Below are 55329 nucleotides of genomic sequence, written 5' to 3' on the forward strand. Positions count from 1 at the left end.
TCAGGGGAGGGAGCTGCCCACCTTAACAAGCCTTAGCTCTCCGCTAATCTTCCCCACTATTTAGAGGTGACTTTATGAAAAACTTGATGATCGAGTATAAGCAAATTCGGTTCGGGTTGTTTGATTCAACTGCATTGTTTATTGATGGCGACAATGTGCTTATCCCAGCGGTATTGGCGGCTTTTACAAAGGTAGAACCGCTAGAGTAACGTATTTCTAGTCGCGTCATGCGTCCATGGCATCGGCATCACGGAATTTACTAACTCCGATTTACCTATTTAAGCGCATTGATTTGGTCAATGCCGTCATGGTGGTCAACGCAAGACTGTGTGGTTTTGTTTTTTACCATTATAACGTTAAATAGGACTGCCATGCGGATTCTCCAAAGCCTCAGGGACTCATTTAAGCCGTGCTTGTCGAAGCTGAATTTGATCAAGTTAAATTATGTACGTTGCGTGGAGTATTTGTGAAAATCGAGCAAGGCCACATTGAATACCTATTAAAATTTTTCTGATTGTGCGCTATTTTTAAACAAAATCAATTAAATACAGTTTTTTTAACATTGAGCATACCCTATAATCCGGTACAATTAGAGTTTTTTAAATTAGGTCGTTATGAAAGTTATTGTCAATGTGCTTTGTTTTTTTATTGTTGGTTGTTCCTACAAGGCTCCTGATTCGATAAATACTGCTCTTGCAGCGGCTCGGTTTGAACCACTACACTCGAATTTGAGCATTGGAAAGTTAGCAGAAGAAAAAACAGCTAGTGCGGCAAAAAAGCTAGCGAGCGTTTATTTTCAAAAAGCTGATGAAGAAATAAAGCCCTCTAATCCTGGGCATACAAATCATTTGCAAGAAGAGGCTTATGTAGGGAAGGTTAAAGCGGTAATTCATAATTTCTGTTCGCCTATGCTTGATGATTGCGAATCATTTGTGGTATTAAAGTATCTTGATCAAATTTTGCAAGTTTATATTACGTTTCCAAGTTTTCAGCAGTTTTCAAAAAATGAGATTGCCAAAATCGGGGATTTTATAGCCATTGATTCAAATACCGGGGGTAGTTGTTTTGACTGTGATGGTATTGATGTCTTTAAGTTGGAGAACGAGAAAATCTTGTCATTGGGATACTTTTCAGCAATAGAAGACGAGTATCTTATTGGCACATATACAGATTTAGCAGGGAACAAGCTTACAAGTAGTGCTGAAACACCTGCTTGGGGGCTTTATTATACCGAATACAAAGGCCAAATAACTCTTGACGCTGATAAAACATGCAATAGGAGTAAGGGCAGCGTTAATTATTCTGAGAAGAAAAACGTGCTACTTAGTGTGATCAATTCAAAGAAAGACAAAAAAAGTAAAAAAATCAAGGAAGATGACTCTGGTGAAGTCGAAAGCTTGATTTTATCGGTATTATCTTTTGCCAAATGGTGTGGGTGGGATAAGGAGTTGGTGGATGTGGCAGCGAAGATTAAGGAGGCAGCGGTAATTACGGACTACAATAAAATACAGTTACTTAATAAAGAACTAAACAATGTAAAAAAATGGGATGACTCGCATGCCTTAAGGATAATAAAAGCTGGTGGTTTATATGATTGATACCCTCAAACACCTTATAAAGAGGAGACGTGCAATCCACTATTTCGTAGTCTAAGTCTTTATTAGGCGTGGCGGTTTGTTTTGGGTTATGTAGCTTTTGTCTAATCTATCGCTCTAGGGGAGGGAGAGATCCGTTCACCTTGACAAGCCTTAATGTTTCGCTAGTCTTTCCCACTATTTAGAGGTAGCTTTATGAAAAACTTGATCGTCAAGTGATAGGTTTTGCGATGCTGCTCTCGTCTCTGTGCATCCCGAAAATCAGCTATCACAACCTATGCTATAACCAAGGAATAGGCCATTATTTTTGAGCCGAGATAGTTTGGGAGTATGGGTATCCAGTCATTTTTTCCGCGCCATCTGTCAAATATTCGCTGGATCCAGTTTGCGGATGGCAGTGGCTATCTGGTTTTAACTGACAATCGCAGTGCACTGCTACGGAGATTGGCTTTTTTAGCATACTGGAGATAAAAAGGGTCAAGGCTCTGATTTTTTCTGAGCTAAACCCTCGGTGGATTGAATGTAGCAGGCTAGTATTTTGGCAACGCGGTAAAGCAATGCGTCCCCTACCATTCGACAGGGCTATCATCTGGGCTACTCAGCAGGTACTTTAATTCCAAGACCCGCTTTTCTACGATCTTAGCTTTATAATCGCCAATAACAATGTTGGCGTAACTGCCCCCGTCCTTGTTGATTTCAATGATAAAGTCCAAACTGGCATCGCGGTATTTAAGCCATGCCCGTTGGGCTTCTTTGAGTTTCTTCTTTTCGGTGTCGCTCAGCGTTTTCATCGCCTTGCTGTAGACGGCGTTCAGTGCTTTGTCCGCCGCCTGATACCGCGCTTCCTGGCATTCCATAATATCCACCGTGCTTTGTGCATTAGCGCAGTCTTGGGCAAGTGCGGGCGCGGTTAACGTGAGTGCCAAAAAGATGGCTATAGGGATAGGGGCTTTAGGGTTGATACGCATGGTGTGTCCTTGTTATGTCCTTTAGAAACCGCTGTAGCTCACAGGCGATAACTGTGGAGGGGGATGGAATAAAGTTGGGTATGGACAATAACAGTTTGCATGGCGTAAAGATAGTAACGATTACCTATAAAGTAGTGATATTTTTACCGCTAAGAAAACCAATTGTTTTTATTAGGTTTGTTGATGAGAAGTAAAAAAACAATGTGGTTTTATCAATAAAAGTCTGCTTTTCGCAAAAAGCCCCAGCGCGGTTGCCCCCTGCCTCAGTGGCTGTTTAAGTGTGGCTGGCTGGTCGGGGCATGTATTGCAAGCACGGCAATATTTTGCTCGCTAGATGTGGGGGCGGATAGCGTTATCCGCCCTATTAATTCAGTGGATACTATGATGTTGTCATACGCTAGCCGACGGCGGCAAGCTTGGGAAAGGCTCTAATCGCTGTTTGAACTTTTGGGTTTATAGTTGGCCGGGGTTTCGTCCAGTGCCAATTCGGCGGCGGCGATTGGCTGTTCGCTGGTTTCTGCGTAAGCATCGTCAAAAGGCATGGGGGAGGCTGAAATTAAAATTAATGCGGTGTAACGCGCCAATTTATGGATATGTTTAATCATGATGTAGTCCTCATAAAGAGATGGGATAAGCCCGATGGCTACTTAGTGATGCAGTAGCTGATAAACAGTAAGCGAGTTTCGTGCCATGACTTTTTAAGTTGCAAACTCAGTAAAATCAAGGGCTGAAGCCTTGTTGGCGGGGGCTTGGTAAAGGACGGGGCGGTGATTGGTTGCAATAAACCGACGGTATAGGCTCATATCAACAGCACGGGTCGCGTAGGGGCGATGATTGGCGTAAGCCTGGGGACGCTTTTTGCGCACAGCGCTTTGGGGCCGCCGCCATATTTGGCAGGGTAGGGGCGTTATTGGGTAAGGCTTGCCAAATATTCGCGTGCCATAAATAACGCGGCGATGGAGCGGGCTTCGGTGCATTCGCCTGTCGCCAAAAGCGTGTTAATATCAGCCAATTGCCAAGCCACCACTTCCAGTTCTTCCGGTTCGTCGCCGAGCAGTTTTTCGGGGTAGAGGTCTTGGGCGAGAATGATTTCGGTGGTATGTTCCAAATAAGAGGGGGCGAGGGAAAAGGTGCTGAGATGGTACAGTTGTTTGGCGCCGAAGCCGATTTCTTCTTTTAGTTCACGGTTGGCGGCTTCAAAAAACGATTCGCCGACATCGACTTTGCCTTTAGGCAAACCCAGCTCGTAGCGGTGGGTGCCCGCCGAATATTCGCGGATCAGCAGCACAGTGTCGCGGTCTTGCATCGGCACGACCAAGACCGCGCCGTTAGAGCCGCCCCGTGCCAGGCGTTCATAATGGCGTAACTCGCCGTTGCTAAACTGTATTTCCAGGGCTTCAATCCTGAACAAGCGGCTTTTGGCAACAGTGGTTTGGGTTAGGATAGTCGGTTTTTCTGCCATCGGGATAATTTTCAAGTCAGTCACCTCACTATAACGCACTCTTATGATAGATTGGAATAAAATTGATACGGTTCTTTTGGATATGGACGGTACTTTACTGGATTTGAATTTCGATAACCACTTTTGGAAGGAATTTGTGCCGCAACGTTATGCCGAGCGGCATGGCTTGACGTTAATGGCGGCTAAGGAGCGGCTGATCCCGCAGTTTAAAAGCATGGAAGGGCGTTTGGAGTGGTATTGTCTGGATTATTGGACGCAGGCTTTGCAGTTGGACATTGCCGGGCTGAAAGCGGAACTGGCGGGGCTTATTAGCGTGTTGCCGCATGTGGTGGAGTTTTTGACGGCGTTGCGCGGTTCGGCAAAGCAGGTGTTTTTGGTGACCAATGCCCACCGCGACGGGTTGGACATTAAAATGGCGCAAACCAGTTTGCGGCCTTTTTTTGACGGCATTATCTGCTCGCATGATCTGGGCTTTGCGAAAGAGCAACCGGAATTTTGGCCGCTATTTCAGCAACAGCAGCCGTTTGCCAAGCAGGCGGCGCTGATGGTTGACGATAATCTGGCCGTGTTGGCGGCGGCGCGGCAATTCGGTATCGGCCAAGTGGTCGCGGTCGCCAAGCCCGATAGCCGCCAGCCTAAACGCGCTATTGCCGGGTTTCCGGCTATTGAGGATTTTCGGGAGTTGTTGGCGGGGCTTTAGGCGGATACGGTTTGCTACTGCGCTTGCTCCGGTCGCCGTTAGGCCGGGGCGGGCGCGGCCTTTTAGCGGGGATGATAATATCTGCCAGCAAGTCTTTGGTAATGGCTTTGACGGGGATTTTTTGTCCGATATAGCTTTCAATGTCGGGCATGGAATAAGCGTACTGCTCGCAGACAAAGCTGATGGCCTCGCCGCTGGCGCCAAAGCGGGCGGTGCGGCCTATCCTATGGACATAATCTTCGACATCTTGCGGCAAGTCGTAATTAAAAACGTGCGAAACGTCGGCGATATGCAGGCCGCGGGCGGCGACATCGGTGGCGATCAGTAGGGTGATGCGGTTTTCTTGGAAGTCGTTTAGCAGGCGTTGGCGTTTGTCTTGCGGCACGTCACCGCTTAAGGCGGCGGTTTTGTAGCCATTGGCGTTAAGCGTGTCGTCCAATTGCTCGGCGCACCGTTTGGTGTTGACGAAAATAATGCTCCGCAAGGGCTGGTATTGGTTAAGGATGCCGATCAGCAACGGCAGCTTTTGCTCGTTAGAGGGGCAGAACGCGCTTTGGGCGATGGCCTTGGAGGTGACTTCTTCGCTTTCGATGCGGATCAGCACCGGATTGTTCATGTGTTCGTAAGCCAATTCGGTCACTTTATAGGACAGGGTGGCGGAAAACAGCATGTTCAGGCGTTGGTCGGGCGGCGGCATCCGGTGGAGCAAATAGCGGATGTCTTTGATGAAGCCTAAGTCAAACATCCGGTCGGCCTCGTCCATGACGGTGGCTTTGATATGGTCGAGCGAGAAGATTTTTTGTTTGTAAAAATCAATGACGCGCCCGGGTGTGCCGATGATGATGTCAACATTGGACTTGATCTTTTCGCGCTGTTTCTCGTAATCGGTGCCACCGTAGACCAGCGCGAATTTTAAATCCAGATGCTTGCTGAGTAAGAGCGCGTCTTTATGGATTTGGATCGCCAACTCGCGGGTCGGTGCCAACACAAGGGCGCGGGGATTCTGCTTGGTTTTTGGGGGCGTGCTGGCGCGTGGGGCGATGATTTTGGCGTGGGTGTGGCCGTCATCGTCGCCATATTCGTCATCGTCCTCTTCATCGTCAGGCTCCGCTTGCCCGTCATTAAGCAGGTGCTGGAACAGCGCCAGTAAAAAGGTCGCGGTTTTGCCGGTACCGGTTTGCGCTTGGCCGGCAATGTCCTTATCGCGCAGCAGTAAGGGCAGGGCTTTATCTTGGATGGGCGAGCAGAATGTAAAGCCGGCCTCGTTGAGGCTACGCAAAATGCTGTCGGATAATTCCAGGTTATTAAAGCGGGTTTCGGTAAGATGTGTCTGTTTCATGTGCTATAGGATAACTTAAAAACTGCTCAGGTTAAAATACCGCGTTGCTGTTGTCAGAGGTATTGCCTAAAAATTGATTGACTCGCGTTGCTAAGCCCCCTATAGTTTTACCTTTTATTTGTTGGAGAATTAGTGTGAGTGACTCAGTCCTTCATGTAAGTGATAGTGAATTTAACGATACGGTTCTTAAAGCCGCAGGCCCTGTGCTGGTCGATTATTGGGCGGAATGGTGCGGCCCTTGCAAAATGATTGCTCCGGTTCTTGATGCCATTGCCGAAGAGTACAAAGGTAAGTTGACAGTGGTAAAAATCAATATAGACGAAAATCCGCTGACTCCACAACGTTACGGTGTGCGTGGTATCCCAACGCTTATGCTGTTCAATGAAGGCGAGGTGGAAGCGACTAAAGTGGGCGCTTTGAGCAAATCAGAGCTGGCCAAATTTCTCGATAGCAACATCTAGTTTGTCTCTTGACTCAGATCTGTCACAAAAGGTTGGACGGGTCTGAGTGCATCAGTTATACTTACCCCGTGCGGTGGTCACGCGCACTCAATCACATCATCCGATAGTTACACCCCTGAATTATCATTCAATCCATTCTACTCAAGCAGTTAGGCGCAATAGTCCTGGCAGCTTCCCTTCGGGTCATCTTTTTTTATGAATCTTACCGAGTTAAAGCTTAAGCAAATCAGTGAAGTTATAGACATCGCCGAGTCTTTGGGACTAGAAAGTGTCGCCAGGTCACGCAAACAGGATTTAATTTTTGCCATCCTTAAAAAACAGGCAAAAGCAGGCGACGATATTTATGGCGACGGCGTTCTGGAAATTTTACAAGATGGTTTTGGGTTTTTACGGACTCCAGGTTGCTCCTATCTTGCCGGCCCCGATGACATTTACGTTTCCCCCAGCCAAATCCGGCGGTTTTCCTTAAAGACGGGCGATACCATCAGCGGTAAGATCCGTCCCCCTAAAGATAACGAACGTTATTTTGCCATGCTGAAGGTGGAGCAAATCAATTTTGAGCCGCCCGAAAACACGAAGAACAAAATTTACTTTTCTAACCTCACGCCTTTGTTTGCCAAAGAGCGTTTTGTGCTTGAGCAGGGTAACGGTACCAGCGAAGATTTGACCGGACGTATTATCGACCTGATCGCCCCGATTGGTAAGGGCCAGCGTGGCCTGATTGTGTCGCCGCCGAAAGCGGGTAAGACCATGATCCTGCAAAGCTTGGCGCAGGCCATTGCCGAACAGAATCCCGAATGTTACCTGATTGTGCTGCTGATTGACGAACGTCCTGAAGAGGTCACGGAAATGGAGCGTTGTGTGCGCGGCGAAGTCATTTCCAGTACCTTTGACGAGCCTGCTGTGCGCCACGTCCAGGTGGCCGAAATGGTTATCGAAAAAGCCCGCCGTTTGGTCGAGCATAAACACGATGTGGTCATTTTGTTAGACTCCATCACCCGTTTGGCCCGCGCGTACAATACCGTCGTGCCGTCATCGGGTAAGATTTTGACGGGCGGTGTCGATGCCAATGCCTTAGAAAAACCGAAACGCTTTTTCGGGGCGGCGCGTAATATCGAGGAAGGCGGCAGTTTGACCATTATCGCCACGGCGCTGGTCGATACCGGCTCCAGAATGGATGAGGTCATTTACGAAGAGTTTAAGGGTACGGGTAATATGGAGTTGCATCTGGACCGTAAAATCGCCGAAAAACGCATTTATCCGGCGATTAACATTAACCGTTCAGGTACCCGGCGCGAAGAGTATTTGGTTGATCCTGACACCTTGCAAAAAACTTGGATTTTGCGCAAAATCCTCCAGCCTATGGACGAAACGGCCGCATCGGAGTTTTTGATCGGCAAATTGAAGGATTTTATGACCAATGCCGAGTTTTTTGACTCGATGAAGCGTTAAGGTTTAGCCCAGTTTAAAGCCAGCAAAGAATCCCGCCGCGCCACTGGCGCCTTTGCTGGTGATGCTCGATAAGCGATGCACTAAAAAATCGCCCGATGATTTGGCGGCATGGGTTGCCGAGCTGGCGGCCTGTTGCAAATCCGTATCGCTGATATTGACCACCCCGTAGTATTCCGCAGCAAACAACATCACAATAGCCGCACCTGACAGAAATAAGGTCATGCGGAGCATTTTTTTGGCAAAATAGCCGACTGCCATACCGATGACAAACGGTGCGCCGACATTGTTCATTAAAAACGCCGAAGAGAAAAAATCTGGGGTTACTGGGCCTGTGGAGGGGATAAGGGTGCTGGTGGTCGTCATGGTCAAAGCGGATAGGTTAGGGGGTTGGGGCAATGTACTGGGCTTATCCTTGGCAGGATGACCCTTAGACCCCACATCTTATAGTAAGTTGCCGATAAGTTAAACACCTGGCGTTTTATAGTGGCCGGACTTGTTAGGCTAGGGTAGGCCGCAAAAAACAACTTTCTGAAAAATAATAAGCTATCTCTTATCCCGCCTCGGCTTTTCTGACCGGTATGGCTTCGCAAGAATCCGGCAAATGGGAGGCAATCATGAAACTACATGCTATAGTCATATTGTTGTCATATAAAATCAATATGCTGGGCAGGTATTAGTGTCTAAATTGCATCCATTACCTATTGTTGAGAGCCGATAATGAATTTATCTTTTAAAACTAAGCCGCTATTGTTGGCAATGAGCTTTGTGTCTTTGTTGGCGGCCAGTGCGGTCGGCCAAGCTGTGCAAACGGTCGAGTCTGGTGTCCCCGAATACGAAAAAGCCAGTGGTGTTGCCGGCAATTTGTCCAGTGTCGGCTCCGATACCTTGGCGAACCAGATGACTTTATGGGCGGAAGCTTTTAACCGCTTTTACCCAAATGTCAACATCCAAATCCAAGCAGCGGGTTCGTCAACCGCGCCGCCAGCGTTGACAGAAGGCACGGCTAATCTGGGGCCGATGAGCCGTGAAATGAAAGATGAGGAGTTGCACGCGTTTGAAGCGAAATACGGTTACAAACCTACAATGGTTCCTGTGGCGGTTGATGCCTTGGCGGTATTCGTCAATAAAGATAACCCCATCAAAGGTTTGTCTGTAGAGCAGGTGGATGCGATTTTTTCCTCAACCCGTAAATGCGGCTATGCCACTGATATCAGTGCGTGGGGCGATGTTGGCGTGGCGAGTTGGAAGGACAAAAGCATCCAGTTATATGGACGTAACTCAGTATCCGGCACTTATGGTTATTTTAAAGAACACGCGCTCTGTAAGGGTGACTTTAAAAGTAACGTTAATGAGCAGCCTGGTTCCGCTTCGGTTGTGCAATCGGTGTCCACGTCAATTAACGGCATCGGCTATTCGGGTTTAGGCTATGTCACATCGGGCATTAAAGCCGTGCCGTTGGCGAAAAAAGGCGCGAAAGGCTTTGTTGCCGCCACGCCTGAAAACGCGTTGGCAGGTAAATATCCCTTAGCGCGTTATTTGTATGTTTATGTCAACAAAAAACCTAACCAGCCCTTAGCGCCGCTGGAAAACGAATTTATCAAAATGGTGTTGTCTAAAACTGGCCAAGAGATCGTCATTAAAGACGGTTACATCCCTTTACCCGCAAAAGTTATTAAAAAGGTGCTGGCAACCTTAAAATAATTGTCCGCTATGGCTTATAATAGGCAGATGCTTTAAAAGCCGATAGCATTGGCAGTCCCTTTAAAGGGGTTGCCAAGGGTTATTGAAAGGATAGCCGCGACTTGTTATCGAAGATGGCTGGGCTTTGTATCGCCAAAGCGCCAGCCGTTTTTTTATAAAGCGCTGTTATACCACTGTAACATTGTATTTCTATAATCGACATTAAATGTCCGAAATAAATACCCATACCCACCTCTCCGTTATGCACAAATCATCAAATTCTTTTTATCAAAAATGGCGTTTAGCAAAAGATACCATCGCGCGTTATGGGGTGGTGGCCGGCGGCATGGGCGTAATTGCGGCGGTGGTGATGATTTTCTTTTATCTGCTGTATGTGGTATTTCCGCTGTTTTTGCCCGCCACGGCAGAATCGGCCAGCCAATATCCTGTACCTGAATCAGCATTGGGTAAGACCTTGTTGTTGGATATGGAAGAGCAAAACCAAGTCGCCGCCCGCTTTACCGACACCGGCAATATCGTGTTTTTTGATGTCGCCAGCGGTAAAACCTTACTCAAGGCGGCCGTCACCATCCCGGCGGCCAGCCATATCACCAGTTTTGCCCAAGCCACGCCTGTGAACGAGGGCGCGGTCATTTATGGCCTATCTAATGGCCAAGCGGTTATTGTCAAGCACCAGTATAAAGTCACTTATGCTAATAATGCCAAAGTCATTACCCCATCGATAGAGTATCCGATGGGCGACAAGCCGTTGGTCTTGGCCGAAAGCGGTTTGGCCTTGGACAAAATTACTGCCCAAATCAGCGATGGCTCGACGACGGTGGTGGCAAAAACCGCCCAGCACATTTATTTGAGCAGCTTTCAAAAGGAACAGGCCTTGTTTGCCGACGAAGCGACGCTGACGCGTACTGACGCTATGTTGAACGTGCCTTCGGCAGGTGTACAGGACATGCTGATTGACAAGGACGGTAGCCATTTGTATTTGCTCAGTAGCCAAGGCCGTTTAGATTTTTATGATATTGGCGATAAAAGTTCGCCTGTCCTTAAGCAAGCACAAAACATTGTCGACGCTAAGCAAAGCATTACTAGTCTGACCTTCCTGAATGGCGACTTGTCGTTATTGGTGGGCGATTCTAGCGGTTTGGTGGCACAGTGGAGCATGGTCAGGGATGAGTCTAACCGTTCAATGATGCAGAAAATCCGCGCCTTTAAGGTTTCTGATAAGGCCGTTATTGCGCTAAAATCAGAACAGCGCCGGAAAGGCTTTTTAACCTTAGATGCGACGGGTGAACTGGGCATTTACCATTCAACCGCCGAAAAGCAATTGATTAGCGAGCATGTCGCCGACGGATTATCGGCGGTGGCCTTGTCGCCCCGCGCCAATGCGGCTTTGATGGAAGCGGCGGACGGCAAAATCCGTTTTTGGACGATTGAGAACGAGCACCCGGAAGTGTCGTTAAAGGCGTTATGGCAAAAAGTTTGGTATGAGAGCTACCCTAAACCGGATTATATTTGGCAGTCGTCAGCCTCTAACAATGACTTTGAGCCTAAATACAGCTTAGTGCCTCTGGTTTTCGGCACCTTGAAAGCGGCTTTTTATGCCATGTTAGTCGCCATGCCTTTGGCTTTAATGGGGGCGATTTATACTGCTTATTTTATGAATCCGACCATGCGCCAGTACGTCAAGCCCGTCATTGAGCTGATGGGGGCGTTACCGACGGTTATTTTAGGGTTTTTGGCAGGGCTGTGGCTGGCGCCTTTTATTGAGGAGCATTTGTCGGGGTTCTTTGCCTTATTTCTGATCGTGCCGATGGCTATTATGGTGTTTGCCTACTGTTGGCAATTTATGCCCAAACCTTTTTTGGAAAAAATCCCTGAAGGTTCCGATGCCATGTTGTTGGTGCCGGTCATTTTGTTGGCAGGTTTTTTTGCCTTTTCGGTCAGCACGCCGCTAGAGATCGCTCTATTTCATGGCAGTTTGCGGGATTGGTTTAAAAATGAGCTGGGTATTGGTTACGACCAGCGCAATGCCTTGGTGGTCGGTGTGGCGATGGGTTTTGCGGTCATCCCCACCATCTTTTCGATTGCCGAAGATGCCATATTCAGTGTGCCTAAACATTTGACGGTCGGCTCTTTGGCATTAGGGGCAACCCCTTGGCAAACCTTATCGAAAGTCGTGTTACTGACCGCCAGCCCGGGCATTTTTTCGGCGGTCATGATCGGTTTCGGGCGTGCGGTCGGAGAAACCATGATTGTGTTAATGTCCACCGGCAATACGCCTGTGATGGATCTTAGCGTGTTTCAGGGGATGCGGACATTAGCGGCAAATATTGCGGTGGAAATGCCGGAATCGGAAGTGGATAGTACGCATTATCGGGTGTTGTTTTTGACTGCTCTGGTGCTGTTTGCCTTCACCTTTATTTTTAATACGTTGGCGGAGGTCATCCGTCAACGGTTACGCGAAAAATACAGTTCATTATGATAAAAGAATGGTTTAAAACAGGTTCGCCTTGGGTATGGCTAAACGCCGCCGCCGTCAGTATCTGTCTTATTATGATTATCTCCGTGCTGGGGCTGGTCGCGGTGCGGGGGGCTAGCCACTTTTGGCCTGCCGAAGTCCTGCAATTCAGTTATCAGGATGATGACGGTACGGTACAGCCGATTATTGGCGAACATGTCGACAGCAGCGTTACCCCAGCGGCGATGGCGAAAGCCAATGGCATAAAAATGGCGGATAATGAAGACGTGCTGATACAGTATCTGATCAAAACCGGCAACCGTGATGTGACCGGCAGCGATTTCCGTTGGATACAGGAACGCCATATTAAAAGCCAAGCAGTGCCTGAAGCCATTGTCGTGGTGGAGCGGCGCGAATGGGGTAACTTCTATGGGCATTTGACGGCGGTTAAAGAGAGCGGCAAGGTCATCGCTTCAGGTGAGGCGGCTATCTCGGTGGCGTTGCAAAAGCTTGCCGAGACGTTGGTGGTGTTTAAGGACATCGCCCATCTGGAGAAAAAAGAAATCGGCGCGGTCAACTATGACTTAGAGCGTTTGCGGCTCAAGCAAAAAGGTTTGCAGTTGCGCAACCAATGGGATGCCCAAGCCCAAACCGACTGGGCGGCCGAAAAAGCCGCCGATGATGCCCAGTACCATGCTTATCAGGCACAGTTACAAGGCCTATACCAAAAAGTCCGGCAACATAGCATCATGGTCAAGGCCGATAACGGCAAAGAATTGGAAATCTCCTTGGCAAAAGTGGTCAGGCTGTATCAGCCTAACCAGATGGGGGTGTTCGGCAAAATTGGCCATTATGGCAGTAAGCTGGTGGAATTTTTGACCGACGATCCGCGCGAAGCCAATACCGAAGGCGGCATTTTTCCGGCCATTTTCGGTACGGTGCTGATGGTGATGATGATGTCGGTTATCGTGACCCCATTTGGTGTGATCGCCGCCGTATATTTGCGCGAATATGCCAAGCAAGGCTTTATCACCCGTGTCATCAGGATTGCCGTCAATAACTTGGCGGGGGTGCCGTCAATTGTCTACGGGGTATTTGGCTTGGGGTTTTTTGTTTACATTTTGGGCGGCAATATCGACCAATTGTTTTTCCCCGAAGCCGCCCCTGCACCAGTATTCGGTACGCCCGGCCTGTTATGGGCTTCGATTACCTTGGCCTTATTGACCCTGCCGGTGGTCATCGTCTCCACTGAAGAAGGTTTGTCACGCATCCCTAAAGCCATCCGCGAAGGCAGCTTGGCATTGGGTGCGACCAAACTGGAAACCTTGTGGTTGACGGTGTTGCCGATGGCCAGCCCGGCCATGATGACGGGCTTGATCTTAGCGGTGGCGCGGGCGGCGGGTGAGGTGGCGCCGCTGATGCTGGTGGGGGTGGTAAAAATGGCCCCAACCTTGCCATTGGACGGCAATTTCCCTTTCCTGCATTTGGACAGAAAGTTTATGCACTTGGGCTTTCATATTTATGATGTCGGCTTTCAAAGCCCCAACGTAGAAGCGGCAAGGCCTTTGGTTTATGCAACATCATTATTACTGGTCGTGGTGATCTTGGGGCTGAATTTATCAGCTATCCTGATAAGAAATCATCTGCGCGAAAAATATCGGGCCTTAGAAGGTTAAAAAATGACAGCACAAGAAATACGCACACACGCAATTGACATCAATTCTGTTTTAAATAACCGGACAAAGCATCAGGGCACCAATGAGGTCAGTATCAAAGTCGAAGACTTGAAGCTGTTTTATGGGCAAAAACAAGCGTTGTATGGCATTAATATGGAAATGCCCAAGAAAAAAGTCACCGCTTATATTGGCCCTAGCGGCTGCGGCAAATCTACCTTGTTGCGCTGCATTAACCGCATGAATGATTTGGTCGACAATGTCACCATTGAAGGCAAAATTTTGCTGGATAATGAAAATATTTACGACAAAAGCGTTAATGTTGCGGCGCTGCGCCGTCGGGTCGGTATGGTGTTCCAAAAGCCTAACCCTTTCCCTAAGTCTATTTTTGAGAATGTCGCTTATGGCCTGCGCATCCAAGGCATTAACGATAAAAGGATACTGGAAGAGACCGTCGAAAACGCCTTGCGCGGCGCGGCGCTTTGGGATGAGATGAAAGACCGCCTTAATGACAACGCCTTGGGTATGTCTGGCGGTCAGCAACAGCGCCTAGTGATTGCGCGTGCCATTGCGATTGAGCCGGAAGTGCTGTTGTTGGACGAGCCGGCTTCGGCGTTGGATCCCATCTCAACCTTGAAGATTGAAGAGCTGATTAATGAGCTGAAAGAAAAATACACTATTGTTATCGTCACCCATAATATGCAGCAAGCGGCGCGGGTTTCTGATTATACCGCCTTTATGTATATGGGCGAGTTGATTGAAATGGGCACGACCAGCGAGTTGTTCACTAATCCGAAAAAGAAACAAACCGAAGACTATATTACAGGCCGCTACGGTTAACTAGGAGCATTTAGATGGATAATAGTAAAATAGGGCAGCACATATCGGGTCAGTTCAATCGGGAGCTTGAGGATATCCGTAATAAAGTCCTGACCATGGGCGGCTTGGTCGAGCAGCAAATCGAGCTGGCTATCCAGGCTTTTACGACCAATGATATGGAAATGGCGGAACTGGTCATCAAACAGGATAACCAAGTTGATGCGATGGAAATGGACGTGGATTTGGAGTGTACACAGATTTTGGCCTTACGCCAGCCCACCGCTTTTGATTTGCGCTTATTGCTGACCGTCATTAAAATTATCAATGAGTTGGAGATTGTCGGCGATTTGGCGGAACGTATCGCCAAGATGGCTATCCAATTATCGGATACCGACACCAGAAATTATCAGTATTATGAGCTTCAGCACATGTCCGATTTGGTCAAGGAAATGCTGCACGGGGCGTTGGATGCGTTTGCCCGCATGTCGATCGACGATATCACCGCCATTACGGGTAAGGATGAAAATGTCGACCGTGAATACGACAGTATCGTCAGGCAGTTGATTACCCACATGATGGAAGACCCGCGCAATATCACCCGGACGTTAAATGTGCTGTGGACTGTCCGCGCTATGGAACGTATCGGCGACCATGCCTGTTATATTTGCGAGCATTTGATTTTTATGATTAAAGGTGAAGCGGTCAGGCATTTAAGCCAAGAACAATTGGAAGAGAAAATGAAAGGCTAAGGCCTTTTTAAGGTCTCGGCCCTAAAACGCACAAGGCCGCCCATCTTACGGTGGGCGGCCTTGTGCGTTTTAGGTGCTTTGAATGGTGGGAGTTTACTTTTTACCAATCCACTTGGGCGCGTAATTCGACCATATCCAAGTTTGTGCCGTTAAACGCCAAGGCTCTGGCGTTAGTGTTGCCGGTGGTGTTCATGTCCAGCACATGGATATAGTTAGCCATCATGCGCATGTGGGAATTAGGATACCAGTTTAACGCGGCTTTTGCCGTTTGCGCCGAACCGCCTTTGATGAGGTTGTCGGTCAGGTTCAGGTTATCGTAACCGAAGGCCACTTCCCATGCGCCCCAGCCGTTTTTCATGTCGAAGTTATGGGCGGGTTTAATACGGTCCCATGCGCCGGTTTTCGCCTTGTAAGCGCGTGACTCGCCCGTCATGAAATAGCTGACATAGCCATAGTAGCCGTCTAGGGTTTCGCCGTTGCCGTAGCCTGTGCCGTTGATATTGGTTTGTAAGTATTCGGCTTGTGCAGAAAACGATTTGTAGACAAACGCCGATTCGGCGGCAAAGCGGGTGATGCCGCTGACTTGCCTAAAGCCCGCCGCACCGGGTGTGCCGCTGGTCAAATTGCCTGTGGTCAGCAGGGCAGTACGGTCGACGTTGCCGTCGGGCGTGGCGGTAAAAGTCATGCCGCCATTGTTGAATGTGCCGTTACCCAGATAGTTGTTGTTGACTGAGCGGTAAGAGCCGGATGCGCCGATATGCAAAAACTTTCTCTCGCTGTGCAGCCAAGGGCGGCCCACTAAGCGTCCGGTAATGTCCCAGCCGGTATCGCCGCTGCCATTGTTACGGTTATTGTTGCCGTTGGTGTTGACCGAGGTGTTGTAAGCCCAGCCGCCGCCGACCGGCTCGGTTTGTACCGCTGTCATTAAGGCAAAGCGTTCTTGGACGTAATTGGCGCCGAAACCGACTTTATAGGCGTTGGGGTTGTCCGAAAAAGAGTTGACCGCCATGTTACGTTCGATGAAAGTCAAATAACGGTTGCTGGTGGCCTCTTCTAAGCTGAACGGCTCTTTAAACTGGCCAAATTTGACCGCAAACGGGTCGAACAACTTCCAGTTGATATAGGCATCGGTAATGCCGGCGGCTGCCGTGCCATTGCCACGGCTAAAATCATATTCAAATTTATAGTCGTAATTTTTAAAAAATGTCCCCTCGATACCGATACGGGCACGGCGGATGTTGGTGCTGTCCGCCAGTTGGTTGGTGGTGGCGGTGGCGGCGTTAGCTGCCGGATTGTTGCCGTCGACATTCACTTGCGAGTCAACTTGCAGGCGCCCGGTCAGGGCGGCTTTAAAATTACCGTCCTTGCTTTCAAATTCCAAGCCTTTTTCGCCTAGTTTGACTTCCGCCGCGTCTTTTTTCTGTTCAAAAACGTGTTCTTTCAATACGGCAATGTCATTCGTCTTTTGCTCCAAATCCCGCCGCAACGCTTCTAACTCTTTGGGGTCTGCTGCCGGAGCGGCGGCGGGTTCTTCGACTTTAGTGAACGAACCCAGTTTGGTGCGGTTAGCGCCGGGCTCGGCATAGAGCTGTTTGGTTTTGTTGTCCATGTAGAGATCAAGTGCCATTGCCTGAAATGATGCGCTGACACCTAGTGCCGTAACGGCAGCGAGGGTAAGTTTAGAAAAGGTCATAGTTTGCGGTGGGTTTGTTATCAAAAATTTGCGCAAGCATAGAGCCTTAATATGACGAATATATGACGAATATGTTACAGTTATATGACAATAGGAAGGGGTGGGGTTTTGTTTTAATGAAAATTATTTTATAAACAAAGTGTTATATTTTATTTTCAAATAAGGATATGTGATAGCCTTATTTGAAAATGATAAAATATTGATTTATATGCAAAGATTGACTTATAAGAAAAGAGGCCTGGCTCATTTTCCATAGGCTTTAATCTATTGAAAACAAATAGAAAATATTATGCTGAAAATGTCTTTGTTATTGTCATAATTCTGTCATATAAAAACTCTATCCTTCGCGCTGTATTCACATAATTATTTTTTTTCGAGAATTGACGATGACGTTATTTTTTAAAACCAAGTCACTAATTTGTGCGATGGGCCTTAGTTATCTTGCTTTAACCGCTGGCACAGCGGGGGCGGTGCAGTCGGTGGATGCCGCCTTGCCTGACTACCAAAAGGCAACAGGCATTTCCGGCAATTTGTCCAGTGTCGGTTCCGACACCTTGGCAAACTTAATGACCTTATGGGCGGAGGAATTTAACCGTGCCTACCCGAATGTCAACATTCAGATCCAAGCGGCGGGTTCGTCAACCGCTCCCCCGGCTTTGACCGAAGGTACCGCTAATTTGGGGCCGATGAGCCGCGAAATGAAAGAAGACGAGTTGGAAGCGTTTGAAGATAAATATGGCTATAAACCGACCGCGATTCCGGTTGCCATAGATGCTTTGGCGGTTTTGGTCAATAAAGATAACCCTATTAAAGGCTTGGCGATTGAGCAAGTCGATGCCATTTTTTCCAGCACCCATAAGTGCGGTTATGAAAAAGATATCGAAAATTGGGGCGATGTCGGCGTGGCGGCATGGGCCAGCAAAACCATCCAGCTCTATGGCCGTAACTCGGTATCCGGCACTTACGGTTACTTTAAGGAACATGCTTTGTGTAAGGGCGATTTCAAAAGCAACGTCAACGAGCAGCCAGGTTCGGCTTCGGTCGTCCAATCTGTCACTTCATCCGCGAACGGCATAGGTTATTCGGGTATGGGCTATACCACCTCCGGTGTCAAAATGGTGCCGTTGGCGAAAAAAGCCGGCCAGCCTTTTGTTGAAGCCACGCCCGAAAATGCCATTAACGGCAGTTATCCGCTAACCCGTTATTTGTTTGTGTACGTCAACAAAAAACCTAACGAGCCGTTGCCGCCTTTAGAGAATGAGTTTATTAAAATGGTCTTGTCTAAAACAGGCCAGAATGTGGTCATTAAAGATGGTTATATTCCTTTGCCGGCGAAAATTGTCAGCAAAATTGTCGCCTCTTTAAAATAGCCAATAGCTGTTTTTGCGGAAAAAGGCGGGCAACCTTGAGGTTGCCCGCCTTTTTTTGTGTTATAGCGTCCAGCGTTAAGCAAACGGCAGGCTAAGCGTTGGTGCAGGTGGTTAGGCTATTGTGCAATGGCTAAAAGCCATTGCACTCCGTTTTAAGGATGCGCATAAAATAATGCCATCGCCTAAAGGTGCTTATTGGTCAAAACCTATCCAATCCCAGATCCGGTGTGAGAAGGTCATGTTTTTAAATTCCGGTACGGGTGGGCCGTCTGGGTAGTTTTGCTCATAAATGCGTTTGGCATCATTGGCTTGGTCTTTCTGGCCCAGTTCGGTATAAGCGTCCTGCATCACCAGTAAAGCATAAGGGACGGCAGGGGTGCGCTGGTAGTTCTCAATAACGCCGGAAGCGCGGTTGGCGGCGGCTATATAAGCTTTGCGCTTCATATAATACCGCGCAACGTGGACTTCGTGCATCGCCATATTATTTTTCAGGGCGATCATCCGTAGCCGCGCGTCGGCCAGATAGCGGCTGCCTGGGTAGCGGCGGATCAGTTCTTCAAAATTGCGGTAAGCTTCCCGCGCACTGCCCGGGTCGCGTTGCGAAGTGTCGGTGGGCAGAAAGCGGTCAACAAAGCCGATGTCGCGGTTATAATTGACCAAGCCTTTTAGATAATAGGCATAATCGACATGCGGATTGCGCGGATTCATTTTGATGAAGCGGTCGGCGGCAGCGATTGCGGCCTCAGGCTCACTATTTTTGAAATACGCGTAAGCAATATCCAACTGGGTTTGGGCGGACGATTCACCAAACGGATAGCGCGATTCTAAGGCTTCATAGATTTTGATGGCTTTGTCATAAGCACCTGAATCCATTGATTTTTGCGCTTCGGTACGGAATTTTTCCGCGTTCCAGCCATTATATTCGTTTTCTGGATTCTCTTCTGCGGCTTTATCGCCGAACAGGCTGCATCCCTGCAAAGATAGCCCTAAACAGCAGATGATAAAAATTTTTATAAAAATTAATCGCATAGTTCTAACGACACGTTGTAATATTAGGGGTTTTTCTCGCTGGATTGACGCGATAGAGTAGAGTCAGCTCAGTAATCCGTGAGTATAACTTAACAAAAGGTTATTCAGAAAATTTGTTATGACAAAATTGACAGCAGAAGTCCCTTATGAATTAGCCGGGATGCGCTTAGACCAAGCGTTGGCGGAATTGTTTTCCGAGTATTCGCGCAGTAAATTGCAGATTTGGATCAAAGCCGGGCGCGTTCAGGTCAACGGTGTGGCCCTTAAGGCGAAAGATAAATTGGAAGGCGGCGAAGAGATTGCCTTAGATGCCGAGCCGGAGGTGGTGATTACCTCGGAGCCGGAAAACATCCCGTTAGACATCGTTTATGAAGACGATAGCATCCTGATCGTCAATAAGCCCGCCGGGCTGGTCGTCCATCCGGCGGTCGGCAATTGGCGCGGCACCTTGGTCAACGCCTTGTTGCACCATGAGCCGAATTTGGAGACCTTGCCGCGGGCGGGGATTGTCCACCGCATCGATAAAGAAACCAGCGGTTTGCTGATGATCGCCAAGACCTTGCAGGCGCATAACAGCCTGACCGAGCAATTGCAGGCGCGGACCATCCACCGCGAATATCTGGCGGTCACGCGCGGGCGTATGACCGCAGGCGGCACGGTTGACGAGCCGATAGCCCGGCATCCTTCCGACCGCAAGCGTTATATTGTCAAAGAGTCGGGCAAGTTTGCCGTGACCCACTATCGGGTGGTGCAGCGCTTTACCCGCCATACCTTAATCCAGGTCAAGCTGGAGACAGGCCGTACCCATCAAATTCGGGTGCACATGGCGCATATCCGGTTTCCTTTGATCGGCGACCCTGTGTATGGCGGGCGTTTCCAAATGCCGCCCGATTGCAACGAACGCTTGGAGTTGGCTTTACGCGGTTTTAAGCGTCAAGCTCTACATGCGGCAAAATTGGGCTTGCAGCATCCCGTTACGGATGCGTATATGGAATGGGCGCAGCCGATGCCGGACGATATGACTGAGTTAGTCGGGGCTTTGGCGGACAATGAGCAAGAATAAGTCTTGGCTAAGCCCGGATTGGCCTGCTCCTGCCCAGATACGCGCCGCTACGACCTTGCGCACTGGCGGATTTAGTTTGCCGCCTTATGCCAGCCTTAACCCCGCCCTGCATGTCGGTGACGATGCCGGAACGGTCACGCAAAACCGCCAGCACATTAGGGCGATGCTGGCCTTACCTGCCGAGCCGGTGTGGTTGGCGCAAACCCATAGCGACCAAGTGGTTGATGCTGCGATAGTCAGTGGCGTGGTGTCTGCCGATGCCAGTTTTACTGACCAAGCGGGCGTGGTATGCGCGGTGTTGACCGCCGATTGCTTGCCTGTGTTGGTGTGTTCGGCGGACGGGCAAAAAGTCGCCGCCATCCATGCCGGATGGCGGGGCTTGGCGGCAGGCATTATCAGCAAGACAATTGCCGCGTTACAGACGACTGATGTGCTGGTATGGTTAGGGCCGGCTATAGGGCCGGCTTGCTTTGAAGTCGGCGACGAGGTGCGGGCGGCATTTGTGGCGAAAGACCCTGCTAACGGGGCTGAATTTACCGCCCAAGGCGGCGATAAATGGTTGGCCGATATTTACGGCTTAGCACGGCGAGAATTGGCGGCTTTGGGTGTTAGCCACGTCTATGGCGGCGGTTTGTGTACCGTTACCGATGCCAGCCGCTTTTATTCTTTCCGCCGCGAGCCAGTGACCGGGCGCATGGCGAGCTTAATCTGGAGAATTTGACAGTAGTGAATTTATTGTTATTGATTATTATTTTTACCGCTGTCGGCGGTTTATTAAGCGTGTTGGCGGCGGCGGTGTTCTTGCTGTTGCCGGATAGGCACAGGGCGGCGGTGTTGCCGCACGGCATCAGTTTTGCCATTGGCGCGTTATTGACGGTCGCCTTTTATGGCCTGATCCCCGAAGCGTTTGCTAAAGTGGGCGCTGAGCAGTTCCAAACCTTGTCGGCGACGATTTTGGCGGGTATTTTAGGCTTTTTTGTCCTGGAAAAGTTATTGATTTGGCGGCATTGCCATTCGGGCAGCTGTGAGGCGCACGGTGACGAAGAGGCACACCACGCACATGAAGCGCATGACCATAGCCACAATCATGGGCATGGCGCAAAATCGGCAGGGGCGCTGATTATTTTGGGTGACAGCATCCATAATTTTGTTGACGGTATTTTAATCGCCGCCGCTTTTTTGACTGACGTGCAGTTGGGCATCGTCTCCAGCCTGGCGGTTGCCGCCCATGAAATCCCCCAAGAAGTCGGTGATTTTGCCATTTTATTGGAAAGCGGCTATTCCAAAAGCAAAGCCCTTTTTTATAATATCCTGGCGAGTTTATCGACCGTTTTCGGCGGTGTCTTGGCGTATTACAGCCTAGAAGACCTGCATGACAGCTTGCCGTATTTTCTTGCCCTGGCGGCCTCCAGCTTCATTTATATCGCCGTGGCGGATTTAATCCCGTCATTGCATAAAAAAACCGACATGAAGGCTTCTTTAGAGCAGATTGCTTTGATTGCTGCCGGGGTGTTGGTGATTGGCTATTTACACAGCGTCGTCCATCATTTTGAGGCGGCGGGCTAGAGGCCATTAGCGATGGTTTGCCTGGGAGCGCGGTCAAGATGCCCGCGCTCCCGAAAAACCGTTGCGGTTTAAGTCATCACGTCAGGTCCGACCCGTCCGGTGCGTTTTTTTACTTCACACAATTGCTCGGCCAATTCGATCAGTTCCGCCAGCGCCACTTGGGCATCTTGGTTTTGGCGGCTGCTGTCAGGTTCGAAGCGTTCGATGTAAATCCGCAGGGTCGCACCGACTGTACCCGTGCCGGACAAGCGGAAAACAATCCGCGAGCCGTTGGTAAAGCCGACCCGGATGCCTTGGTTGCGGCTGATGCTGCCATCCACCGAATCTTTATAACAGAACTCATCGGCAAATTTCACTGTGTACTCGCCGAACACTTGGCCGGGTAAGGTCGGCAATTGCGCCCGCAGATGTTCGACAATAGCATTGGCTATCGGAGTTTCCACCGCCTCATAATCGTGGCGGCAATAAATGTCACGGCCAAATTTCTGCCAATGTTCATGGACAATGTCCGCCACTGATTGCCGTCTTCTGGCAATTAGATTTAGCCAAAACAGCACCGCCCATAAGCCGTCTTTTTCGCGGACATGGTTGGAACCGGTGCCGAAGCTTTCTTCGCCGCACAGGGTGATTTTGCCCACATCTAACAGATTGCCGAAAAATTTCCAGCCTGTCGGAGTTTCATAGCAGGGGATATTATAGCTGGCGGCCACGCGGTCGACCGCTTGGCTGGTCGGCATGGAGCGGGCGACTCCGCTTAAGCCCGCCGAGTAGGCCGGAATTAACTGGGCATTGGCGGCCATGATCGCTAAGCTGTCGCTAGGGGTGACGAAAATCTGGCTACCCGTAATCATATTGCGGTCGCCGTCACCGTCAGAGGCCGCCCCAAACGTGGGGGCATGGTCGCTGAACATCACTTCCGCCAATTCATGGGCATGGGCCAAGTTAGGGTCGGGGTGGTGGCCGCCAAAATCCTCCAGAGGCTCAGCGTTAATCACCGATTCGGCAGGTGCGCCTAGCATATCGACAAGAATGCGTCGGGCATAAGGGCCGGTGATGGCGTGCATGGCATCAAACAATAAAGTGATGTAACCAGAACTGATACTTTGCTTTAGCAGGGGGAAATCGAATATACTTTGCATCAGTTCGGCGTAATCGCTCACCGGGTCGATAATAGTGATTGTTAAGTCGCCGATTTGCTGGCTGCCCAGGTTGTCCAAGTCGACATCCGCCATTGCGATTGTTTTATAAGCATTGATGGACTGGCTACGTTGATAAAACGCCGCCGTGTCTTTTTCGGGTGCTGGGCCTCCGTTACCGACATTGTATTTAATGCCGAAATCTTCTTCGGAGCCGCCTGGATTGTGGCTTGCCGATAAAATCAAACCGCCAAAAGCCTGATATTTTCTGATAATATGTGATGCGGCCGGTGTCGATAATAAGCCGCCTTGGCCGATCAGCAATTCGCCAAAGCCATTAGCGGCAGCAATTTTTATGATGATTTGTATCGCGGCCCGGTTAAAATAACGGCCATCACCGCCCAAGACGAGGGTTTTTCCGGTGAAATCTTCTAACGAGTCAAAAATTGACTGTACAAAATTTTCCAGATAACCAGGTTGCTGAAAGACTTTCACTTTCTTTCTGAGCCCTGATGTGCCTGGATTTTGGTCTTGATAGGGATGGGTAGTAATCATTTCTATGTGCATACTGAATCCTTTGTGTTGTTAATCGGATGCCGAAGGGCGTTTATTGTTTTTGTGAGTTTAGAAGCTATATGTTACGAATATTTTCATTAGTCTGTTGCAGTTTTTTTTCTGTGGTCGTTTCGGCAAACGATGATGTATGGTTGTTGGTCGATACTAAAGCGCGTAAAATCGAAGTCAAAAAAGGGGAGCATACCATTGAAACCATTGATAAGATTGCCATAGGCCGGGGCGGGGCGGGAACGAAAGCTTATCGTGGCGATAATATCACCCCCCACGGCAGTTACAAAATTGGTTGGGTTGGCGAAAAATCTTCATTTCGGCGCTTTTTTGGTTTAACCTATCCCTCTGTTGACGATGCCCAAAAAGCCTTTCAGCGCCATGTCATAGACGAGCCTACCTATTATAGAATTGTGTCCGCGCACATGAACAACGAAATACCCCCACAGAATACGCCATTAGGCGGCCAAATCGGCATTCATGGCTTGGGTAGCGCGGATGAAAGAGTCCATACGCTTTTTGATTGGACACACGGCTGTATCGCACTGACTAACGGCCAAATTGACCATTTAAGCCAGCTTGTCGATACAGGAACAGTGGTAAAGATAAAATAAAGCTGGAAAATGCAGTAATCGGTGATAAAATTACACTCAGGTGTAAGATTTTTTTGTAATAACTTTATATTTAGGAAAATGATATGAAAAGAGTAGTGAAATTATCAATGGTCGCATTGGCTGTTAGCATGGTTGTCGGTTGCGCAAGCAGTTCAGACATCGACGGTCTGCAATCACAAATCGACAGCTTGAAAACATCTGTTGCCCAAGCTTCTTCTGACGCTTCTAGCGCAATGTCTGCTGCTAACGACGCTTCTTCAAGAGCTGCTGCCGCTGAATCTGCCGCTAACCGTGCCGCTCAATACGCACAAGAAACTAGCAGCAAATTGGACAGCATGTTCAAAAAAACGATGATGAAATAAGCCATCGGTTTATGGCTTCATAAAAAAGCCCGATGGTTTTGCCATCGGGCTTTTTTTATGCCGGGTGCTTAACCGGCTTGTTCACCGCCGAACAATTCCACCAAACGTGGCAGAAACTGTCCCAACTCCAGTGACATAATCGCAAAATCGGCATCAAAGCGTTCCGCCTCGTTATCGGCTTGCACATCCGCCGCTTGGTCTTGGACTAAGTCCAAAAAGCGCAGGCGTTTGATGGCCAGATGTTCATCGACAATAAACGCCAGCCGATCCGCCCAATTGACCGCCAGCTTAATCACTTGCTTGCCGGTATCCAAATGGTTTTTAATTTCCGGCAAAGCCAGGTCATGGCGCTTACAGCGGATAATGCCGCCCGCCTCTTCGGGCGAACGCAATTCGCATTCGTCTTCAACCGTCAGGTCATCAGGCGTTTGTTGGCTGCTTAACCATTCCGTCAGTACGGCTGTCGGTTTGTTGACGGTATTCAGTGGCACGGCAGGCAGAGAGCCTAAGCATTTGCGCAATAGGCTAAGCAGGTCTTCCGCCGCCTTAGCCGAAGCTGCATCGACAATCACCCAGCCGCCTTGCGGGTCGATATAAGCATAGGTTTTGCGCGAAAAGGTGAAGGCTTTGGGCAACAGCTCAAAAATCAGCTCATCCTTAATCGTTGTGCGGTCTTTTTTGCTCAATTTCCGGCCTTGTTTGTCTTCGGCATCGGAAATTTTTTCTTGGAGCAGTTCGTTAACCACCGAGGCAGGCAAGACCCGCTCTTCTTTTTTGCCGCACAGCATCATAAAGCCATTGCTGCTATGGACTAACTGCTGCCCGCTTTTGCCGAGCGGCGCCGTCCAGCCAAACGCAAACTCTTCATGCGGCCCGCAAGGACGGAACGCTAAAGCCTCCAGCTTCTGCTCCAGCTCTTCGGATGATAAGGTAAAGGCTTCTGTAAGACGAAAAATGCTAAGATTTTTAAACCACATGGCGAGATGAATTTCCTGTAAAAATAATGACCGTGTATTATCGCAAATTTAACCGCGCGTACCGGAAAATTTTATAGTGGAGTGCAAAGGTCTTCAGACTTTGCCACGATGGCTCAAGGCCATAGGGGCCACAGCCTAAAAATGCTTATCGTGCAATGGCTGAAGACCATTGCACTCCGATTTAACGGGCTTTTAATTTATCCGTATGACTAAACACACCGCTTTCCCCCCCATCGCCGACCCGTACGCGACTGTATTGGTTTTAGGTTCCATGCCCGGTGCAGCTTCCTTACAGGCGCAGCAATATTACGCCCATCCCAGAAACGCTTTTTGGCCGATTATGGCGGCATTATTCGGCGAATTGCCGCCAGACTATGCGCAGCGGCAAACGTTGCTAAAAAACCAGAAAATGGCGGTTTGGGACGTATTGCGCAAGGCGGCGCGTAAGGGCAGTTTGGATGCGAATATCGACCCTAACAGTATTGAGGTTAACGATTTTTTAGGCTTTTACCGCCAACATCCCTCTATTGTCCGGGTGTTTTTTAATGGCGGTATGGCTGAAAAAATTTATCGGCAACGGGTTTTGCCGATGTTAGGGGAGGATTTTTGCCATTTGCACTATCAGCGCCTGCCCTCCACCAGCCCTGCTTACGCCACTTTGGCGGTAGCGGAAAAAATCGCCGCTTGGCAAGCGATTAAACCGATGGCAATGGCTGAGACTGTGATAAAGTAGGGTGTTTTACCGTCGGTTCTGCCGGCACACGGGTGGTTATTGATTGGCTATGAACGAAGAAAACGAAGACGATTATGAATACGAATATGACGAAAACGGCGAGATTGTCTACTACGCCATCCGTCCTAACAAAACGCAGTTAAAAAAAGAAATTTCGGCGCTGTTTGAATTGGGCGAAAAAATGTCCGCGCTTTCGCCTGCGCAACTGGCGAGCTTGGAGTTGCCTGACAATATCCATAAATCCATAGCGCAAGTGTCGGGGATGCCGCTGAAAGGGGCACGCAAACGTCTGCTGAAATATATCGCGGGGCAATTTTACAAAATCGATGTGCAGGAATTTACCGATAAATTGGCGCGTCTGGAAAACAAAAGTGCCCATGCGACCAGGGAGCATCATATTGTTGAACGCTGGCGGGAACGCTTGCTGACCGAGGGTAATGAGGCCTTAAGCGAATTGCTGGACGACTATCCCCATGCCGACCGCCAACAGGTAAGGCAACTGATCCGCAACGCCCAAAAAGAAACCGAGTTGGGCAAACCGCCCAAAACCTCGCGCCTGCTGTACCGCTACCTAAAAAGCCTGTTCGCGTTTGATGGCGATGCCGACGATGCTTTGGATAGGCCAGACCCGTCTTATGAGGAAGACGATGTGGATGAAGAAGAAGACGGGTAAAACCTGCCTGCTAAAAAGGAATTTTAAGGATCATTGTTCTTTCATGGATTTCAATATGACCTTTTTGGCTTAAATCTTTCAGCACTTTATTAATCATTTCGCGTGATGCGCCGACCATACTGGCAAGCTCTTGCTGGGTGGGGCGGCGTTGGATGAAAAAATTGCCGTGTTCATCCCTGACGGCCAATTTATACAAAACTTGCACTGTGCGTTCATGGACATTCGATAATGCCAGATGTTTGACTTTTTGGGTGAGCTGGCGGACTTTTTCCGATAAGTCGGCTAAGAGGTTTAGCGTCACATCCGGGTGTTCGGTCAGCCAGAGGGTAAAGTCGACTTTAGAGATGACCCCACAGACCGTTTTTTCTAAGGTGATGACCGACGCAGAGCGCGGCTCATTTGCCAGCAGAGCCAGCTCGCCAAAATATGACCCGGTTTCTTGGGTCACTAAAGTCACTTCCCGCCCGCCGTTGTCACTGGTAAAAATCTTTACCTTACCCGAAATGATGATATACAGCGAGTCTGTTTCATCTTTTTCGGTAATGATGATGGTTTGCTTAGGGAATGTGCAACACTTCGCCTTTAACGCCAGTGACTCAATGGCTTCATTAGGTAACAAGGAGAGAAACGCGACTTTTTTTAAGCCTAATAAAGCATCTTGCTGCATGGTAAATATTCCTGATTTGATATATGGTGGCGATTATAGACGCACGAACGCCAAAAAGAAAATGAAACGTTAACAGTGCAAAGGGCGATGATAACAGAAAAACACTTGCTTAGAGAAGCTTGTTAAGTTGAATTGCTAAAGTGCGGATAACAGGCTATTAGATGGGGAAATTAAAGTGCTTTAGCAACGTTCAACGGAGTGCAATGGTCTTTAGATATTGTCCGACGGGTCAAGCTAAGGGCGGGAGGTTAAAGCCCTCGTACAAAGGCTAAAGGCCTTTGCACTCCATCGGATAGGCTTTTTAATAATCGGGTAACCGTGGGTTGAGCGGTTACCAGCAGTAGATGTTGCCGTTTATTAAAACGCAGGTTAATAGTTTTACGTTGGCGGATGTGCTGCCAAGTTTGGCCGCTGCGGCGTTGTCTGATAAGGCGATTGCCGATGCGGGTAAGGCGTTGGTGGTGAAGGTGCTGATGCTGGGGATTGGGTTTTGCGGGTCGGCTAGAGATTCGGTGTCGTTATCGGCTTGGGAGGGGGAGACTAACAGGGTCGGTTCGCCTTTGCTGTTGAAGGTAAGGACGTAGGCGATGTCTGTGCTTTGCGCATCCTTAGCCAGTTTGGCAACGGTGCTTTTGCTTAAGACGCGGTGGTTCATAGTTGGGGGTTGCAAAAATCCCTGCGGTGCTGGCATTATACGCGCCTAATAGGGAGAAGGTTGTGCCGATGAAGGTTTTTTTTACGGCTGTGCTTACATGACGGTATTCAGGGTAGGTGGTCATGTTGCTTTCTCCAAATCTACGGGCTGGTCGGGTGGTTAAGGTTTGTCGGAGTTCGCTAAGTGTCGCTTTCTCGTTTACGTTGCGTCCCGTTTCTCTGCGGTGAGAGACGGCATTCCCACGCGTGCGGTGCGTGGGAGCGTTTATAGCAGGGCAGTAGCATTAAAATCAAATCAAATTTGATAGAAGCGAATCCACGGAGATAAAATATGGGAATTGAGATTGCACTGTCTTTAGCTCTGAATTCTCGTGTCGAAATAATGCGCTACGATACAGTAGATTAAGATTGTGAAATCCCGTATTCCGTTTTGCACCTATGGGTTACTATCCAAGTCTTTGGTTTTTACCAACAGTACATAACGCCATTTAGTACAATACATGTTTTTTGAGTTGCACCGGTTATGCTTTGTTCAGATGGCGGGGCATATGAGAAAATCGTCAGTTGTTGTGGGTTTATCCAGTCCTTTTCTGGAATGTAGCTATGTTCTTCAGGTTTGTTTTCTTCATTTGCGTAGAGAAAATAAACATTTTCTTCGTCGGCTGAAGCGATGACGGTTTGCGGAACATTACCGTCCATTTGGCCTGCTAAGGCTTTTTTTGATTCTTCTGATAATTTTTCAACTGTAATTGTCATAATGGTTCCTTAGGAATTGAGTGATTAAAAGTTAAAAGTAAAGCGGGCCATAAAGGTTTGCGCTGGGGTAATATCAGACGTGCGTATTTCATTGGTTTGATACGCGCGGTCTCTGAATTTGAAGCGGTTATCCAGCAGGTTATCGGCCTCTAAACTGAATATGCCGTATTGTTTGGGCAGGCGATAACCGATAGCGGCATCAACCAGATAAAAATCGGTGCTAAAGCTTGGGTCGCCACCTGGTAGTGTGTCCACCCGTTGGTTGATATAAGTGCCGCGTAATTCGGCAAAGACACCAACTTTATGAAAAAAGCGTAAGCTAGTCGGCAGGTAGGCTGTGGCAACAGCTTTTGGGGAATTGATGCCTGTCGCATGAAAGTCCTCATAACGGAACCCCGAATTCATCAGCCAGTGTTCATGGATGATCCAGTTTACATAAAAACGGTACAGATTTTCGGTGCGTGGATCGGATATAAAAGAATGGTTGCTGATAATAGGGTTATTTAATTCACGAGCATAAATTTCTACACCTGTATACCAATTTTTGGCTGGATGATAATCCATGCCTATAGCATATTGTGTGGACTTTGTACCGTTGTAATCGTCAAAAAATTGATTAAACCCGGCAATTTGCATGGGTTGCAATTGTTGGTTGACAATAATTGGCGATTTTAATGTGTCGAAAACCGCTAATCTGAATAATAGTTCTTTATTAAATTGCCAAAGCAAGCCGAATTTAGGGTTTGCCCGTTCAATGGCTAAGCTACTTGCTTGGCTATCATTGTAGCTGTCATAGCTTAAGCCCCCTGTTGCGGTCAGATTGTCCAGTAATTTGATATTGGAATAGGCATAACCGAAATTTTGGGTATCGTTAGTGTTGGTTAGTTGGCAACCTAAGGCCATGCAAATAAAAGGGTTGTTTGAATAAAATTGACTTTGAATATCATAGGTATATCGACCGCCACCTGCTGTTAAGTTAAATCGTTCATATTCGAGTAAATAAGCCGACTCTAACTGATAACCGCTATTTTTTGCTGAACTGCTCAGATAAGAAAAGCTATTCAAAAACTCATTCCGATTAGCATAAATAAACGAAGTCAACCATTTAGAATGCTGGGTAGGCGCAAAGGTTGCCCCTAGCCGATAAGTATCCTGTCCCAATTTCCGCCGATAATCGGCGTTAAAGTCCGACATATCGCCTTTTTGTTGCAAATCGCCATGCTCGGTATCCCTGCGCCGATATTCCGCTTGGACATTAAATTTAGGCGAGAACTCATACTGGGCAAAGGCGTTATACAGATCATGTTTAATGTCATTATTTGCCCGATAGCCGTCATTCTCATAATGCAACTGGCCAAAGCTGTAAGAGAGTTTATTGGCGATCCCCGACAGCACGGCTTCGTTGCCAATCAGGTTGTTGGAGCCGTAGCTGGTGGTGTTGGTGATGCGGTAGTTATCGCGCTCAAAGACTTTATTGTATTCGTTAAAACCCACTTCCGCAGGGCCGACGCTTTTGGGGATGTTAAGGTCGGTGTAGGCCAAGCGCGGTTGCACGGGATTAAGGTTGACCGATTGCAGGAGTTGCGATTGCAATAAGGCACTGGCGCGGGTGACTTCTTGGCGCGGTTGGTTGGCGCTACTGTCCGATAGCAGGCGTTGCGCCGAATAGTTGCCGGGGTCTAGGGCCAGGGATTTTATGGCTTGGCGGTTGGCGACATCGTTAAAGCCTAAGTCATTGTAAATGCGGCCTAAGCCTGTACCGCGCACGGCGGCATCTTGGTCCAGCAAGAAACGTGAGCGGTAGACGGCGCGGTTGTCATTTAAGTCCATGGCTTGCTGCATATCGTGCAGGGCGGCGACGGGGCGGTTAGTCGATTGCTTTAAGATGGCATCGTAAAACCAGGGGGTCGGGTCTTTGCTGTCGTTGGCTTTGGCCAGTTTAAATTCGGTTTCGGCGTAGTCGGGGTTGCGCAGTTCAAAATGGGCTTTGCCCAGATAGCTGCGGATAACGGCGTTGTTGGGGTCGAGGTTGGCGGCGGTTTCCAGCTTTTGCTTGCCTGACTCCAGTTTGCCGGTACGAATGTCGGTCAGTGCCGAACCTAACCAAGCTAATGGATCGGAAGAGTCTATGCTAATGGCTTGCTGAAAGGCTTCTTGGGCAAATTGGGTGTTGACTTGCGCCAGATAAGCAAAACCTAACACGGTTTGGGTGCGGGCCAGAGCCGGGTCGGCGTTACGCGCTTGTTGGGCGGCTGCTAGGCCTTGGTCGCGTTCGCCTAAGGACAGTTGCAGTTCAGAAATTCTGGCCAAGACCAGGGCGCTGGTGGGTTCCTGTTGCAAAGCGGCTTGGGCGGCTTGCAGGGCTTCCGGCAGTTTAAATAAGGCTTGGTAAGCGTAAGATAGGGCAAGTAGGGCGGCACTGGATTTGACGTTGTTGCCCACGGCTTTTTGCGCCAGTGCCAAGGCTTCATCTTGGCGGTTTTTGCTGACCGCGATAATGGCTTGTAAGGCGAAAGCTTCGCTGTTTTTGGGGTCACGTTCTAAGATCTGGCCGATGAGCTGTTGGGCTTCGTCGGCACGCCCGACGCTTAATAACAAAGACGCTTTTGTCGCTAAAAAGCCGTTGTCCTGTTGGTTGCTGGGTATGGCGGTATCAAAATTTTCCAGTAATTGGCTTTTGACGGTTTGTTGCTGGGACGGCGACGTGTTGGGGGCGAGAAATTTTTTATAATCCAGCAGCGGCGGATAGTATAAAGCCCATTGCACGGCATCTTCGGATTTGATGAGCAGGGCTTGCAAATAGGGCTTTTTGCCTTGAGGAGTAACACCAATAAAGCCGGGTTTGATTTGGGCGCTGCCCATTGCGTTATAGGCACGGACTTGCCCATCAAAGACGGTAACGGCAGTTTGTCCGCTGTTAACGCTGACCAAAAATTCGGTGCCTTCATGCACGGCGTTGACAAAGGGGGTTTGCACTTCTAGGTTTTGCGGTTGGCGGCTACGGAAGAAGGCGGTGCCTTCGCGCAGGTAAGCTAGCCATTTTGGAGTATCGTCGAAGGGTGGCGGAAAAATCAGCGTAGTGGCTTGCTCTAGGGTGATGACCGACTCGTTGCGCATTTGTAAGGTGGCGCGGCTGTGTTTGCCGGTGCGGATTTTATCGCCCGGACAAAGTTCATTGTGCGCTTCGATGTTTAACCAGGTATTGCTGTCGGGCTGTTGGCTCTCGACTTTACCTTGTGCGGAGACGATTTGTGCGACCGACTGCCCACAATTGAGGGCCGCTTGTGTACTTAAGGGTACAAGCAGCGCAATGACAATGTAAGAATAGCGGACTTTCTGGCGCATAGTTATTGTTATTATAGCTGACTGAAAGAGGTGCGGCGTTTGTTTCCCCCGAAACAAAATCAACTGCACTTTTTTGCTGGCTAATTGAAGCATATCACTGCCCATATTACAACTAAAAGCTCAGTGTGGTGACATTGATAATCATGGGTAATTGATTATCGACGGATTTTTCTGGCAATTTTGTGGTGTTCTCCAAGTAGCGCAGGAAGAAGCCGCTAGGGCCATCATTAGGAAATTGTTCGGTTATTTTGCTAAAAGCTTGCCGCGCGGGCAGCCATTGGTGGTCTTGGAAGAGGGCTAGGGCTTTGGCAAAGGCAGCCGTTAAGGCGCGGTCGCGGTCGCTCGCTTGTTGCTGGGTCGCCATCAGTTCAAAAATATGTACGGGTTTGGCTTTGCCTTTTAAGATAAATAAGCCGACATCACGCAGGAAAAAATCGTCTAAGTCGGCAATGACCGCGGCATTAACCAAAATATGAGTGCCTAGTTGTTTGTTAAGGGCTTCAATTCTTGAAGCGGTATTGACCGGATCGCCTATTGCCCGATAGATCAGCCGGCCTGTAAAGCCGGTATGGCCAATGCTGATTTCGCCGCAGGCCAAACCAAAGCGGGTGATTAAGGGATAGGGCTGATCTTGGTTAAACGCTGCCAAGTTCTGTTTAATGGTCAGTGCCGCTTGGCAGGCGTTACTACGCGCTTGCTGATTATGGTCGGCGTGGGCCCATACGGCATACATGCCATCGCCTGCCAGATCGGTGACAAACCCGCCGTGTTGGTTGACCAGCGGAAAGACGGTCTGGTAATAGGTGTTCATTAGGTCAATTAAGGCCTTGGGCTTTAAGGCTTCGGACAATTGGGTGTAGTCGCAGACATCGGTAGCCAGACAGACACCTTGAGTCAGTTTACCGCTGGTGTCCATGATCATGGTATCGGGCTGGTGCGGAATGTTATCGACCACTTCTTTGGGCAGTAGTTTATGCAATGCCAACTGCATTTTGGTTTTGGTACGGTTGGTGTGGCGAAAGTGGATAACCGAGGCGGCGGTCAGCACTAAGGGCATTTGTAGGGCGAGGGGAATAGTTAACGGTAGCCAGATAGCGGCGGTGACAAATTCGTAGTAGGCGAAATAAGTGTATGCTGCTCCTGAGGCCAAAATGACGGTGATGGCGAGGCGGTAAGAGCGTATCACGCAGTAAGCCGATAGCAGCATACCCCAGCCTAGCAACAGGAGAAACTGATAGGCGCTTCTTAAGGGCTTTAGCCAAGTATTATCAATGAGATTGCCTAAGGCGGTGGCAGCAAGGTCAATCGGGCTGGTGGTTTGGTTATGGGCGTGTGAATAGACGGTGTAGTAGCCTTGGGCTTTTTCGGGTTCGATGCTTTCGGAGAAGCCGACCAAGACGATTCTGTCGCGTAAGGTATCGGGCGGTAGGCCGTTGAGGGCCTGATAAAACGGAATGGTTGTAATTTTGCCGACATTGCCGTAGTGGTTGTAATAGAGGCTTTTATGGTCGGCCAAATTTAGCCAAGCGGCTAAGAGGCGTTGCTGTTGGGCAGGTACGGCGGCTTGGTTAAGCAGGTGTTGCCAGTGGTCGGGGTTGGTCGCCTGTAAGGCCAACGCATCGCGGAGTTTTTCTAGGTCTTCGGATAGAGTGTGCTGTTTGGCCAGTTCGGCAAAGCTGGGCGGCAACTGCGTGGCTAGAGGAGATTGGGCGATAGCCAGTAAGGTCAGAAGGTTGGGATAGGCTTTTTTAAGGACATAACATTGAAAAATAAAGTCGGGGAAGGTTCTAAGGCCGGCGCTTTCTTTGTCAACCCAAAATTGTTTGACGGTGGAAGCCCCTTTAGGTAAGGGGAAGGGTGCGGCACTGAGCGCGGCGTTGTTAATAAGCTCAATGGATTCCATCAGGGTTTCTGTGCTGGGAGCAGCGCCACCGCTTGATGGGTTAAGCGTCTTATATTTGATGTAGCTGCCTAAAATAACATTGTTGTCGCGGGCAATGGCAGTCGCCAGTTGTTGGTCGGTTATTGCATTAATGGGTTTGCCAAAAAAGATATTGAGGGCGATCAACGTCGGATGCTGTTGGTTGATCTGGTCGATCAATTGCGCATAATATTCGCGCGGCCAGTCTGTTGGATCGTCAGCGAGTTTGAAAAAATCCGCTGAGGTTTGGTCGACACTGATGATAACAATATCTTGCGGCGGTGCGGTTTCGCCGCGCAGAGCAAACAGCCAAGCCAAGCCACCTTCTTCTTCAAGGGTTTCACCCAGCGGCGTTAAGCACAAAACCGCACCTACTAGGCCTATCGCTACGGAGAGCAGGCACAGTTTGGAGGATTTGACAAAAACGCGGTTAAGGGGGGAGCTACCGCTTAAAATCGGCCAGGTAGAGATCATGGGTATGGGTTTTTGGCATCCATTGTTTAACTGGTCTTCATTTTGGCAAATAAAAAGAGCCGTGTCTGTTGAAAATTACCATTTTTGGAAAAAAAATTGAGCTTTTCTGAATTTTTTTTCGGGTTGGTTGGCAAATGTAGCTGGAGCAGTGGTTATTAGCCGCTATACTGATGTGCTTTTATTTTTGTCTGGATGGGGCAGAAAAAGCTTTTGCCGATGCCAAGGGAAGGACAATTTATAAGTCGGGGCGGTGGCTTGAAATTGGCCTGCTCTTACAGCGTTTTGTGGGCAATTTCAGGTATCATAAGGCTTATAAAACCAAAACCAAAACCTAACATTTCATATACTGGTTCCTGCATTCAGCTAGCGCCAGCCCCACTTGGAGATTGTAGATATGGCATTACACGCTTATTTTGATTATGCAGGCATCCCGATGTCTGAAAAAGATTATCTGGCGACTGAACCGGGTTCGGATGTCCGGCGCGAATATATCGATGGGCAGGTTTATGCCATGGCCGGACCCAGCATCAACCATAATATTTTATCTTTAAATATAGCCAGTGAATTCAGAAACCATTTGAAGGGTAAGCCTTGCACCGCGTTTATGTCTGACATTAAAGTGCCGTTGAAGGTTAGCGTCGGGCATGATTATGTTTACCCTGATGTTGTCGTTGATTGCACAAAAGTGCAGGGACAGAGTTATTTCTCGAACGCCCCGACTTTAATTGTCGAGGTGTTGTCGCAATCGACCAGAAAGGCCGATCTTACCACCAAGCTGTTAAGGTATATCAATCTGCCGTCTTTGCAGGAATATGTGGTGATTGAGCAAGATTTCGTCCAAGTACAAGTGCTGCGCAAAAGCAATGCTTGGAAGCCAGATTATTATTATTTGGGCGATTTGGCGGTTTTTGAGTCGATAGCCTTAACGCTGGCTGTTGAAGCGATTTATGAGCAAGTGGATAATCAGGATATGGCCCAGTATTTGATGGAAAAACAAGCGATTGCAGACGCTGTTGCAATAGGGGGGGCGGTGGAGCCCGCCGCTGCGAATGGCCTTATTGGCGGCTTGGTTTAGGAAGGGCGGTTGGTTTGGCCGCTGGGGCGGGCAAGATGCCCGCGCTCCTTTTAGGTTTGCCTTAGTTAAAGGCGGTTTAGTCTTTGGTGGCTTCGGTGTCGGCGAGTTGTAGGGCGGTGGTGCTGTTCCAGTCTGAAAACGGGAACGGGACAATTTCGGTCGAGAAGGTCAAAAACAGCAGGATATGGTAGCTGTAAAGCGACAGGCTGCGCCCAAAGCTAAGGACGTTGGGGTTGGGTTTGCCGGTCAGCAGGGAAGAGGCGACTTGCAGGATGACGACTGTCCATACCAGGAGGCGGATAAGTTCGCCGATCACGGCGAAAATCAGCATAAAGAAAATACGTTTCCAAGTGCTAAGCTGCTTTAAGTTGCTGTTGATTTGTTCGTCCATATACGGTTAACCTCGGTTCATAATGTCACGCAAATCCAACGCGGCGGCGTTGGCACGGGCGATGTAGTTAGCCATCGTCAAGGAGTAGTTGGCAAACAGGCCATAACCGCCGCCGTCTAGGATCATCGGGCTTAAGATAGGCTCTAAGGAGTTTTCCAAGGATTTGATCATAATGTCGACGGTACGCATGGCGCGTTTGTCGAGCAGGATGTCTTTAAAGTCATGCTTGATGGCCCGCAGGATATGCAATAACGCCCAGCCCGCCCCACGCGCTTCATAAAAGACGTTATCAATTTCCATCCAAGGGATTCTGGCGACGTTGGCATCTTTTTCGTTAAGGTCTATATCGACTTGGGTAAGCCCTGGGCCAAAGTTGTTGCCTGAGTTGTTGGCGGTCAGGCGGGTGGATAAGCCGCCCAAACGTTTGATGACAACTTCGGTGTATTGCCACAGATTGTCGGCGCGGGAATAAAACTGTGCCTGCTTGACGTTGCCGCCGTAGTGTTGCAGGCGGGTCATGTATTTATGTAGGGCTTCCACGCCTTTTTCATATTCGGCTTCGGTGGACGGTAAGGCCCAAGAGTCATTCTCAAAATAAAAGTACGGTTCGGCGGTCGCCAAATCAGGGTCTTCGGCCGATTGTGACTGGTCGCGGGCGAAGTGGTTCCGTAACGCTGAGGTGGCATCGCGCAACATGACCAATGCGCCAAATTCCCAGCTAGGGACGTTGTCGAGCAGTACGCCCGGTGGGCCTACGTCATTGGTGATGTAGCCGCCGGGCTTGTGCAGCAGCACTTCGGCTATATGTGCCAAGGTGTTGGTGTAGACGTAGCCGACCGGCATATTTTCGGTGTCGTGGGTTTCTTTGGCGCGGGTTTCCGCTTCATCCAAGATATTGAACTGCCCAGGCTCGCTTCCCCACCAAGCACCTAAAACTATCAGGACTACCATGACAATGGCGATAAACACACCAAAGCCCCAAAGTATGCCTCTAGATTTTACATCTTGCGTTGTATTATTCGCCGCCATTTTTCAGTACCTTTGCAGAAGTATGCGCATTAAAACGGATTGCCTGGTTGGCTTCCGGTTTAATTTGCCAGTATCGGCAGGCCTCTATGCCTTGAATCGATACCCGCTTAAAAGAAAGTTCTTTCTTTATGTTAAAAATAGGCTACATGGTAGCAGGTTTTTTGGGTTTTTGCTTATCGGGGCGGTCAATATTACGGTTTTTTTTTCGCTCTTGGGTGGGCTTTATCATAAATATCAGCAAGATGCTGAAAGTCTAAATGGGTATAAATTTGGGTGGTGCTAATGTTGCTATGGCCTAGCAGTTCCTGGACACCACGCAAGTCTTGGCTGGCTTCAAGCAAATGGCTGGCAAAGGAATGCCGGAGCATGTGCGGATGCACGGCTTCGGCAATGCCTTTTTTCTGACACCAGACCTTTAGCCTCAGTTCAATATTGCGTTGCCCTAAACGGCTCCCCTTGGCGGCGATAAACAGGGCGCTGTCTTCGGGTTTGGCGTATTTTTGCCGTTGTGGCAACCAATTTTCCAGGGCGGCGATGGCTTTGCCGCCGATGGGCAGGTAGCGTGCCTTGTCGCCTTTACCGGCGCGTACCCGCAGCGAGTGGTCGCCTAGGTCGATATCTTCTAAGTTGAGCGCCGACAGTTCGCTCAGCCGTAAGCCGGAGGAGTAAAACAGCTCAAACATGGCGAGGTCGCGGACTTCCAGGATGGAACTGGTGCCGGCTTCGAGCAGGCCTTTAACTTGGTCGACATCAAGGGTTTTGGGCAGTTTACGCGCTTGTTTAGGGGCTTTGACGTGCTGTGCCGGATTGATGTTGGCGTATTGGTGTTGCAGCAGGTAGTGGTAAAAGCTTCGGATGGCGGAGAGTTCGCGCTGTAGGCTTTTACTGGCGATGCCTTGGCGATGGCGGCCGGCGATATGGGCACGGATGTCGGCGGCCTGTACGTCGCGCCATTGGGTAATGGCTTTGTCTGTGCAATAGCGGTACAGATTGGCCATGTCCAGTTGGTAGCTTTTGACGGTATGGCGGGAAGCACGTTTCTCTTCGGCCAGCTGCGTGAAAAAGGCCGCCAGTTGCTGTTCGGCATCCGTGTGCATCAGGAGGCTTTGAGCAGGGCGATAAAGCGGGTGCCGACCAGTTCGCTCATTTGTTTTAAAAATAAATGTCCCATGCCTTCGACAAAACGGTCTTCTTCACGGCTACCGATGGCGAGTATGCCTTCCAGTTCGGTAAACATCATCGGGATAATGGCGCAGGATTTTACATCGGCGGCGACGGCTTCGCCAAACAGTACCCGCGCTTGTGCCAAGGTTGGCCGTCCGCAGCCGGGTTGTTGGGTGGACAATTCTTTGATAAACGGTTTCAGTTTTTCGCTGTGCGGGGTGATAAATAGCTCGTCTAAGTGAGGGTGGCCGCCTTCTTTGATGATTCTGATGGCGACAAAATCGGTCAGGAAATATTCGCACAGGGCGATATTGAGGTTTTTGACGGCATCGGCCAGGGTGGTGGCATCCAATAAGGCCAAAGACAGTTTGTGCATACGCATGATGGAGGTATCGTTATCACGCGCTATGTCGATCAGCTCGGTCAGCTGGTTTTCCATTTCGTGATGGCGGCTACGGAATATTTCCAGTTGTTTGGAAATCAGCGACACGGCGTTGCCGCTGGGGTGGGGGATGTGAATTTGTTCTAGCAAGTTAAGGTGTTCATTGAAAAATTCGGGGTGTTTTTGTAGGTAACGTTCGACTTGGCCTTCTGACAGTTCCGATAGGTAGGGTTCGTTCGTCAGGCTGATGTTGCCGTCGAATACGGAAATGGCAGGGCCGGTCATTAAGACCGGTTCGCCCCGTCCGTCCCAGTGGATTTTGAGAGTGCCGCCCGGCAGTTCGACGCTGACATTGTGGTCGAGCAGATGCTGTTCTATGCCGATGACGACCGCCGCGCAGGCGCCGCTGCCACAGGCCAAGGTTTCCGCCGCGCCGCGTTCGTAGACCCGCAGTTTGATATGTTGGCGGTCCAGCACCTGCATAAAGCCGATGTTGGCGCGGGCAGGGAAGACGGGGTGGCTTTCTAAGGCGGCGCCGATGTCTTTGACTTGCGCGGTGCGGATGTCGTTGACTTGGATGACGGCGTGGGGATTACCCATAGAGACCGCGCCAAAGGCTTTTTCGGTATCGTTTACCGCGACGGTATAAAACTTGGATTCCTGTTCCGCTTGTAGGGGGATTTCGTGGGGGGCGTGGCGTGGCACCCCCATATTGACGGTAATGAGGCCGTCATCGTCAAAATAGAGAGTCAGTTGTCCACAGTCGGTATCGACACAAATGGCGGCTTTATCGGACAAACCTTTGTCACGGACAAAGCGGGCAAAGCAACGGGCGCCATTACCGCACTGTGAGACTTCGCCACCGTCAGCGTTAAAGATGCGGTATTTAAAATCGGCGTTGGCATTGATGGGCGGCTCCACCAGCAGCAATTGGTCGAAACCAATGCCGAAATGGCGGTCTGACATAAAGCGTATTTGTTCCGGCGTTAAGCTAATGGTTTGAGAGATGGCATCAATGACTACAAAATCATTGCCCAACCCTTGCATTTTTGTAAAGTTAATCATCGTTTATCCATCATTTACGGGTAGGTGGAAGCTTTTGGATGTGTCGTTATGGGCGGTCAGTCCGTTTGTTAAAGTGGGACTTTAGAAAATTGGTAAGCTAATGTAAAGGTACTATGTCACTTTTTAAGGTTTTTATTTTTTGCCGACCACATAAACCCCTGCCAGTACCAAAAAAGTGCCGGCTATTTGCAGGGCGGTAATGGCTTCTGCCAAGACAAAGTGCGCCAGCGCTAAGGTGGCGATGGGGCCTATGGTGCTGATGATGGAAGCCGAACTTGCGCCAATTTTGCGGATACCGGCATTCATTAAAAACGCGGGCAGTACGGTTGAGAAAATCGCCATCAGCAAAGCCAAGCCATAAATTTTTAACGGCCACTGGGTCAGTTCCAAGCCGTGGCTTAAGCCAAAATGCACTAAGGTCGCCAAACTGGCGACGGTCATGGTGTAAGCGGTAAAACGTGCGGCACCGATACTGTGCGTCATGACACCGCTGCCCATGGTAAATAAGGCGAAGACAATAGCGCTGCCCAGCACTAAGGCTGAGCCTAACCAAATAGCTTGATTGGTGAGTGACAGTTGTTCGATAAACACCAGCAACATCCCCGCATAGCTTAAGGTTAGCGCCACGCCGACGCGTAAGGTGATATGGCGCCGATAAAATAGGGCTGAAAAAAGTACAACCAAGGTCGGGTATAAGAAGAGGATAACCCGTTCTAACCCGGCGGAAATGCTTTGCAGGCCAAGGAAGTCTAAGTAGCTGGCAATATAATAACCCATTAAGCCTAAGGCAGTGATGGTTAGCCATTGTTTGCGGGTCATGGCGGCTTGTGTGGTCTGTTGTTGCCAGCCTGCGACGAGCAGAAAGAACGGTAGGGAAAATGCCATGCGCAAGGCCATTAGGCTAATGGCATCGATTGGGGTGTCTTCGGCGTAGGCGAGCTTAATCAGGATGGCTTTTGCGGAAAAACCAAAAGCACCCAATAGCACCAGCGTGAAGCCAAGCAGGTGCTGGCGGCGTTCGGTGGCAGCGGTCTCAATCAAGGGTGGCCTTATCGGGTGTCAGTTGTTTAATTAATGCGCTGAGTGCGGCCTGTTGGGCGGCGACTGAGGCGCAGAGCCGGAATTGTGCTTGGGCGCGGTGCAGGTTTTGTTCGGGTGCAGATACTTTAAAGTAGCGGTTGCCTTGCAGGTAGTCGGTATAAAACCGCAAGCCCAGTTCAAACGGCAATAATTCGATGGCAGCATACAGGTAGGCGTAGTCGTCGGGGCTGAAAAATGCCCCCGCTTCGCTAAGGTAGCCTGTTAAAATCGCCGCGCCGATGTCCAGGTTAAAGTGGTCAGTAACGGGGTCGTGGCAGCATGAGCGTAGGCAGTCGCCAATATCATAATGCACCAAGCCAGGTTTGACGGTATCTAAGTCTATCAGGCTGACAATACTGGCGGTGTCTTTAGCAAACAAAAAATTATTCAGTTTAGGGTCGCCATGGATGACCCGTAAATATAGGCGACCTTGTTGTTGGGCGGTTTCTAAGCGGTCGGCACGGTCTTGAAAGTTGCTGATGAAGTCGGCACAAAACGGGTCGGTTCCGCAGGTTTGGCTGCTAATGTTATGATAATGGTTTAAATAAGTCGGGGTGATGTGGAAACCCGGCAAGGTGTCGTGCAGGCTTAAGGGGTTAAGGTTGCTGAGCAGGCGATGGAAATGCCCCAACGCGTAGCCAGTTTGTCTGGCATCGTCTAGGTTGCGTAGGGACTCCAGGCTTTGGGTATTGGCGATAAAGCTTTGCGCCCGCCACAAGCCGCCTTGGCTATCTTGGACATGGCTTTCGCCAGCCGCCGTGTACACGATGGCGGGGATTTGCAGCCGTGCCCCAGGCTGTTGCCGGATATGCTTGCTGAGTACCGATAAGTTGGCGTTAATCAGCAAAGGCTGGGGGAATACCTGTTGGTTGATGCGTTGTAAGACAAAGTGCCGCCCATCCGTAGTGCTGACTAAAAAAGTGTCGTTAATTAGGCCATTGCCCAACGGCGCAAGGGCGCAGGCGGACGCGTCAAATTGGCGGGCAATGTGGTGGGGGAGGCTGGTTTCTGTCGTCATGGTAACTAATTTAACTTATTTGCGGCTTGGCGTTAAGTGTTAGTTTTTGGTTTAAGGGAGGCGAGGCGGGTTATTGTTGGGTTTTGGGTGGCTTGGCGGCTAAAAAGGGCGGTTGGGTAGGGTATATTGGCCGACAAAAACAATGCCATATTAAGCCAAAAAGAGGATAACACAATGCAAATCCCCGCCGAATTGGATAGTCAGCATTTGGAAAAGTTAGGGGTGCTGGAGCAGACACTCAAAAAAAATACGTCTGAGTTAATCGCTTTCGCTATTGATGAAATAGATAAGGCGAGGTACATGCCAATGGAAGGTGAAAGGGTTTTAGCAATTTTGCAAAAAACAGGTTATTTAGGCGGTATGCCGGATGTCACTGATTTATCGGAAAATTATAAAGACTACTTGGCTTGGGATGATAAGGGGCTACCGTGCAAAGGTCTTTAGCCTTTGCACGGTAGCCTAAACGGGCGTGTCGGTGTTAGGCTTTGTTACGGCTGTGTCAGTTTACCCGCCACCAACGCCAATAACTGCCTTAACGCTTGCCCGCGATGGCTGAGGGCGTTTTTCAGTTCCGCAGGCAGTTGTGCGGATGAGCATTGTTGCTCCGCCACCCAAAACACCGGATCGTAACCAAAGCCGCGTTCGCCGACAGGCTGGCGCAAGATGTGTCCTTCCCATACGCCTTGGGCGATGAGGGGGCAAGGGTCTTCGGCGTGTTGCAGCAGGGCGAGGACGCAGACAAACCTTGCCGTGCGCTGCCCGTCCGGTACGTCCGCCAAGGCGCTGAGCAGTTTTTGCACATTGTCTTGGTCGCTGGCCGCTTCACCCGCATAACGCGCCGAGCGGACACCGGGCGCACCGTGTAAGGCATCGACGATCAGCCCGGAATCGTCGGCAATGGCGGGCAGGCCGGATTGTAAGGCGGCGTTACGCGCTTTTAATAGTGCGTTTTCAACAAACGTGCAGCCGGTTTCGGGGCATTCGGCGACGTTAAACGCCGCTTGCGGCACAATGACTTGCCCCGCCAAAATGGCTTGGATTTCGCGGATTTTTCCGGCATTGCCGCTGGCTAAAACAATTTGTTGGCCTAGGGGGAACATTAACGGTAGGCCTCCAGCACCTGACGTTGTTTTTCCATCAATTGGTTGATGCCGCCGCCTGCTAAGATCAGCATGGCATCCAATTCGTCTTTGCGGAAGGCGTGGCCTTCGGCGGTGCCTTGCACTTCGATGAAGGCGCCGGCATCGTTCATTACCACGTTCATATCGGTTTCGGCGTTACTGTCTTCGGCATAGTCCAAATCCAAAACTGGGATACCGTTAAAAATGCCGACCGAAATCGAGGCAACTTGGCCGTATAAGGGGTTGGATTTGATTTGCTTGCGTTTCATCATGGTTTTGACCGCCAATGATAAGGCGACAAAGCCGCCGGTAATCGCCGCCGTGCGGGTACCGCCGTCCGCTTGCAAAACGTCGCAGTCGATGGTCAGGGTGTGTTCGCCTAAGGCCTTTAAATCAACCGCCGCGCGTAAGGAACGGCCAATCAGGCGCTGAATTTCCAGTGTCCGCCCGCCTTGTCTGCCGTTACTGGCTTCGCGCCCCATGCGGCTGTGCGTGGAGCGGGGTAACATGCCGTATTCGGCGGTTATCCAGCCTTCGCCCTTGCCTTTTAAAAAGCGCGGTACACTACGGTCAACACTGGCGGTGCATAGTACACGGGTATCACCAAATTCAACTAACACCGAGCCTTCTGCATGTTTGGTATAGCCACAGGTAAATGTTATCTCGCGCAGTTGATCGGGATTGCGTCCGCTTGGTCTCATAAGTTTTGTTCCGCCAAAATGAAAACCGCACAGTATACCTGAATTGGCGGTAATTCTGATGTAAATACACAAAGCGTTAAGAAAGTTAATCGGCCTATCTGCTGTTTACAAGCTAATCATAGTATAGTTGCACCTAAAATGGCGCGGCTTACAGATGTGCCTACCTTACATAACCCCATTCGCATTAGGTGAAAAATGATAAAAAGTATGACGGCTTATGCCAGCCAGGAGGCGGAAATAGGAAGCTTGACCATTAATTGTGAATTGCGTTCGGTCAACCACCGCTATTGTGATGTCACAGTCAAGTTGCCGGAACGTTTACGGAGTGTAGAAGCCGACTTGCGCAGTCTGATTGCCGAAAAAGTTAGCCGTGGTAAGGTCGAATGTACGGTCAGTTATAAGAAAGCCAACGATGGGGCGGGTTTTAGCGTCAATTTGCAGGCGGTATCGACCTTGTTGGCAGCGACCGAGCAAATCGAGCAACTGATGCCGGCGGCGTTGTCGTTCTCGGCTTTGGATATTTTGGCGTTTCCGGGTATCCAACAAGAGCCGGATGTTGACCGCGAGGCATTGAATGCAGGCATTAAGCGCTTGCTTAAACAAACCTTGGCGATCTTTTTGGAAGTCCGCCAGCGCGAAGGCGCGCAGTTGAAGATACTGATTGAAGAGCGTTGTTCAAAAATGCAGGGCTTTGTCGTCTCCGCCAGCGGGCGGATGCCGGAAGTGTTGCGCCTGATCCGTAACCGCCTGAAAGACCGGGTTGTCGAGTTGGTCGCGCAACCGGATTTTGACCGCTTGGAGCAGGAGTTGGTCATTCTGACGCAAAAGCTCGACATCACCGAAGAGCTGGACCGCTTAGACACCCATATCAGCGAAGTTTTGCGGGTGTTGAAGCAGCCCGAACCCGTCGGCAGGCGTTTGGATTTTTTAATGCAGGAACTGAACCGTGAGGCCAATACCTTAGGGTCAAAGTCGGCGGATAAGGAAATGACCCAGATTGCGATTGAGTTGAAGGTGCTGATTGAGCAGATGCGGGAGCAAATCCAAAACATTGAGTGATGTTTCAGGTGGTGTCATGTGGTGTCAAAATACTTTTAAGACTTTGAAAATAAGGTATTGTTCGTGTCAGGTTGTTGCATATAGTGTCATTTAACCGCACAATTGGTGTGTACCCAAGCGTGTACCCAACACCGGATTGAGTGCAGTTTGACTGGTACACAGGGGCGGGTGCTGAACCCGCCAACAAACCCAAACACAAAACCCCAACGGAGCCAAAGCCATGATGACCTTAGAGCTTGATGACGATACTGCCCGATTATTGCATCAACTGATGGAACGCGAACACACGGGCGCGGTGCAATTGATCAGGCAAGCCCTTGCTGACTATTTGGGCGCGAAGCAAACCGAGCCGCCGCCGGAACTGATGGCGGACATCATAAGCACGCTTCCTAAGCTGCCTTCCTTTGCTGGAGACCCTTTGACCATTCAACAGGCCATGCGCGATGAATGGCGTTAACTATTTGCTGGACACTAATATTATCCTTGGTATGTACCAACACAGCGCGGCAGTGATTGCCTTAATGCAAAGCAAGCAAGTAGGTATTAGCCAATGCGCCTACAGTACCGTCACCCGTATGGAGCTATTGGGCTTTGTTGGCATAACAGAGCATGAGGAGCGGACGGTTAAGGCCTTGCTGGACAGGATGACCTACCTAAGCCTAAGCCCCGCCATTGAGGAGCTGACCATCCAGTTCCGGCGGCAACACCGTACAAAACTGCCCGACAGCATTATTGCCGCCACAGCACAAGCCCACAGCCTTGAGCTGTTGACGTTGGACAAGGCTTTGCAGGCGAAGCTGTAAAGCGGATATTAAAAACACGGTGCATTATTACCCGTCTATTCGTTAAAAATTGAGACTTAATCATGACTTATCCTACCACCCTGTTACCCCAGTTAATCGAAGCCGTTGCCAATGCCATTGACGAAAATGCCGAGGCGGTGGCGGCGTTGGATCAGGCGATTGGTGATGGCGACCATGTGATTAATCTCCAGCGCGGGCTGGCGGCTTTGCTGGCGCAGCGCGAGGAATTGGGTTTGTTGACGTGGTCGGCGGCGTGGCAAAAGATGGGTATGACCTTGATGTCGACGGTGGGTGGTGCGTCGGGGTCTTTGTTGGGGACGTTGTTTCTGGAGATGGCGAAAGCGGCGGCAGACCAGGCCTTGGATTTAAAGGGCTTTGCTGTCGTGTTTGCGCAGGGGGTTGAGGCGATGAAGCGGCGCGGCAAATCTGAGGCAGGCGAGAAAACCATGCTGGATGTTTTGGTGCCAGTGGCGGTTTATCTCCAGTCGGATGCCTGTACCGCCGCCGAGGGGTTAACCGGGGTGCAGGCGGTCGCTATAGCGGGGGTAGAGTCTACCCGCGCGATGTTGGCGACCAAGGGGCGGGCGGCGTTTTTGGCGGAACGTTCGGTCGGCCATATCGATGCGGGCGCAAAGTCCTGCCAGTTGATGATTTGCGCCATTAGCGCGGTGTTGTCAGCAGCCCCAACGTAACTGGGCGGTATGGACGGGTGCGTCCCAGAGCCGCAGCATTTCGTCATCGAGCAAAGTTAGGGTGATGGAGCAACCTGCCATGTCTAGGGACGTGGTGTAGTTACCGACTAAGGAACGGACGATGTTGACACCTTGCTGTTGCCAATGTTCGGCGGCTAAGGCGTAGATCAGATACAACTCCATCAGCGGTGTGGCCCCAAAGCCATTGATGTGCAACAACGCTTGGGCGTTGGCTTGGGGTTTTAAGTCGTCGTCAATGTGTGCCGCCAGTTGCGCGGTAATCGCGCTGGCGGTAGTCAGCGGTAAGGTGGCGCGGCCATGTTCGCCATGAATGCCGACGCCCATTTCCATTTCCTGCTCGCCTAACGTAAAGGTCGGGTTGCCTAGGGCGGGTACGGTGCAACTGCTCAGGGCTACGCCCATAGAGGCGGTGTTTTGGTTGACGCGCTCGCCCAAGGCTTTGCACGCCGCCAAGTCGGCGCCTTGCTCGGCGGCGGCCCCGACGATTTTTTCCACGATTAAGGTGCCTGCGACACCGCGCCGCCCAGTGCTTTGGCTTTTGGGTATGGCGACATCATCATTTACCAATACAGTCGCGTTCGGGCTGTCCAGCAGTTCGGCGGCAATTTCAAAATTCATCACGTCACCCGCGTAATTCTTGACGATAAATAATACCCCGCCGCCCGTGTCGACCGCTTGCGCCGCCGCCAGCATTTGGTCGGGGGTAGGGGAGGTAAAGATTTGCCCAGGACAGGCGGCATCGAGCATTCCTAAGCCGACCAAGCCGGTATGCAACGGTTCGTGACCGGAGCCGCCGCCGGAGATCAAGGCGACTTTGCCTACCTGCTTGGGCTGTTTGCGGCGGATAACATAAGGCGGGGCGCTTAATTCGATGATGTCGGCATGTGCCAAGGCAAAGCCGCCGAGGCTTTCGGTAAGCAAGGTGTCGGTTGCGTTTAGAAATTTCTTCATGGCGGTCGCCTTGGCGAGGTTGGGGGTTAAGCGGCTAAGGTTTTTAAGGCCTCGGTGACGGCGCGGATGTCCGCCATGACCCAGGTCGGGCCGTAATCTGAGGCTTCCAAGTCGGCTTGGGTCGATACGCCTGTTAAGACCATCAGGCTGCGGATACCCGTCCGCACTGCGCCTAAAATGTCGGTTTCCAGGCGGTCGCCTATCGCGACGGTTTCGGCTGGGTCGGTGCCGAGTAAGGCCATGGCTTGTTGATAAATGATCGGTTCCGGTTTACCGATGATAGTCGGGCTGACACCGGTCGCCGCTTGCAGGGCGGCCAAAATCGCGCCGTTACCGTGGGTGATGCCGTATTCGGTGGGTAGGGTGGTGTCGGCATTGGTGCCGATGAATTTAGCCCCGGCACGGATGTTAAGGCTGGCGGTGGCGAGTTTATCCCAACTAAGGGTTTGGTCTTTGCCGCAGACGACAATATCCGCGCCTTCGCCTGGGGTTTTGGCGCTGTTAAGCTGGTAGAGTCCGGTCAAGGTAAAGCCGCATTGGCGTAGCGGTTCGCTCGCGCCCGCTTCGCCAAGCACGAAGACGCGGGTAGTGGCAGGGTCTTCATGCTGGCTCAAGTAGAGGGCGGTGGCCATGCCGGAGGTTAAGATTTCATTTTCGGTGACGGTTACGCCCATTTTCGCCAGTTTGTTAACATATTGGGGCGGGGTCAGGCTGGCGTTGTTGGTGGCAAGAATAAAACGGAAGTTTTGGGCGCGTAGCGTTTGGAAAAAATCCGTCAGGCCGGGGATGGCTTGGTCGCCGTGCCACAAAACCCCGTCCATGTCAATGATAAGGGCGCGGATATTGATAAAGGGTTCCATACAGGGTCTCAAATGAAAGGGCTTTTAGTTAGCCGCCTAGTATAAAAGGTTTATTGTCAATTGGCATCTTTAAATAGTGCCGAAAAGAGGCGGTTTTCGCAGTGCGGTGGGGGCTTGGCGTTAGCCGTAGTCCGCTTAACTAGAGTGTTTGCTAGGCGGTCTTAGGCTTACGGGGCTGTTGCTGGGCGGGCGGAAATAAGGAGGTGGAGATATTAATTGTAAAATAATGATTTTGTATGATATTTTTATGGGGTCGCGTAAGCGGGCGGCGGCGTTAATTGGGCATTAAGCATTGGGGCATTGACATATATGCCTATTCTACTTTACAGTTACGTCCGCAAAACAATTATGCAACAAACTATAATTATTAATAACCCTTCGGAGCACATATCATGGCTAGACCATTAATTCAGATGGCATTGGATTCATTAGATTTCGACGCAACCGTTGCGCTTGCTGAGCAAGTTGCACCACACGTTGACATTTTTGAAATCGGAACTCCATGCATCAAACACAACGGCGTTAACCTGGTTAAAGCATTGAGAGCTAAATTCCCAGACAAGCTGATCTTGGTTGACCTTAAAACTATGGACGCTGGCGAATACGAAGCAACGCCATTTTATGCTGCTGGCGCAGACATTTGTACAGTTCTGGGTGTTTCCGGTCTGGCAACTTGCATGGGTGTTATCAAAGCGGCTAACGCCTTCGGCGCAGAAGCCCAAATCGACTTGATCAACGTTGAAGACAAAGTTGCTTGCGCACGCGCAACATTTGAAGCTGGCGCCCACATCATGGGTATCCACACAGGTCTGGACGCACAAGCGGCCGGCCACACACCTTTCTCTGACCTGAACGACATCGCCAGATTAGGCTTGAACGTCAGAATTTCAGTTGCTGGCGGTATCAAAGCGGCAACCGTACAAGACGTTGTCAAATCAGGTGCAAACATCATCGTTGTTGGCGCGGCTATCTATGGCGCTCCATCTCCTGCTGAAGCTGCCCGTGAAATCCGTGAATTGGTTGACGCAACTGAGGTATAAGAATGCACCAGCAACTTGTCATAGAAAAGATTTCAAGCATTCTTGAAGCCACAGACGGCACATACGATGTAAAGTTGACTCAATTGCTCGACAGCGCCAAACGCATTTTTATCGCGGGTGCCGGCCGCTCCAAGCTTGTCGGTAATTTCTTTGCTATGAGATTGGTGCATGGTGGTTACGATGTAAGCGTCGTAGGTGAGATTGTCACACCGAGCATAAAAGCCGGTGATTTGTTGATCATTATCTCCGGTTCTGGGGAAACTGAGCAATTAGTGGCATTTACTAAAAGTGCTAAAAAGATAGGCGCTAACATCGTGTTGATTTCCGCTAAGGATTCATCAACTATCGGTGATATGGCGGATGCAGTGTTTCAAATTGGCCGTGCCGAGCAATACGGAAAAGTGTTTGGTATGCCAATGGGTACTGTGTTTGAACTGTCCACTTTATTATTTTTAGAATCGACTGTATCCCATATCATTCATGAAAAAGGAATTCCTGAAGAGATTATGAGAGAAAGGCACGCTAACTTAGAATAATGCCAAGGGAACGGGTTAGTTATACCCGTTCCCGTTTTATTTGCATAATAACAAAATAATTTTCCTGGCAAGGCCTTGTTATGGCTGTTGTCACTGATAAGTAATTTAAATAGTAAGGAGAACAATATGACTTCGCGCCGAGAATTAGCGAACGCCATACGCGCTTTGAGCATGGATGCTGTACAAAAAGCAAACTCTGGTCACCCAGGGGCACCAATGGGCATGGCGGATATCGCCGAAGTTCTCTGGAATGACTTCATGACCCATAATCCGACCAACCCAAAATGGTCGAATCGTGATCGTTTTGTTCTCTCAAATGGTCATGGCTCAATGCTGATCTACTCCCTGTTGCATCTGACAGGTTATGATCTGCCGATTGACGAGCTGAAAAGATTCCGTCAGTTGCATTCTAAAACCCCCGGACACCCAGAATACGGTTACGCGCCTGGCATAGAAACCACCACTGGGCCATTAGGCCAAGGTATTACTAATGCTGTCGGTATGGCGATTGCCGAAAAAGCTCTGGCCGCGCAATTTAACCGTGACGGGCATACTGTCGTTGATCACAACACCTACGTCTTTTTAGGTGACGGCTGTCTGATGGAAGGCATTTCCCATGAAGCCTGTTCGTTAGCCGGTACTTTAGGTTTGGGCAAACTGGTGGCGTTTTGGGATGACAACGGCATTTCTATCGACGGTCATGTTGATGGATGGTTTACGGATAATACCCCACAACGTTTCGAGGCTTATGGCTGGCATGTGATTGCCGATGTCGACGGCCACGATTCTGATGCTCTCTACAAAGCGATTGAGTTGGCAAAAGCTGTTACCGGCAAACCGACCTTAATTTGCTGCAAAACCACTATCGGTTTTGGTTCGCCCAATAAATCCGGTTCCCATGCTTGCCACGGCGCACCGTTAGGTGATGCCGAAATCAATCTGACTAAGGCGGCATTAGGTTGGGATTACGGTGCTTTTGAAGTGCCTGAACACGTTTATGCCGGCTGGGATGCCAAAGAAAAAGGTGCGCACGCCGAACAGGCGTGGAATGAAAAATTCCAAGCGTATCAAGCGGAATATCCTGAGTTGGCGGCGGAATACCAACGCCGTATGGCAGGTGATTTGCCGACAGATTGGGCTGAAGGCGCGGACGCGTTTGTCAGTGCCGTGAACGCTGAAGCCAAAACCACTGCTACCCGTTTATCCTCTTTAGCGTCTATCGAAGGTTACGCGAAATTATTGCCGGAAATTTTTGGCGGTTCTGCTGACTTAGGTTGCTCTAACATGACGGAGTGGACAGGTTATAAGCCTATGCGGGCCGATAAGCCCAATGCCAACTATGTCAATTACGGTGTCCGTGAGTTCGGGATGTCCGCGATTATGAACGGCGTGGCCTTACACGGCGGTTTGGTGCCTTTCGGTGCGACCTTCCTGATGTTCTCTGAGTATGCGCGTAACGCGGTCAGAATGGCTTCTTTAATGAAAATCCGTTCTATCTTCGTTTACACCCACGACTCTATCGGTTTAGGTGAAGACGGCCCGACCCACCAGCCTGTCGAACAAACGGCGACCCTGCGGTTAATTCCGGGTATGCACGTTTGGCGTACTTGTGACGCAGTCGAAACCGCTGTCGCTTGGCGTGCCGCGATTGAACGTAAAGACGGCCCTTCGGTACTGGTGTTTTCACGCCAAAACTTGCCGCATGTTCCGCGTACTGATGCACAAATTAGTGCCATCACCCGTGGCGGGTATATCTTGGTTGATAGCGAAGGTACACCTGACGCGATTATTATCGCGACCGGTTCAGAAGTTGAGCTGGCTGTGAAGGCGGCGGAACAGTTAAAAGCCTCAGGTAAGAACATCCGTGTCGTTTCCATGCCATCGACCAACATTTTTGATGCCCAAGATGCGGCTTATAAAGAGTCCGTATTGCCTTCTTCTGTAACCCAACGCGTTGCCGTTGAAGCAGGCGTGACCGATGGTTGGTGGAAGTATGTCGGCACCAATGGAAGAATTGTCGGTATTGATCATTTCGGTGAATCAGCACCCGCAGGGCAACTGTTTAAAGAGTTCGGTTTTACTGTTGAAAATGTAGTTCTAAATGTAGAAGCGGTACTTTAAAACTAAAATTAAGCCGTTGCCGCAGCACCGGGCAACAAGCAGCTTGGTGTTGGCAATGGCTTTTAGACTATTTGCATAGCTTACTCATGGAGGGTAAGCCCTAAGTAAGATAAATGGCTATTTATCCTCCTTAGGCCCACCCTCTATTTCTTCCGACTTAAAGGTGAACAACGTGAAAAAAAATAATCTTATAAATGGTTTGTTTGCGACCTTATTGATTGCTAGTCCGCTAGCAGGTGCAGATCAGAAATACCCTGCGGCAGACTTCCAACCACAAGTCGTTTTTCAAGATAACGATTTGATAGCCAAAAGTGGTTCAGCCAGCAAACCTGCGGCAAAAGTTGCAGAGGCTTCTGCCAGCAATGAAGTGGATGCGAAATATCCGGCCGCCAACTTTCAGCCACAAGTTGTCTATAGTGACCCTAACTATAAACCCGGTGCCGTTGCACCTGCTAAGGCCAGTAAATCAGAAAGCGTCAGCGAAAGTGCTGCTGTAGAGACCCCAATTGAAAGCACCAGCGTCGCTGCTGCCGCTAAAGAAGAGTCACAATCCACTTACTTGATCGGCCTGATTGCTTTAGGCTTGGTCGGCGGCTTCCTGTTTAAAGGCCAAACCAAATGCAGCGGTAAAAAAGCGGCGGCTAGCCCTGCTCCTGCTCCCGTCGCTAAAGGCGGTTTGACAGGCGTATCCAGATACTTAAATAAAGTGTCCGGTACTGGCGTTTCCAGATACTTGGAAAAACAAGTTAAAGCCGCGCCTTCTACAGGTGTTGCCAAATATCTTGCCAAACAAGTGACTGTCGCCAAATCAACAGCGGCAGGTGCGGCGACTGGCGTTGAAAAATACATGCGTAACCGGGGATAAGCAATGAACCAAAATTACTTGAGTGGATTTTTTTTCCCCGCTGTGGCTGGCTTATTCTTTTTTATGAAACGGCACGATGATGAAGGGACGCATGTGGAAACTCACATTGCTGCGCCTGTCTATGCTGCCGATGCAAGTGGTCTGACTGGCGTTGCGAGATATTTGGAAAGCCAAAGACGGCTTTTAGAGGCGGATAAAGAAGAAGCGGAGTCACTCGAAGAACAAAGAAATACTCAAGTGATTACGGGCGTGGCTAAATATTTAGAAAAAGCCCAACAAACGCCTGTTAGCGGTGTTACCCGCTACATGCTGAAAAAGTCACTGGCGGAAAAAAACGCCCCAAAGCCAGCCGCTAAACTGCAATTGACCGGTGTTGCCAAATATTTAAGCAACCAAAAAGACGCACCTGTGTTGAGCGGCGTGGCAAAGTATCTGAAAAAACAAGAGAGCCTGCCGCCCGCAACGAAAGTCGCTAAGTATATGGCCAAACAAGCCTTGGCAGCGAAACAGGCAAAACCAGCCGTTATTCATATTGAACTAACGGGCGTGGAAAAGTATCTTAAGCAACAGGAAGATCTGCCGCAATTGAGTAAGGTCGCTAAGTACATGAGAAAGCAGGCGTTGCTGGCTAAATTAGAAAAGCCTGCCGCCGTGGCAAAACCTAAATTGACAGGCGTTGCCAAATACTTACAAAACCAGGACAGTCTGCCTAAAATTAGCCGTGTAACTAAATACATGGCAAGACAAGCATTGGCAAACAAAAATAAAATTGAAATGATTGAAACAGGTGTCGATAAATATATGAGGAATCGTGCCTAGTTTTTAACTTTCAGATGATTGATGTGTGGAATAGACAAACAGCATCTTAGGTGCTGTTTGTTGTTTGTGGCGTTGTGAATTCTAGCCCGCCCCCCAGTAGCTGGCATAACGCTTTAAAATACAGACGCTTTCCCATCCGGCTATTTAAAAAATTTTTACTATTATAAGAAGGCACTATTTATGGCAAAAAATTTACTTGAGCAACTTAGAGAGTTCACTGTTATTGTCGCAGATACTGGAGACATTCAAGCGATTGAAACAGTTAAACCTCAAGATGCGACAACTAACCCCTCTTTGATCACTGCGGCGGCACAAATGCCACAATATCAAGGCATTGTTGACGATACCCTGACAGGTGCAAGAGCAACTTTAGGTGCGGATGCCACTTCCGCTCAAGTCGTTTCTTTGGCGTTTGACCGTTTGGCTGTTTCTTTTGGTCTGAAAATCTTGGAAATTATTCCTGGCCGGGTTTCTACCGAAGTTGACGCACGTCTGTCTTTCGACACGGATGCAACTATTGCTAAAGGCCGTGAACTGATCGCCCAATACGAAGCGGCGGGCATTGCGCGTGAGCGTATTTTGATTAAAATAGCGTCAACTTGGGAAGGTATCCAAGCCGCCGCCGTTTTAGAAAAAGAAGGCATCCATTGTAACCTGACCTTGTTGTTCGGTCTGCACCAAGCGGTTGCTTGTGCCGAAAACGGTATCACCTTGATCTCGCCTTTCGTAGGCCGTATCCTTGACTGGTACAAAAAAGACACAGGCCGTGATTCTTACCCTGCGGCGGAAGATCCAGGCGTATTGTCGGTCACTGAAATCTATAACTACTACAAAAAGTTCGGTTACAAAACTGAAGTTATGGGCGCAAGCTTCCGTAACATCGGCGAAATCACCGAATTGGCCGGTTCTGACTTGTTGACTATCGCCCCTTCTTTGTTGGCTGAATTGCAAGCGACTGAAGGCGAACTGCCACGCAAATTAGACCCAGCGCACGCGGCGACCTTGTCTATCGAAAAAATCAATGTCACTAAAGAGCTGTTTGATACCATGCACGCTGCAAACCGTATGGCGACTGACAAGCTGGCAGAAGGCATCAACGGCTTTACCGTTGCCTTAGAAGCTTTAGAAAAACTGTTGGCTGAGCGCTTGGCAACATTAGAAGAAGTGGCTGCCTAAGTATTCACTGCGTAGGTCGTTTATGCGCTATCGGCGATAAGCGGCCTAGATTTTTTCGGGCTTATTTATCAAAATTTAGGACTCTTACTTCAATGTCACAAAAAATTTCAGATGTCGTCAAGCCAGGTGTAGTTACAGGCGACGATGTACAAAAAGTCTTTGCCATCGCCAAAGAAAATAAATTTGCTTTGCCAGCGGTTAACGTTATCGGTACCGGTTCTATCAACGCGGTATTAGAAGCGGCGGCCAAAGTTAAGTCGGCGGTTATTGTCCAGTTCTCTAACGGCGGCGCACAATTCGTCGCAGGTAAGGGGCTGAAATTAGCCGGTCAACAACAAGCTATTTTGGGTGCGATTTCAGGTGCGCAACATGTGCATAATGTCGCGGAA

The 55329-nt window shown here is 49.6% G+C and carries 56 protein-coding genes and 1 pseudogene (1 of these 57 cut by a window edge); 31 read left to right on the forward strand and 26 right to left on the reverse strand.

Annotation, left to right across the window (positions count from 1 at the left end):
* The first annotated feature begins 74 nt into the window (after positions 1 to 74).
* Together AADEFJLK_RS25830 and AADEFJLK_RS06000 are read left to right on the forward strand one after the other, a co-directional pair.
* A complete protein-coding gene (locus AADEFJLK_RS25830) occupies positions 75 to 209 on the forward strand; it encodes a hypothetical protein (RefSeq protein ID WP_282957353.1) in 135 nt (44 codons plus the stop codon).
* A 405-nt stretch (positions 210 to 614) separates the two neighbouring features.
* Positions 615 to 1598, forward strand: coding sequence for a hypothetical protein (locus AADEFJLK_RS06000; RefSeq protein WP_103973666.1), 984 nt, complete (start codon positions 615 to 617; stop codon positions 1596 to 1598).
* Positions 1599 to 2161: 563 nt separating this feature from the next.
* Here AADEFJLK_RS06000 and AADEFJLK_RS06005 read toward each other — a convergent pair.
* From AADEFJLK_RS06005 to nudE, 3 genes are all read right to left on the reverse strand, one after another.
* Positions 2162 to 2563 carry a lysozyme inhibitor LprI family protein gene (locus tag AADEFJLK_RS06005; protein WP_103973667.1) on the reverse strand — a complete coding sequence of 134 codons (402 nt, stop codon included), beginning with the start codon at positions 2561 to 2563 and terminating at the stop codon, positions 2162 to 2164.
* 428 nt (positions 2564 to 2991) lie between these two features.
* Positions 2992 to 3168, reverse strand: coding sequence for a hypothetical protein (locus AADEFJLK_RS24375; RefSeq protein WP_170065040.1), 177 nt, complete (start codon positions 3166 to 3168; stop codon positions 2992 to 2994).
* A gap of 302 nt (positions 3169 to 3470) precedes the next feature.
* A complete protein-coding gene (nudE, locus tag AADEFJLK_RS06015; RefSeq protein WP_103973880.1) occupies positions 3471 to 4025 on the reverse strand; it encodes an ADP compounds hydrolase NudE in 555 nt (184 codons plus the stop codon).
* A gap of 43 nt (positions 4026 to 4068) precedes the next feature.
* On the opposite strand from nudE, the gene yrfG reads away from it, so the two are divergent.
* Complete coding sequence (gene yrfG, locus AADEFJLK_RS06020; RefSeq protein ID WP_103973669.1) at positions 4069 to 4725, forward strand: GMP/IMP nucleotidase; 657 nt, start codon at positions 4069 to 4071, stop codon at positions 4723 to 4725.
* On the opposite strand, the gene AADEFJLK_RS06025 is transcribed toward yrfG, so the two are convergent.
* On the reverse strand, positions 4688 to 6064 hold the full coding sequence (locus tag AADEFJLK_RS06025) for a DEAD/DEAH box helicase (protein ID WP_103973670.1): 1377 nt from the start codon (positions 6062 to 6064) through the stop codon (positions 4688 to 4690). The two genes, yrfG and AADEFJLK_RS06025, sit on opposite strands and share 38 nt — an antisense overlap.
* Positions 6065 to 6198: 134 nt before the next feature.
* Between AADEFJLK_RS06025 and trxA the strand changes: the two genes are divergently transcribed.
* Positions 6199 to 6525 (forward strand): thioredoxin TrxA, encoded by a 327-nt coding sequence (gene trxA / locus AADEFJLK_RS06030; RefSeq protein ID WP_103973671.1) that lies wholly within the window; start codon positions 6199 to 6201, stop codon positions 6523 to 6525.
* A gap of 195 nt (positions 6526 to 6720) precedes the next feature.
* Positions 6721 to 7977 (forward strand): transcription termination factor Rho, encoded by a 1257-nt coding sequence (gene rho / locus AADEFJLK_RS06035; protein WP_088617570.1) that lies wholly within the window; start codon positions 6721 to 6723, stop codon positions 7975 to 7977.
* A gap of 3 nt (positions 7978 to 7980) precedes the next feature.
* Here rho and AADEFJLK_RS06040 read toward each other — a convergent pair whose 3' ends face one another.
* Positions 7981 to 8340, reverse strand: coding sequence for an FUN14 domain-containing protein (locus AADEFJLK_RS06040; protein WP_103973672.1), 360 nt, complete (start codon positions 8338 to 8340; stop codon positions 7981 to 7983).
* 354 nt (positions 8341 to 8694) lie between these two features.
* On the opposite strand from AADEFJLK_RS06040, the gene AADEFJLK_RS06045 reads away from it, so the two are divergent.
* The 5 genes from AADEFJLK_RS06045 to phoU all read left to right on the forward strand — a co-directional run bounded on the left by AADEFJLK_RS06045 (position 8695) and on the right by phoU (position 15374).
* The gene (locus tag AADEFJLK_RS06045) at positions 8695 to 9678 is read left to right on the forward strand and encodes a PstS family phosphate ABC transporter substrate-binding protein (protein WP_088617569.1); all 984 of its coding nucleotides are present in this window, start codon (positions 8695 to 8697) and stop codon (positions 9676 to 9678) included.
* Positions 9679 to 9883: 205 nt separating this feature from the next.
* Positions 9884 to 12157 carry an ABC transporter permease subunit gene (locus AADEFJLK_RS06050; protein WP_170065041.1) on the forward strand — a complete coding sequence of 758 codons (2274 nt, stop codon included), beginning with the start codon at positions 9884 to 9886 and terminating at the stop codon, positions 12155 to 12157.
* Complete coding sequence (pstA, locus tag AADEFJLK_RS06055; protein ID WP_103973674.1) at positions 12154 to 13809, forward strand: phosphate ABC transporter permease PstA; 1656 nt, start codon at positions 12154 to 12156, stop codon at positions 13807 to 13809. Before AADEFJLK_RS06050 ends, pstA begins: the two co-directional genes overlap by 4 nt.
* A 3-nt stretch (positions 13810 to 13812) precedes the next feature.
* A complete protein-coding gene (gene pstB / locus AADEFJLK_RS06060; protein ID WP_088617566.1) occupies positions 13813 to 14646 on the forward strand; it encodes a phosphate ABC transporter ATP-binding protein PstB in 834 nt (277 codons plus the stop codon).
* Positions 14647 to 14660: 14 nt separating this feature from the next.
* Positions 14661 to 15374, forward strand: a complete 714-nt coding sequence (phoU, locus tag AADEFJLK_RS06065) for a phosphate signaling complex protein PhoU (RefSeq protein ID WP_088617565.1) — start codon at positions 14661 to 14663, stop codon at positions 15372 to 15374.
* Positions 15375 to 15474: 100 nt separating this feature from the next.
* On the opposite strand, the gene AADEFJLK_RS06070 is transcribed toward phoU, so the two are convergent.
* The gene (locus AADEFJLK_RS06070) at positions 15475 to 17067 is read right to left on the reverse strand and encodes an OprO/OprP family phosphate-selective porin (RefSeq protein WP_170065042.1); all 1593 of its coding nucleotides are present in this window, start codon (positions 17065 to 17067) and stop codon (positions 15475 to 15477) included.
* Between the two features lie 386 nt (positions 17068 to 17453).
* On the opposite strand from AADEFJLK_RS06070, the gene AADEFJLK_RS06075 reads away from it, so the two are divergent.
* Positions 17454 to 18437: a PstS family phosphate ABC transporter substrate-binding protein gene (locus AADEFJLK_RS06075; protein WP_088617563.1), complete on the forward strand. Its 984-nt coding sequence runs from the start codon at positions 17454 to 17456 to the stop codon at positions 18435 to 18437.
* Positions 18438 to 18629: 192 nt separating this feature from the next.
* Here AADEFJLK_RS06075 and AADEFJLK_RS06080 read toward each other — a convergent pair whose 3' ends face one another.
* The gene (locus tag AADEFJLK_RS06080) at positions 18630 to 19466 is read right to left on the reverse strand and encodes an outer membrane protein assembly factor BamD (RefSeq protein WP_088617562.1); all 837 of its coding nucleotides are present in this window, start codon (positions 19464 to 19466) and stop codon (positions 18630 to 18632) included.
* A gap of 118 nt (positions 19467 to 19584) precedes the next feature.
* Here AADEFJLK_RS06080 and rluD point away from each other — a divergent pair, with 118 nt between their 5' ends.
* From rluD to AADEFJLK_RS06095, 3 genes are read left to right on the forward strand one after another with little or no spacing between them, the layout of a single operon-like run.
* A complete protein-coding gene (gene rluD, locus AADEFJLK_RS06085; RefSeq protein ID WP_103973676.1) occupies positions 19585 to 20529 on the forward strand; it encodes a 23S rRNA pseudouridine(1911/1915/1917) synthase RluD in 945 nt (314 codons plus the stop codon).
* Positions 20516 to 21250: a peptidoglycan editing factor PgeF gene (pgeF, locus tag AADEFJLK_RS06090; protein ID WP_088617560.1), complete on the forward strand. Its 735-nt coding sequence runs from the start codon at positions 20516 to 20518 to the stop codon at positions 21248 to 21250. Before rluD ends, pgeF begins: the two co-directional genes overlap by 14 nt.
* A gap of 5 nt (positions 21251 to 21255) precedes the next feature.
* Positions 21256 to 22095, forward strand: a complete 840-nt coding sequence (locus tag AADEFJLK_RS06095) for a ZIP family metal transporter (RefSeq protein WP_103973677.1) — start codon at positions 21256 to 21258, stop codon at positions 22093 to 22095.
* Between the two features lie 68 nt (positions 22096 to 22163).
* Here the strand turns inward: AADEFJLK_RS06095 and AADEFJLK_RS06100 are convergent, their stop codons facing one another.
* Positions 22164 to 23798, reverse strand: coding sequence for an alpha-D-glucose phosphate-specific phosphoglucomutase (locus tag AADEFJLK_RS06100; RefSeq protein ID WP_103973678.1), 1635 nt, complete (start codon positions 23796 to 23798; stop codon positions 22164 to 22166).
* A 68-nt stretch (positions 23799 to 23866) separates the two neighbouring features.
* Here AADEFJLK_RS06100 and AADEFJLK_RS06105 point away from each other — a divergent pair, with 68 nt between their 5' ends.
* Entirely contained in the window at positions 23867 to 24409 is a 543-nt protein-coding gene (locus AADEFJLK_RS06105) for a L,D-transpeptidase family protein (protein WP_088617557.1), read from the forward strand.
* Between the two features lie 83 nt (positions 24410 to 24492).
* Complete coding sequence (locus AADEFJLK_RS06110) at positions 24493 to 24771, forward strand: Lpp/OprI family alanine-zipper lipoprotein (RefSeq protein WP_088617556.1); 279 nt, start codon at positions 24493 to 24495, stop codon at positions 24769 to 24771.
* Positions 24772 to 24839: 68 nt separating this feature from the next.
* On the opposite strand, the gene rdgC is transcribed toward AADEFJLK_RS06110, so the two are convergent.
* A complete protein-coding gene (gene rdgC, locus AADEFJLK_RS06115) occupies positions 24840 to 25748 on the reverse strand; it encodes a recombination-associated protein RdgC (protein WP_088617555.1) in 909 nt (302 codons plus the stop codon).
* Between the two features lie 205 nt (positions 25749 to 25953).
* Here rdgC and AADEFJLK_RS06120 point away from each other — a divergent pair, with 205 nt between their 5' ends.
* Positions 25954 to 26481, forward strand: coding sequence for a DNA-deoxyinosine glycosylase (locus AADEFJLK_RS06120; protein WP_088617554.1), 528 nt, complete (start codon positions 25954 to 25956; stop codon positions 26479 to 26481).
* 49 nt (positions 26482 to 26530) lie between these two features.
* Positions 26531 to 27154 carry a ribosome biogenesis factor YjgA gene (gene yjgA, locus AADEFJLK_RS06125; RefSeq protein ID WP_103973679.1) on the forward strand — a complete coding sequence of 208 codons (624 nt, stop codon included), beginning with the start codon at positions 26531 to 26533 and terminating at the stop codon, positions 27152 to 27154.
* A gap of 10 nt (positions 27155 to 27164) precedes the next feature.
* On the opposite strand, the gene AADEFJLK_RS06130 is transcribed toward yjgA, so the two are convergent.
* From AADEFJLK_RS06130 to AADEFJLK_RS06150, 6 genes are all read right to left on the reverse strand, one after another.
* Positions 27165 to 27821, reverse strand: coding sequence for a Crp/Fnr family transcriptional regulator (locus tag AADEFJLK_RS06130; protein ID WP_088617552.1), 657 nt, complete (start codon positions 27819 to 27821; stop codon positions 27165 to 27167).
* 331 nt (positions 27822 to 28152) lie between these two features.
* A complete protein-coding gene (locus AADEFJLK_RS06135) occupies positions 28153 to 28476 on the reverse strand; it encodes a hypothetical protein (RefSeq protein ID WP_103973680.1) in 324 nt (107 codons plus the stop codon).
* Positions 28430 to 28600 (reverse strand): hypothetical protein, encoded by a 171-nt coding sequence (locus AADEFJLK_RS24380; protein WP_170065043.1) that lies wholly within the window; start codon positions 28598 to 28600, stop codon positions 28430 to 28432. The genes AADEFJLK_RS06135 and AADEFJLK_RS24380 overlap by 47 nt, the downstream gene beginning before the upstream one ends.
* Before the next feature lie 340 nt (positions 28601 to 28940).
* Positions 28941 to 29231, reverse strand: coding sequence for a hypothetical protein (locus tag AADEFJLK_RS06140; RefSeq protein WP_103973681.1), 291 nt, complete (start codon positions 29229 to 29231; stop codon positions 28941 to 28943).
* A 24-nt stretch (positions 29232 to 29255) separates the two neighbouring features.
* Complete coding sequence (locus AADEFJLK_RS06145; RefSeq protein ID WP_170065044.1) at positions 29256 to 32576, reverse strand: FecR domain-containing protein; 3321 nt, start codon at positions 32574 to 32576, stop codon at positions 29256 to 29258.
* A gap of 112 nt (positions 32577 to 32688) precedes the next feature.
* The gene (locus AADEFJLK_RS06150) at positions 32689 to 34971 is read right to left on the reverse strand and encodes a CHASE2 domain-containing protein (protein WP_103973683.1); all 2283 of its coding nucleotides are present in this window, start codon (positions 34969 to 34971) and stop codon (positions 32689 to 32691) included.
* 394 nt (positions 34972 to 35365) lie between these two features.
* Here AADEFJLK_RS06150 and AADEFJLK_RS06155 point away from each other — a divergent pair, with 394 nt between their 5' ends.
* Complete coding sequence (locus AADEFJLK_RS06155; RefSeq protein ID WP_249027990.1) at positions 35366 to 36046, forward strand: Uma2 family endonuclease; 681 nt, start codon at positions 35366 to 35368, stop codon at positions 36044 to 36046.
* A 76-nt stretch (positions 36047 to 36122) separates the two neighbouring features.
* Here the strand turns inward: AADEFJLK_RS06155 and AADEFJLK_RS06160 are convergent, their stop codons facing one another.
* The 7 genes and pseudogenes from AADEFJLK_RS06160 to AADEFJLK_RS06185 form a co-directional block, all read right to left on the reverse strand.
* Positions 36123 to 36437 carry a DUF4389 domain-containing protein gene (locus AADEFJLK_RS06160; RefSeq protein ID WP_088617548.1) on the reverse strand — a complete coding sequence of 105 codons (315 nt, stop codon included), beginning with the start codon at positions 36435 to 36437 and terminating at the stop codon, positions 36123 to 36125.
* Between the two features lie 6 nt (positions 36438 to 36443).
* Positions 36444 to 37466, reverse strand: coding sequence for a DUF2333 family protein (locus AADEFJLK_RS06165; protein WP_088617547.1), 1023 nt, complete (start codon positions 37464 to 37466; stop codon positions 36444 to 36446).
* 191 nt (positions 37467 to 37657) lie between these two features.
* Complete coding sequence (gene xerC, locus AADEFJLK_RS06170) at positions 37658 to 38563, reverse strand: tyrosine recombinase XerC (RefSeq protein WP_088617546.1); 906 nt, start codon at positions 38561 to 38563, stop codon at positions 37658 to 37660.
* On the reverse strand, positions 38563 to 39261 hold the full coding sequence (locus tag AADEFJLK_RS25485; RefSeq protein ID WP_346222631.1) for a DUF484 family protein: 699 nt from the start codon (positions 39259 to 39261) through the stop codon (positions 38563 to 38565). Before AADEFJLK_RS25485 ends, xerC begins: the two co-directional genes overlap by 1 nt.
* Positions 39253 to 40077, reverse strand: a pseudogene (gene dapF, locus AADEFJLK_RS25025) (diaminopimelate epimerase); the annotation flags it as partial. The pseudogene dapF and the gene AADEFJLK_RS25485, both read right to left, overlap by 9 nt.
* A 132-nt stretch (positions 40078 to 40209) precedes the next feature.
* A complete protein-coding gene (locus AADEFJLK_RS06180) occupies positions 40210 to 41118 on the reverse strand; it encodes a DMT family transporter (RefSeq protein WP_232463726.1) in 909 nt (302 codons plus the stop codon).
* Positions 41111 to 42175 carry a phosphotransferase enzyme family protein gene (locus AADEFJLK_RS06185; RefSeq protein ID WP_088617545.1) on the reverse strand — a complete coding sequence of 355 codons (1065 nt, stop codon included), beginning with the start codon at positions 42173 to 42175 and terminating at the stop codon, positions 41111 to 41113. The genes AADEFJLK_RS06180 and AADEFJLK_RS06185 overlap by 8 nt, the downstream gene beginning before the upstream one ends.
* A gap of 174 nt (positions 42176 to 42349) precedes the next feature.
* On the opposite strand from AADEFJLK_RS06185, the gene AADEFJLK_RS06190 reads away from it, so the two are divergent.
* A complete protein-coding gene (locus AADEFJLK_RS06190) occupies positions 42350 to 42619 on the forward strand; it encodes a hypothetical protein (protein WP_146054519.1) in 270 nt (89 codons plus the stop codon).
* A gap of 44 nt (positions 42620 to 42663) precedes the next feature.
* On the opposite strand, the gene rdgB is transcribed toward AADEFJLK_RS06190, so the two are convergent.
* Positions 42664 to 43275: an RdgB/HAM1 family non-canonical purine NTP pyrophosphatase gene (gene rdgB, locus AADEFJLK_RS06195; RefSeq protein ID WP_103973687.1), complete on the reverse strand. Its 612-nt coding sequence runs from the start codon at positions 43273 to 43275 to the stop codon at positions 42664 to 42666.
* The gene (gene rph / locus AADEFJLK_RS06200; protein WP_088617542.1) at positions 43275 to 43997 is read right to left on the reverse strand and encodes a ribonuclease PH; all 723 of its coding nucleotides are present in this window, start codon (positions 43995 to 43997) and stop codon (positions 43275 to 43277) included. The genes rdgB and rph overlap by 1 nt, the downstream gene beginning before the upstream one ends.
* Before the next feature lie 195 nt (positions 43998 to 44192).
* Between rph and AADEFJLK_RS06205 the strand changes: the two genes are divergently transcribed.
* The 4 genes from AADEFJLK_RS06205 to dhaL all read left to right on the forward strand — a co-directional run bounded on the left by AADEFJLK_RS06205 (position 44193) and on the right by dhaL (position 46551).
* Positions 44193 to 45056: a YicC/YloC family endoribonuclease gene (locus AADEFJLK_RS06205; RefSeq protein WP_088617541.1), complete on the forward strand. Its 864-nt coding sequence runs from the start codon at positions 44193 to 44195 to the stop codon at positions 45054 to 45056.
* A 220-nt stretch (positions 45057 to 45276) separates the two neighbouring features.
* Complete coding sequence (locus AADEFJLK_RS06210) at positions 45277 to 45513, forward strand: ribbon-helix-helix domain-containing protein (RefSeq protein ID WP_088617540.1); 237 nt, start codon at positions 45277 to 45279, stop codon at positions 45511 to 45513.
* Positions 45500 to 45859 (forward strand): type II toxin-antitoxin system VapC family toxin, encoded by a 360-nt coding sequence (locus AADEFJLK_RS06215; RefSeq protein ID WP_088617539.1) that lies wholly within the window; start codon positions 45500 to 45502, stop codon positions 45857 to 45859. Before AADEFJLK_RS06210 ends, AADEFJLK_RS06215 begins: the two co-directional genes overlap by 14 nt.
* A gap of 62 nt (positions 45860 to 45921) precedes the next feature.
* Positions 45922 to 46551: a dihydroxyacetone kinase subunit DhaL gene (dhaL, locus tag AADEFJLK_RS06220; protein ID WP_103973688.1), complete on the forward strand. Its 630-nt coding sequence runs from the start codon at positions 45922 to 45924 to the stop codon at positions 46549 to 46551.
* Here the strand turns inward: dhaL and dhaK are convergent.
* Positions 46534 to 47523, reverse strand: a complete 990-nt coding sequence (gene dhaK, locus AADEFJLK_RS06225; RefSeq protein WP_103973689.1) for a dihydroxyacetone kinase subunit DhaK — start codon at positions 47521 to 47523, stop codon at positions 46534 to 46536. The two genes, dhaL and dhaK, sit on opposite strands and share 18 nt — an antisense overlap.
* 26 nt (positions 47524 to 47549) lie before the next feature.
* The gene (locus AADEFJLK_RS06230) at positions 47550 to 48383 is read right to left on the reverse strand and encodes an HAD-IIA family hydrolase (RefSeq protein WP_103973690.1); all 834 of its coding nucleotides are present in this window, start codon (positions 48381 to 48383) and stop codon (positions 47550 to 47552) included.
* A 392-nt stretch (positions 48384 to 48775) separates the two neighbouring features.
* Between AADEFJLK_RS06230 and hxlA the strand changes: the two genes are divergently transcribed.
* The 7 genes from hxlA to fbaA form a co-directional block, all read left to right on the forward strand.
* Positions 48776 to 49423, forward strand: coding sequence for a 3-hexulose-6-phosphate synthase (hxlA, locus tag AADEFJLK_RS06235; RefSeq protein ID WP_088617535.1), 648 nt, complete (start codon positions 48776 to 48778; stop codon positions 49421 to 49423).
* 2 nt (positions 49424 to 49425) lie between these two features.
* Positions 49426 to 49959, forward strand: coding sequence for a 6-phospho-3-hexuloisomerase (hxlB, locus tag AADEFJLK_RS06240; RefSeq protein ID WP_088617534.1), 534 nt, complete (start codon positions 49426 to 49428; stop codon positions 49957 to 49959).
* A gap of 126 nt (positions 49960 to 50085) precedes the next feature.
* Positions 50086 to 52080 carry a transketolase gene (gene tkt / locus AADEFJLK_RS06245; protein ID WP_088617533.1) on the forward strand — a complete coding sequence of 665 codons (1995 nt, stop codon included), beginning with the start codon at positions 50086 to 50088 and terminating at the stop codon, positions 52078 to 52080.
* A 172-nt stretch (positions 52081 to 52252) separates the two neighbouring features.
* A complete protein-coding gene (locus tag AADEFJLK_RS06250; RefSeq protein WP_146054520.1) occupies positions 52253 to 52945 on the forward strand; it encodes a hypothetical protein in 693 nt (230 codons plus the stop codon).
* Positions 52946 to 52948: 3 nt separating this feature from the next.
* Positions 52949 to 53764 carry a hypothetical protein gene (locus AADEFJLK_RS06255; RefSeq protein WP_146054521.1) on the forward strand — a complete coding sequence of 272 codons (816 nt, stop codon included), beginning with the start codon at positions 52949 to 52951 and terminating at the stop codon, positions 53762 to 53764.
* Between the two features lie 180 nt (positions 53765 to 53944).
* The gene (locus AADEFJLK_RS06260) at positions 53945 to 54940 is read left to right on the forward strand and encodes a transaldolase (protein ID WP_088617530.1); all 996 of its coding nucleotides are present in this window, start codon (positions 53945 to 53947) and stop codon (positions 54938 to 54940) included.
* A gap of 92 nt (positions 54941 to 55032) precedes the next feature.
* Positions 55033 to 55329: the 5' portion of a class II fructose-bisphosphate aldolase gene (gene fbaA / locus AADEFJLK_RS06265; RefSeq protein ID WP_088617529.1), read on the forward strand. 783 nt of this gene lie beyond the right edge of the window; 297 of the gene's 1080 nt are visible here — the first part of the coding sequence; its start codon is at positions 55033 to 55035; its stop codon lies off the right edge, out of view.

Source organism: Methylovulum psychrotolerans, from assembly GCF_002923755.1.
GTDB classification, from domain to species: Bacteria; Pseudomonadota; Gammaproteobacteria; order Methylococcales; family Methylomonadaceae; genus Methylovulum; species Methylovulum psychrotolerans.

Excerpts from the sequence above, each read along its gene's own strand:
- AADEFJLK_RS25830 (WP_282957353.1), top strand. The coding sequence starts at position 75 with ATGAAAAACTTGATGATCGAGTATAAGCAAATTCGGTTCGGGTTGTTT.
- AADEFJLK_RS06000 (WP_103973666.1), top strand. The coding sequence starts at position 615 with ATGAAAGTTATTGTCAATGTGCTTTGTTTTTTTATTGTTGGTTGTTCC.
- AADEFJLK_RS06005 (WP_103973667.1), bottom strand. The coding sequence starts at position 2,563 with ATGCGTATCAACCCTAAAGCCCCTATCCCTATAGCCATCTTTTTGGCA.
- AADEFJLK_RS24375 (WP_170065040.1), bottom strand. The coding sequence starts at position 3,168 with ATGATTAAACATATCCATAAATTGGCGCGTTACACCGCATTAATTTTA.
- nudE (WP_103973880.1), bottom strand. The coding sequence starts at position 4,025 with ATGGCAGAAAAACCGACTATCCTAACCCAAACCACTGTTGCCAAAAGC.
- yrfG (WP_103973669.1), top strand. The coding sequence starts at position 4,069 with ATGATAGATTGGAATAAAATTGATACGGTTCTTTTGGATATGGACGGT.
- AADEFJLK_RS06025 (WP_103973670.1), bottom strand. The coding sequence starts at position 6,064 with ATGAAACAGACACATCTTACCGAAACCCGCTTTAATAACCTGGAATTA.
- rho (WP_088617570.1), top strand. The coding sequence starts at position 6,721 with ATGAATCTTACCGAGTTAAAGCTTAAGCAAATCAGTGAAGTTATAGAC.
- AADEFJLK_RS06040 (WP_103973672.1), bottom strand. The coding sequence starts at position 8,340 with ATGACGACCACCAGCACCCTTATCCCCTCCACAGGCCCAGTAACCCCA.
- AADEFJLK_RS06045 (WP_088617569.1), top strand. The coding sequence starts at position 8,695 with ATGAATTTATCTTTTAAAACTAAGCCGCTATTGTTGGCAATGAGCTTT.
- AADEFJLK_RS06050 (WP_170065041.1), top strand. The coding sequence starts at position 9,884 with ATGTCCGAAATAAATACCCATACCCACCTCTCCGTTATGCACAAATCA.
- pstA (WP_103973674.1), top strand. The coding sequence starts at position 12,154 with ATGATAAAAGAATGGTTTAAAACAGGTTCGCCTTGGGTATGGCTAAAC.
- pstB (WP_088617566.1), top strand. The coding sequence starts at position 13,813 with ATGACAGCACAAGAAATACGCACACACGCAATTGACATCAATTCTGTT.
- phoU (WP_088617565.1), top strand. The coding sequence starts at position 14,661 with ATGGATAATAGTAAAATAGGGCAGCACATATCGGGTCAGTTCAATCGG.
- AADEFJLK_RS06070 (WP_170065042.1), bottom strand. The coding sequence starts at position 17,067 with ATGACCTTTTCTAAACTTACCCTCGCTGCCGTTACGGCACTAGGTGTC.
- AADEFJLK_RS06075 (WP_088617563.1), top strand. The coding sequence starts at position 17,454 with ATGACGTTATTTTTTAAAACCAAGTCACTAATTTGTGCGATGGGCCTT.
- AADEFJLK_RS06080 (WP_088617562.1), bottom strand. The coding sequence starts at position 19,466 with ATGCGATTAATTTTTATAAAAATTTTTATCATCTGCTGTTTAGGGCTA.
- rluD (WP_103973676.1), top strand. The coding sequence starts at position 19,585 with ATGACAAAATTGACAGCAGAAGTCCCTTATGAATTAGCCGGGATGCGC.
- pgeF (WP_088617560.1), top strand. The coding sequence starts at position 20,516 with ATGAGCAAGAATAAGTCTTGGCTAAGCCCGGATTGGCCTGCTCCTGCC.
- AADEFJLK_RS06100 (WP_103973678.1), bottom strand. The coding sequence starts at position 23,798 with ATGCACATAGAAATGATTACTACCCATCCCTATCAAGACCAAAATCCA.
- AADEFJLK_RS06105 (WP_088617557.1), top strand. The coding sequence starts at position 23,867 with ATGTTACGAATATTTTCATTAGTCTGTTGCAGTTTTTTTTCTGTGGTC.
- AADEFJLK_RS06110 (WP_088617556.1), top strand. The coding sequence starts at position 24,493 with ATGAAAAGAGTAGTGAAATTATCAATGGTCGCATTGGCTGTTAGCATG.
- rdgC (WP_088617555.1), bottom strand. The coding sequence starts at position 25,748 with ATGTGGTTTAAAAATCTTAGCATTTTTCGTCTTACAGAAGCCTTTACC.
- AADEFJLK_RS06120 (WP_088617554.1), top strand. The coding sequence starts at position 25,954 with ATGACTAAACACACCGCTTTCCCCCCCATCGCCGACCCGTACGCGACT.
- yjgA (WP_103973679.1), top strand. The coding sequence starts at position 26,531 with ATGAACGAAGAAAACGAAGACGATTATGAATACGAATATGACGAAAAC.
- AADEFJLK_RS06130 (WP_088617552.1), bottom strand. The coding sequence starts at position 27,821 with ATGCAGCAAGATGCTTTATTAGGCTTAAAAAAAGTCGCGTTTCTCTCC.
- AADEFJLK_RS06135 (WP_103973680.1), bottom strand. The coding sequence starts at position 28,476 with ATGAACCACCGCGTCTTAAGCAAAAGCACCGTTGCCAAACTGGCTAAG.
- AADEFJLK_RS24380 (WP_170065043.1), bottom strand. The coding sequence starts at position 28,600 with ATGACCACCTACCCTGAATACCGTCATGTAAGCACAGCCGTAAAAAAA.
- AADEFJLK_RS06140 (WP_103973681.1), bottom strand. The coding sequence starts at position 29,231 with ATGACAATTACAGTTGAAAAATTATCAGAAGAATCAAAAAAAGCCTTA.
- AADEFJLK_RS06145 (WP_170065044.1), bottom strand. The coding sequence starts at position 32,576 with ATGCGCCAGAAAGTCCGCTATTCTTACATTGTCATTGCGCTGCTTGTA.
- AADEFJLK_RS06150 (WP_103973683.1), bottom strand. The coding sequence starts at position 34,971 with ATGATCTCTACCTGGCCGATTTTAAGCGGTAGCTCCCCCCTTAACCGC.
- AADEFJLK_RS06155 (WP_249027990.1), top strand. The coding sequence starts at position 35,366 with ATGGCATTACACGCTTATTTTGATTATGCAGGCATCCCGATGTCTGAA.
- AADEFJLK_RS06160 (WP_088617548.1), bottom strand. The coding sequence starts at position 36,437 with ATGGACGAACAAATCAACAGCAACTTAAAGCAGCTTAGCACTTGGAAA.
- AADEFJLK_RS06165 (WP_088617547.1), bottom strand. The coding sequence starts at position 37,466 with ATGGCGGCGAATAATACAACGCAAGATGTAAAATCTAGAGGCATACTT.
- xerC (WP_088617546.1), bottom strand. The coding sequence starts at position 38,563 with ATGCACACGGATGCCGAACAGCAACTGGCGGCCTTTTTCACGCAGCTG.
- AADEFJLK_RS06185 (WP_088617545.1), bottom strand. The coding sequence starts at position 42,175 with ATGACGACAGAAACCAGCCTCCCCCACCACATTGCCCGCCAATTTGAC.
- AADEFJLK_RS06190 (WP_146054519.1), top strand. The coding sequence starts at position 42,350 with ATGCAAATCCCCGCCGAATTGGATAGTCAGCATTTGGAAAAGTTAGGG.
- rdgB (WP_103973687.1), bottom strand. The coding sequence starts at position 43,275 with ATGTTCCCCCTAGGCCAACAAATTGTTTTAGCCAGCGGCAATGCCGGA.
- rph (WP_088617542.1), bottom strand. The coding sequence starts at position 43,997 with ATGAGACCAAGCGGACGCAATCCCGATCAACTGCGCGAGATAACATTT.
- AADEFJLK_RS06205 (WP_088617541.1), top strand. The coding sequence starts at position 44,193 with ATGATAAAAAGTATGACGGCTTATGCCAGCCAGGAGGCGGAAATAGGA.
- AADEFJLK_RS06210 (WP_088617540.1), top strand. The coding sequence starts at position 45,277 with ATGATGACCTTAGAGCTTGATGACGATACTGCCCGATTATTGCATCAA.
- AADEFJLK_RS06215 (WP_088617539.1), top strand. The coding sequence starts at position 45,500 with ATGAATGGCGTTAACTATTTGCTGGACACTAATATTATCCTTGGTATG.
- dhaL (WP_103973688.1), top strand. The coding sequence starts at position 45,922 with ATGACTTATCCTACCACCCTGTTACCCCAGTTAATCGAAGCCGTTGCC.
- dhaK (WP_103973689.1), bottom strand. The coding sequence starts at position 47,523 with ATGAAGAAATTTCTAAACGCAACCGACACCTTGCTTACCGAAAGCCTC.
- AADEFJLK_RS06230 (WP_103973690.1), bottom strand. The coding sequence starts at position 48,383 with ATGGAACCCTTTATCAATATCCGCGCCCTTATCATTGACATGGACGGG.
- hxlA (WP_088617535.1), top strand. The coding sequence starts at position 48,776 with ATGGCTAGACCATTAATTCAGATGGCATTGGATTCATTAGATTTCGAC.
- hxlB (WP_088617534.1), top strand. The coding sequence starts at position 49,426 with ATGCACCAGCAACTTGTCATAGAAAAGATTTCAAGCATTCTTGAAGCC.
- tkt (WP_088617533.1), top strand. The coding sequence starts at position 50,086 with ATGACTTCGCGCCGAGAATTAGCGAACGCCATACGCGCTTTGAGCATG.
- AADEFJLK_RS06255 (WP_146054521.1), top strand. The coding sequence starts at position 52,949 with ATGAACCAAAATTACTTGAGTGGATTTTTTTTCCCCGCTGTGGCTGGC.
- AADEFJLK_RS06260 (WP_088617530.1), top strand. The coding sequence starts at position 53,945 with ATGGCAAAAAATTTACTTGAGCAACTTAGAGAGTTCACTGTTATTGTC.